We start from the raw sequence: 57,671 nt of genomic DNA, 5'->3' as shown, positions 1-57,671 counted from the left end.
ATGATAATGTCAGCAAAAGCTTTGTTGGATAAAAATCCAAATCCTTCTGAAATGGATATTAGAAAATCCATAGACAATAATCTTTGTAGATGCACAGGATATGTAAAAATTGTTGAGGCTATACTTTTATCAGCAAAAAGGATGGGAGGTGTGGTATGTGAGTAATGAACTAAGTGTTATAGGTGGAAGAGTTCCAATAAGGGATGCCGTGCTTAAAGCCACTGGTCAACTTAGATATACAGCAGATATGAAAATCCCAAATATGCTATATGCAAAAGTATTATTTAGTCCTGTAGCACATGCAAAAATCAAGAGAATAGACACATCAAAAGCAGAAAAGTTAGAAGGAGTAAAAGCTGTAGCTACATATAAAAATTCACCAAGAATAGCTTTTAATAGTGCAATGAGGTTTTATGAGCATGAGTTGCCTGAAGTTGAATATATTTTTGACGATGTTGTTCGTTTTGTGGGGGATAAAGTTGCAGCTGTTGCAGCTGAAGATTTAAAAACAGCTGAAAAGGCATTGAAACTTATTGAAGTTGAGTATGAAGAATTACCTTCAGTATTCAATCCAGAAGAAGCAATAAAAGAAAATGCATATCCAATACATAAAGGCGGTAATAAACTTCCAGAAAATGTGCAAGAATGTGGAAATGTGGAAGAAGCTATGAAAAAAGCTGATTATGTTTTTGAAGATAAATATACACTACCAGCTATACATCATGGAGCTATAGAAACTCATGTTGCTATTGCAGATTATGATTATAGTGGAAAACTTACAGTTTATAGCCCTAATCAAAATACTTTTGCTTTTAGAGTAATATTATCTAAAATATTTGAATTGCCAATGAATAAAGTAAGATTGATAAGTCCAGCTATTGGTGGTGCTTTTGGAGGCAAATTGGAAATTACTATTGAGCCAATAGTAGCTTTGCTAGCAAAACTATCAGGTAGACCTGTCAAATTAGAGCTTAATAGGAGAGAAACTATAGCCTCAACAAGAACTAGACATGGTGCAGTTGTATACCTAAAAACAGGTGCTATGAAAGATGGTCAAATTATAGCACAAGATATGAAAGTTATTACAAATACAGGAGCATATGCATCAAGTGCCTTAAATGTGATAGGAGCTATGAGCCATAAAGTATTTAAAGCATATAAAATTGAAAATATGAGATACACTGGGATTCCAGTGTATACAAATACTCCAATTGCAGGAGCTATGAGAGGATATGGTTCTCCACAAGCTTTCTTTGCTCAACAATCACAACTAAATAAAATTGCAAAGAAACTCAACATGGATATTTTAGATTTACAACTTAAGAATTTAGTTGAGCCTGATGGAATAGATCAGCGATTTAAAAGTCCTCATGGAAATCCAAGACCAATGGACTGTATCAAGAAAGGAATGGAACTATTTGAATGGAAAAAACAGATTAAACAACAAAACGATCCAAGTGGTAGATTCTTAATTGGTATAGGTATGGCAGTTGGTTCACATGGAAATGGATGCTTTGGGGCACATAGAGATATAACAGCTCTGATGCTTAAGATGAATGAAGATGGTTCAGCTGTATTATATACAGGTACTCACGATATGGGAAATGCATCTGTAAGTGTTCAAGTACAAATTATATCTGAAATACTTGGAATAAGACAAGAAAAAATAGAATGTATACAGGCAGATACAGAAGCATCACCATGGAATCTAGGTGACTATGCAAGTAGAGGAGTATTCGTATCTGGAAATGCAGCTTTAAAAGTTGCAAATTCAGTGAAAAAACAACTTTTAAAAGAAGCATCGCAACTTTTGGAAGAGGATGAGGAATGTATAGAATTAAAAAATGACAAAGTATATTCTATTAAAAACAAAGATAAACAAGCTACATTGTGTGATGTCATGATACATGCACAAAGAGTAAATTTAAGAGAAATTATTGGGGTTGAAACATTTGCTTCAAATACTGGTGCAAGTTCATATGGTGCACATTTTGCCAAAGTTGAAGTTGATACAAAATTAGGAAATGTAAAGGTGTTAGAATATGTGGCAGTGCATGATGTAGGAAAAGCACTAAACCCAATGTCTGTAGAAGGTCAGATTGAAGGAGCAATTCAAATGGGAATAGGATATGCGTTGACAGAGGCACTTGAATTTGATGATAGAGGAAGAATAAAGGCTAATTCATTTCGTTCGTACCACATGATAAAAGCAAGTGAAATGCCTAAGATAAAAGTAGGGATGATAGAATGTGGAGAACCTGGAGGTCCATTTGGAGCTAAGAGTATAGGGGAATGTTCAGTAGTACCATCAGCACCAGCAGTGGCAAATGCTGTAGCAAATGCATTGAAGTGTGATTTTTATAGTTTGCCATTAAAGAAAGATATTTTACTAGAGAATATAAATATTTAATCTTCTCTTATAAAAAATAGAAAACTATTTAAGAAATTTTAGATATTGTAGTGTAATAATTTTCTCTAGAGTAAGTATAAATTATGTAAATGTAAGGGGTGTGATGGTTGTGGATTTAAGGTTTAGAGATAAAGTTGTTGTGATAACAGGAGCAGGTCAAGGCTTAGGAGCAGGTTTTGCTTTAGATTTTGGTATAGAAGGGGCAATTGTAATTTTGCTTGGTAGAACTAAAAGTAAGTTGGATAATATTGCAGAGAAAATCATCAAATCTGGCGGTAGAGCATTTGTTTCAGTTTGTGATGTAAGTAACTCTGAAGAAGTAGACAATTGCTTTAAAAATTTAATAGAAAACTTTGGAGTTGTAGATGTTTTGATTAATAATGTTGCTATTCATAAATCATCTCCAGTAATTGACACTACAGCTGAAGAATGGGATGCTCAAATAAAGACGAATTTGAGTGGAACTTTTTATTGTACTAAGGCTGTTCTCAAGACAATGATAGATAAAAGATATGGAAAAATAATAAATATTAGTTCTACAGCAGCAAAGCACTTTTTTCCAGGATTTGGTGCATATGCAGCTTCTAAAGGAGGCGTGGTAAGTTTTACTCAAACTTTATCTGAAGAAGTGAAAGAATATGGAATTAATGTAAACGCAATATATTTAGGAATGACAAATACAGAATATACAAGAAAAAGATTTGACTATGATGATGCAGTTACAATACCACTTGAAGAAATGTTGCAAGTAGAAGAAGTATCAAAGGTTGTGACTTTTTTAGCATCTGATGAAGCTAGTCCAATAATGGGGGCTGCAATTGATGTCTGTGGAAAAAAGGCATAAATAAAATATATTGAGAGGTATAAAAATGATAAGTTTAAATAAAAAGGCAATGGTAGTAGTAAGAGAAATACTGGAAGATGCAGAATCATTAGGATGTGAAGTTATTAAGACAGATTGTGGAGCAACTATAATTGATATGGGTCTAAATTGTAGTGGAAGTTGGAAAGCAGGTGTTTTATTTACCAGAGCTTCTATAGGTGATTTAGGAATAGTAACACTGGGAGATTTTAAATTAAATGAAGAATATTCTTTTTCATCTGTTGAAGTATTCATAGATAAGCCTTTAATTGCATGTATGGGTTCACAGATTGCAGGATGGAAACTGGGTGAAGGAGAGTTTGCAACTATAGGGTCAGGTCCAGCAAGAGCTTTAGCAAGAGTTAAATCAGATTGGTATTTTGAAATGACTCCATATGAAGATGATTATCATGAAGCAGTCTTATGCATTCAAGATGTAAAATACCCTGATGAGAAAACCATTTTAGAAATTGCAAATGCTTGTAGAGTAAAACCAGAAGACACATATATATTGATTTCACCGAGTACATGTATTGTAGCATCAATGCAAGTATCAGCAAGAATCATTGAGCAAGTATGTCATAAAATGTTTGAAAAAAACTTCGATGCAGGTCAAATTGTACTTGCAAGAGGAAAAGCACCAATAGCACCAATAGTAAAAGATGAAATTAAAACTATGGGAAGAATAAATGATGCATTAATTTATGGTAGTGAAACTGAGTTTTGGGTAGACTCAACTGACACTGCTATTGCAAAGACTATACACCAATTGGCAGGAAAAACATCATCTCCAAATTATGGAGAGTTGTTTGAGGATGTATTTGAAAAAGCAGGAAGAGATTTTTTCTATGTAGACCATGATGTACATTCAATTGGCAAAATACAGATACACAATATAAATACTGGAAAATCATTTTCATCAGGAGAGATAAACTATTCAGCTCTTGAAAGAAGTTTCTTAAAATAAATGATTTAAATTCTATTAGTTTAGGGGGATACAAAATGGTATTAGATAAAACAAGATTAGAAAAATTATACCGTGATATGGTTATGATTCGAAGATTTGAAGAAGTAATAGAAGAGTATGCTGCAAATGGAACTATACCAGGATTTGTGCATTTAAGTATAGGGCAGGAGGCTTGTCAAGCAGGTATAGTAGATGCACTTAGAAAAACAGATTATAAATTTCCAGACCATAGAGGACATGGAACTATAGCACTTTGTGGAACCGACCCAAAACTTGTAATGGCTGAAATATTTGCTAAAGCTACAGGTATAAATGGTGGCAGAGGTGGTTCAATGCATATAAATGATATTGAATGTAGAAATATGGGATTCAATGGAATACAAGGTTCTACGATGGTAACTTGCCTAGGTACAGCTTTTGCATCTGTATATAAAGAAACTGACGATGTTACAGCAGTATTTTTAGGTGATGGCACTTTGGGAGAAGGTACTTGTCATGAAAGCCTTAACATGTCAGCCACATGGAAACTACCAATCATATACTGTTTGCTTAATAATCAGTATGCTATATCTACACACTATACAGATTCTCATCCTCAAAAAGAATTAAAAACATGGGGTGAAGGATACGAGATTCCAAGTTATAGAGTAGATGGTAATGATGTAGAAGCAGTAATTGAGATAGTAGAAAAAGCAGCAGATAGAGCAAGAAAAGGAGAAGGTCCAACATTGATAGAGTTTCTTACTTATCGTTGGCAAGGTCATTTTGCAGGGGACCCAGCAGCATATAGACCTGAAGAAGAAGTTAAGTACTGGAAAGACAGAGACCCAATAAAGTTAACGAGAAAAATACTTATTGAAAGAGAAGGTATGTCAGACGATGTACTTAAAGATATTGAAGAAGAGATAGAAGATGATGTTCAAGAAATGCTAAGATTCTCATTGGAGAGTCCATCACCAGATGTTAAAGATGCAGTTACACACACATATGTTGATAGAGAGGTGGAAATAAGATAATGGGAAGAAAACTTTCGTATGGAATGGCAATAAATGAAGCACTTCATCAAGCTATGGAAAATGATGATAGAGTTTTTATATTAGGTGAAGATGTCGCTAAAATGGGTGGAGATTTTGGAATTACCAAAGGAATAATGGCTAAATGGCCAAATAGAATCAAGGATACAGCTTTATCTGAGTCAGCTATATTAGGATTATCAAATGGAGCGGCACTTTGTGGACTAAGACCCGTACCTGAGATAATGTTTGCAGACTTTTTAGGTGTTTGTTTTGACCAACTTGTAAATAATGCAGCAAAGCTTAATTTTATGTTTCAGGGGAAAGCTCATTGTCCAATTACAGTTCGTGCTGTACAGGGTGCTGGTATACGTTGTGCATATCATCATTCAGTTTGTGCAGAATCATGGTTTATGAATACTCCAGGGCTTGTAGTAGTTTCACCAACAACACCTTATGAAGCCAAGGGAATGTTACTTTCGGCTATAAAGAACGATAATCCAGTATTATTTTTGGAACATAAAATGCTATATAACGTTAAAGGTGAAGTACCAGTTGAACCATATGAGATTCCTCTATATGAAGCTGAGATTGAGAGAGTAGGTAGTGATGTTACAATAGTAGCTACTCAAATGATGTTAGGTCTAGCACACAAAGCGGCAAATGAACTTCAAAAAGAAGGAATTAATGTAGAGATAATCGACCTTAGAACTGTTTTTCCTTATGACAAAAAAACTATAGTAGAGTCAGTAGCAAAAACTAGCAGATTGGTCATTGCTCAAGAAGGACCAAGAGTAGGAGGATGGGCGGCTGAAATATCTGCCATGATAAATGAAGATGTATTTGAGTATCTAAGTGCACCAATAAAAAGAGTTACATCAATTGATGCTCCAGTAGCATATGCACCAGTTTTAGAGGATTTTGTTTTGCCAAAATTAGAAAATCTAATTAGAGCTTGTAGAGAAGTTATGCAATATTAATCAAGGGAGGATAAGTCATGATTACAGAGGTTAAAATGCCAAAGTTTGGTCTTTCTATGGAAGATGGGACAATTGGCACATGGTTGATTGAAGAAGGTGCCATTGTAAATAAGGGGGATGAACTTTTAGAAATTGAAACTGATAAGATAACAAATACAGTTGAAGCTACAGAAAGTGGGGTACTAAGAAAGATACTGTTTGAAGAGGGTGAAGTTGTAAATTGTGGAGAAATAATTTGTATAATTGCAGATGAAAATGAAGATATTAGTGGACTTAATCAAACAGTTAAAACAAATATAGAGAAAGAAGAAGATACTTTAAGCTTAGAACAGATAACAGAGGTAAAAAATTTAGTGGTAGAGAAGAAAATAACTCCAAGAGCTAAAAAAATAGCTGAAGAGAAAGGAATTAACTACTCAAACATAGAGGGTACAGGAATACATGGAGCAATAACAATTGATGATTTAAAAAATTTCATGAATAAAAATCTAGAGGAAAAGGTCGTTGAAACTAATCAAATTAAAGTAGCTGAAAAAGGAGTACGGCAAGATGCTACATCTATTCCTCAAATAAAGAGTGCTAAGGCAACTATAGGGGAAAATGATGTAGTAACTAAAATGACTCAAATGCAAAATATAATAGCGAAAAAAATGCATGAGAGTTTATTGACAACAGCTCAAACTACGATTGCTACTGAATTAGAAATTACAAATTTAACCAAAGTATATAAGAGTCTAAAAGAAAAGTATAAAAATGTAGGTGTTAAATTGAGTTATACAGCTCTTATAATAAAAGCTGTAGCCCAAGCACTCGAAAATCATCCTAAACTTAGAACACAAGTATTTGATGAAAATCATTTTAAAATAAATGATGAAATTAATGTAGGTGTAGCTGTAGACATTCCAAATGGATTAGTAGTACCTGTAATAAAGAATGCAAATTTAAAAGATTTAAGAACAATATGTATAGAGTTGAGTGATTTAAGTGAAAGAGCTAAAAATAATCAGTTAAATCAAGATGAAATGAGTAATGGAACTATTACTATAACTAATTTAGGCATGTTCGGAATAACATATTTTACTCCAGTATTAAATACACCAGAAAGTGCCATTTTAGGTATTGGAAGTATAATAGAAAAGGTTCTTGTAAAAGATGGTGCATTTTATGCTGGTTCTATAATGAATATGAGTTTGACTCATGACCATAGAGTGGTAGATGGAGCCCCTGGTGCACGTTTTCTTCAAGAAGTTACTCAAAATCTCTTAGATTTTAGATGGATGTAAAATAATATTATAAGCACCACAGTAATCGACAGATAGTTTGTTATGCGTTTCTCGAAAGATTTTTCTCTCCAAACTATCTGTCAAAATTAAAGTATGGCAGAAAATTATATGGAGGTTACTGCATGAGAAAAGTAGATTTGATAATTAAAAACGCTTATCTAGTTTCAATGAATACTGAGAGGGAAATATTAAATGATGCTTGTATAATAATTGAAAATAGCAAGATAATTGATATAGGAAAAGCCAATTTATTAGAAAAATATATTTCAGAAAAAACTATAGATGCTAAAGGTAAAGTGGTTTTTCCTGGATTCATAAGCACTCATTCTCATCTATTTCAGACTTTGTTAAAGGGATTAGGAAGAGATAAATTATTGCTAGACTGGCTTGATAGTTCTGTTAGAAGAGCTATCCATAAGATAGATGAAGAGTGTTGCTACTATGCGGCATTAACAGGGTGTATAGAAGCAATTAAAACAGGTACAACTACTATACTCGATTATATGTATTGTCATGGAAAAGAAGGGCTCGATGATAGCATAATACGAGCACTTGAAGACTTAGGAATAAGAGGGATACTTGGCAGAGGATTTACAGATACAAGTAAATTTCCTGAGGAATTTGGTTGTACTTATCATGATACAGAGCAAAAATTCTTTGATGATGTCAGAAGATTAGATAAAAAATATAAAAACCATTCAAGAATTAGTATGGCATTGGCACCTGGGATTATATGGGATAATACAGAAGATGGCTATAAAGAGATAAGAAAGATAGCTGATGAACTTAATATACCAATAACAATGCATTTACTTGAAACTGAAGATGATGATAAATATTGTTTAGATGATAGAGGTATGAGAACTGTACCATATCTTGAAAAAATGGGGATTTTAGGTCCTGATTTTATTGCAGTTCATTGTATACACATGTCAGATGAAGACATAGAGTTATTTAAAAAGTATGATGTTAAAATATCTCATAACCCTGTATCTAATATGGTTCTAGCAGCAGGAGTGGCACCAATTCCAAGGTTTATAGAAGAGGGATTAACTATAAGTTTGGCATGCGATGGTTCAGCTAGTAATGATACTCAAAATATGCTAGAAGTAATGAAGATGACTACATTATTACAAAAGGTTACTCATAGAGATGCAAAACTTTTACCTTCATCAAGTGTACTTGAAATGGCAACATTGGGGGGAGCAAAATCTATAAATAAATTAGATTCACTAGGTTCAATAGAGGTAGGAAAAAACGCCGATATTGTAATTTATAACCCATATAAAAGTTCAATTTCTATACCAATTCACGACCCAATTAGTTCACTAATATATTCATCTACTCCAAATAATATAGAAACTTCTATTATAGATGGAAAAGTGGTTATGGAGAATAATCAGATAACAACTATAGATGAAGAAAAGGTACTATATAAAACTCAACAAATAGCAAGTAAATTAATAGCTGATGTTGGTCTAGGTAATGTACAGTGGGGAAAAAGAATTTATAGATTGTAAAACAATTAAGAGAGGATGGTAAGAGTATGAATAATCTTGAATTTTTCAGTATACCAAGAGGTAATTTAAAAATAGATGTATTAAATAGAAATGAAAAGATATTAAGTACAATAAAGTCAAATTCTAAAGAAGATGTATGTGTACCAGATGTTGTAGAGTATTATACAGAATTATTTTTTCCTCAGGCAAGTGAAAAAAGACCATACATATTTTCATCTATGGTGTTATCTTCAGATGGAAAGATGGCCTATGAAGATAATAAGGCAGGACCTTTAATTGGGAAAAATAATTTTATAGACCCAGATGGTGCCCTAGCAGATTTTTGGGTTTTAAATGTATTAAGAGCTTGTTCAGATGCTGTGATTATTGGAGCCAGAACTCTTCAAAATGAACCTGGAATAACATGTCATGTATATGATGAAGGTCTGACACAACAAAGAAAAGATTGTTTAAATAAAAAATATCAACCATGTGGAGTAGTAGTTTCTTTTGATGCTACAGATATTCCATTTAATCACTATACATTTAAGGTTGATAAAAGCCAAGAATACAAAATGGTTATAGCTACATCTCCAAACGGCTGGGAGTATATAAAAGAAAACTCTCCTTTAAAACATGTATGTATAGGAAATTTCAGTTCAATTAAGGATGTTGATGATTATACATTTGAAGAATTATATAAAGATTTTGATGTTTTTCCTGTAATTGTCACTGGAAAAGATAGTACGCCAGATTCTGAGGTATTGCTTTATGTTCTTAAAAATTTAGGGATAGAAAAAGTGTGTGTAGAATCTCCTTCATATTGTACGCACTTAATAGAGAGTAAGTTACTCGATGAATATTTTATAAATTATTCGATGGTATTTGTAGGTGGAAGTATGACTCCAGGTTGTACAATACCTTATAGCCATTTAGAACATCCACATTCAGAATTATTGACAATAGGAATTCATAAAAATAATTTTATATTTACACGTCAAAAACTTCATTATGATATTAAAAATCAAATAGATTTAACAGCGTATAAATATTGATAACAAAATTTTGTGTATAGTGGATTAATATTTATGACTTAAAAGGAGGGATAGTGAAGATGAACACTGATTTAATAGTAATTGGTGGTGGACCAGGAGGATATGTTGCAGCAATTAGAGGAGCTCAACTTGGATTAAATGTTGTAATTATAGAAAAAAATGAACTTGGAGGTACTTGCTTAAATACAGGTTGTATTCCTACAAAGACATTATTTAAGGATGCACAAGTTTTAAATTATTTTAATCATGTTGAAGAATACGGTATAAAAGTTGACAAATATGAACTGGACTTAGAAAAAGTACAATCAAGAAAGAAAAAGGTAGTAAAAACTTTAACTAGTGGTGTAAAAGGACTATTAAAGGCTAATAAAGTAGTAATAGAAAAAGGTGAAGCAAAACTAATAAGTAGAGATTCTGTAGAAGTAAAATTGGATGATGGGTCTAAGAAAATAATTAAAGGTAGAAATATTTTAATTGCATCTGGCTCAAAATCTTCTAAGCCACCAATAAAAGGAGCTAATTTAGAAGGCGTAATAACGAGTAAAGAAGCCTTAGAAATGAATAATTTGCCTAAGAAAATTGTAATTGTTGGAGGAGGAGTTATAGGAATTGAGTTTGCAGGAATCTTAAACGAATTTGGTTCAGATGTGACTATTGTTGAATTTTTAGATACTATAATTCCTATGGTTGATAAAGAGGTATCTTCTAGATTAAGCAAATTACTAAATAAAAGAGGAATTAAAATAATAGTTTCATCGAAAGTAGAAGAAATATATAAGAATGGCGAAGGATTAGTTGCAGAGATAAGTAAGAATGGAGAAAAAACAAAACTAGCCTGTGACAACATACTTATATCCACAGGAAGGGAACTTGATGTAGAGGGATTAAATCTAGATGGTATAGGAGTAAAATATGATAAAAAAGGGATAAAAGTTGATGAAAATTATTGTACGTCTATACCAGGAATATATGCAATTGGTGATGTGATTGGAGGGGTAATGCTTGCACATGTAGCATCTGAAGAAGGCAAAGTTGCTGTTGAACGAATAGTAGGAGAAAAAACGAGTGTAGATTATAATTTAGTGCCAAATTCAATTTTTACTTTTCCAGAAGTATCTACAGTTGGATTATCTGAGGAAGAAGTTAAGGATAAAAACTTAGATTATGTTGTCAGTAAGTTTCAGTTTTCTGGGAATGGAAAGGCACTTACAATGAATGATTCAGAAGGCATGGTTAAGATAATTGCCTCAAAGGATAAAACTACAATATATGGTGTTCATATTATAGGACCTAATGCTAGCGATTTAATACATGAGGCTGTGGTTGCAATGAAAGCTATGTTGACAGTTGAAGAAGTTGCAAGTATTATGCATGGGCATCCAACTTTATCAGAAGCTTTTTTAGAAGCGTCTATGGGAATATTAGATAAGTCAATACACATGCCACCTGTCAGAAAATGATATTGTAAGAAATAAATATAAAAATAAGAAGTGGTTATATATAGGTGGATTAAGTTGAAAATAGTGGTATAGAAAAAGTAGTCAAATATTAAAGAAGGGAGTATATAATATGAAATTAAAAGTATTTGAAAAACCTTTGTTTGTTGAAGAACTAACTTTCAGGATAAATACCAACTTAATAGAAAAGTATTTACAGTTAGATTATGAGATTTGGGTTAAAGGTCTGGAATTATTAGAGGGATTTGCTGGTTCTGAGATATGGATTAGTGAAAGTAATCCAGGAGAAATAACATCAATAATATATTGGACTGATTATAAGTACTATAAAAATATTGATAAAAACTGGCTCTCTGATAGAAAGAGAAAAATGTCTGAATTGATGGGTGAGGGAAATTTAGAATTTATAAAGGCAGAGCATGAGGTCAATAAAAGATATAAACTTAGAGAATACAAGGAATAAAATTGAGTGTCACTAAAAACTATACATAGATAATATTGTGGTCAAAATAAGCATCATTCAAGTTGAAAATTAACTATATTAAGGTGTGTATAGCTCAAAATTGATTGTTAATAAATTCATGGTCGTAAAGAAAATAAAATTTATGGGAGGATTTATTTATGGAAGAGCACGATACATCAAAATTTCATCTAGAGGGAAGACCACCTTTAAAGGAAGCATTACCTTTAGGGTTACAGCATTTTGTTTCAATGATAGCAGGTAACATGGTTCCAGCCATGCTTATATCAAATATAGTAGGACTTGATAAACAGATGTCAACTATGCTTATGCAAGGAGCTATGTTGGTAGCTGGAATAGCAACTTTACTACAATTATATTCAATACCATTATTTAAAGGTTATAGGTTGGGTTCAAAGCTTCCTGTAATAATGGGCACAAATTATGTATTTTTAGGAGCATGTCTTTCAGTAGCTGGTAAATATGGACTTAAAGCTCTTTTTGGAGCGCAAATTGGTGGAGCAATAGTAGTATTCTTTATAGCTTTTGGAATTAAAAAGATAAGACATTTATTTACTCCAATTATAGCAGGTACAATGATTGCCTGTATGGGTATTAGCCTATTTCCAACTGCTGTAAAAAATTTAGCTGGAGGAGAAGGTTCAGCGACATTTGGAGAACCTATAAACTTCATGATTGGGCTTATGGTCGTTATAGCTATAATTTTGCTTATGAAATTTGGTAAGGGATTGGTTCAAGATGCCGCAATTTTAATAGGTATAATATTTGGTTATATAGTATCACTTGTATTTGGATTGGTTGATTTTTCAGCAGTTCAAGGGACTCCTATATTTTCATTTCCAAAAGCATTAGCTTTTGGTCTAGAATTTAGACTTGATTTAATATTGATGTTTGCCATACTGTTTATGGTAGCTATAGCTGATATGATGGGAGCTGCAACAATTGCTACTATGGGAGCTATGAATAGAGAGGTTACAGATAAAGAGTTAGAATCTGCTACAATGGGAAATGCATTAACATCTATAATATCATCTATATTTAGTTCAATACCAACTGGAGTATTTGGTCAAAATGCTGCAATTGTAGCTATAAACAAGGTTACTAGTAGATTTGTATTGGCAATTACAGGTGTTGTATTAATTCTGGTTGGATTTTCGCCATTATTGGGAGCAATAATAACAACTATACCTTCATGTATAATAGGAGGCGTTACTTTAATCGTATTTTCATCAATTGCTATGGCTGGTTATGATATGATAAGTCAATCAGGATTTACATCAGATAACAATCTTATAGCTGGAGTATCAATTACTTTAAGTATAGGTATAACTTCTGTACCTCAGACATTGGAAAAGTTTCCAGAGCTTATTAGAACTTTAGTTGGAAACTCTTGTATAGTATCAGTATTTATCGTAGCAATGATAATTAAGTATATATTATCAATAAAATCGAATAAGTCTAATGATATAAAAATAGAGGCTTAAATTAAAATTTATAGGAGGTATAGTCATGGCTAAAATATTGGGAATATGTGGAAGTCCAAGAAAGGGAGCAACTGAATATGCAATACTACAAGCACTGGAAGAAGCTAAAAAGATACCAGGGATAGAAGTTGATTTTTGGACTGTAAGAGGGAAGAATATAGCCCCATGTATACATTGCGATGCTTGTATGAGAAAAGCAGAAAAATGTACAATACAAGATGATATGGGAGAATTAGAAAAAAAATTACTAGAAGCAGATGGATTTATAATAGGTTCTCCTGTTTATGATATGGGTATAACTGCTCAATTGACTGCTGTATTAAATAGATTGAGACATATGTATTTGGTACATGGGTGTAATTTACAAAACAAGGTAGGTGCTGCCATAACTACTGGAGGGACTAGATATGGTGGTCAAGAAATGGCTAGGTTGCCAATTATAAATTTCTTTTTAATGCATGAGGTGTTGGTAACAGGAGGTCTTATTGGGGGATATACTGGTGCTAGTATTTGGAGTAAGGACGCAAAGGAACAAGGTGCAAAAGAAGATGAGGTAGGTATGAATACTATAAAAAGACTTGGTAGAGGGATAGCTGAAGCTGTTAAGGTATCTAAATATGGACTTGAAAAATGGAATACAGAAAAAGATGAACTAGGAATATTAAGTGAAGATGAAAAGAGTCCAGTAAAAGACCACTAGAATTTATTTGCTGATATATATTTAAATAACCCCTTTTAATGTTTATTAGATAGACTATCATAAATATTAAAAGGGGTTATTTGGTATATAAAAATTATTTGTAATAAAGTAAGATATATTAATAAATATGATAGAATATATATTATAAATTAAATTTTAGAAATATAAGGGGGGAACTTTGAGTTCTTATAGATTTCTTATATTATAAGAACCAATACTTTATGCGGGATTTATTAAATGTAACACTTATAGCAGTACTTGTTTTGATAAATGCTTTTTTTGTAGCTTGTGAATTTGCTATGGTAAAGCTTCGTAGTTCTAGAATAGATACTATGATAGCTGAAGGCAATAATAATGCAATAAGATGTAAAACAATAAAAGATAATTTAAATTCCTATCTTTCTGCATGTCAACTTGGGATAACACTCTGTTCACTTGCATTAGGTTGGATGGGAGAATCTACAGTTAAAGAGTTAATTTTACCAATAATAAGTATCTTTAATCTTAGTGAAAGTATTATATATACTATATCAATTTCTATTTCATTTTTAATTATAACGATGGTAGAAGTTGTAATAGGAGAATTAGTTCCTAAAGCTTTAGCACTTTATAATACAGAAAAAATAATGCTAAGTACATCTTTTTTATTAATAGGGTTTTACAAGTTAACTTATCCAGTAATATATTTTTTCAACCTAAGTACTGATTTATTTCTTAAACCCTTTGGATATTCACAAGGTGATGAGGTTGATGAACCACATACAGGTGATGAAATAAGATTATTGGTGGAAGAAAGTTATAGAAGTGGGCTTATAGATGAATCAGAGCAAAGATTGGTTGATAATATTTTCGAATTTGAGGAAAAGAAAATTAGAGAGATAATGGTGCCTAGAACTGATATGGTATGTATATATGAAAGTGATTCAGAAGAAAAGATATTATCTACTTTAAACGAAGAAGGTGTTACAAGATACCCAGTATGTAGAAAAAATAAAGATGATATATTAGGTTTTGTACATATAAGAGATTTATATAATCAAAAGATAAATGAAAATAAAATTGAACTAGAACAGATGTTGAGGGATATTATATATATATCTGAAAACTTAACTATAGATAAAGCTCTTGAAAGAATAAGAAAAGAGAAGCTTCAACTTGCTATAGTCGTGGATGAATACGGTGGTACATCTGGCGTGGTTACAATAGAAGATATACTAGAAGAAATAGTTGGAGAAATCCAAGATGAATTTGATAAAGAAGAGACTCATATTAAGAAAATAGGAGCAGATTCTTATTTAGTTGATGGAACTGAGTCGATTAACTATATTAATAAGTATTTTGGGCTTGATATAGAACATGATGGGTTTGACAGTATAGGTGGATGGATATCTTATATGCTTGGTTCAAATATTAAAGTAAATCAAAGTGTGACTTTTGAAAATTATAATTTCACCATATTAGAATTAGATAAATTGAGGGTTGTAAAATTAATCATAAAAAGTGTAATATAATTATATCAAAAAATATTGGAGGAATTGTATGCAAAAAGTAGAAGGAATTATTTTTGATATGGATGGAGTCTTGTTTGATTCAGAGAGAATATCTCTTGAATTTTGGATAGAGACATTTGAAAAGCATGGATATACTATGACTAAAGAAATATACACATCAGTTATGGGAAGAAATCGTAAGGGGATAATAGAAGGTCTTACGAATATATACGATAGCTCTGTGCCAATAATAGATTTATATGATGAAAAAACTAAAAACATGATTGAATTTATGGATAGAGAAGGGGCTCCTATCAAATTAGGAGTAAATGAATTAATCTCTTTTTTAAAGGAAAGTGGATATAAAATGGCTGTTGCTACATCTACAAAGAGAGAAAGAGCAGTAAAGAGATTAGCCAAAGCAAATTTAAAAAATTACTTTGATGCTATAGTCTGTGGTGACGACGTTATAAACTCTAAACCAAATCCAGAGATATTCTTAAAAGCAGCTAAAAAGATAAATGTAAATCCCCAAAATTGTATTGTTATAGAGGATTCCCCTATGGGAGTGGAAGCTGCATATAATGGTGGCATAAGGTGTATAAATGTACCAGATTTAAAAGAACCAGATGAACAGATTAAAGCACAATCACATAAGATACTTGAAAATTTACTAGAAGTTAGAGAATATCTAAAAAGTTTAAATTCTAAAACATGTAATAACCTATAATATAAAATGTTAAATTAAACAAATTAAATATAATTTCTTTGATTTAGAATAAATCCATGAATATGAGAAAAAATAATTATAAACAACTAGGAGGAATATTCATGGATAATGTAAGCTCTCTATTATATTTTTTATTTAATTTTTTCTTGTATGGTTTTATAGGTTGGATAATTGAAAACTTATACAGTTATTATACACAAGGTCATTTTCAAGAGGATGGATTTTTAAACGGTCCATTTAAGCCAATGTATGCAATTGCAATGTCGATTATAGTAGAGGTCTCAAGATTTATTGACCCTAATAATATATTTGCATTGCTTTTGTTATGTTTACTGGTACCAACAACCGTAGAATATATTACAGGTATACTTATGAAAATATATTTTAATAAGGTATATTGGGATTACTCTGATTACAAGTACAATAGTAGAGGAATAGTATGTCTAAAGTTTTCTATGTACTGGACTATATTGACTTTTATTGGAGTAAGATATTTTCAAGTATATATAGTTGATAACTTGTATCGACTTATAATGCCTTATTGGCCAATTCTTGTAACTGTACTATTGATAGCACTGTTTATAGATGAAATTTTTACTATAAAACTATTGAGAGGAAATAGAGATATAGTAGAAAGATAACTTTAAAAAGTATAGGTTAAACTTAGATTGTAGTAGAAAGAAAGCTATGTTAAAATGATGAAATCATTTAAAATTAGCTTTCTTTTTTATTTGATGAATTTATTTGAGAATATTATAATAGGTTATAAAGTTTTCTACTTAAATCAAAATAAATCATATAAAATAGGGAGTGATTGATAATGAGTAAAGTAAGATTTGGTATTATTGGTACAAGTAATATAGCAAAAACATTTCTAAGAGCTGCTTCTAGAATTAAAGAATTTGAATTGGTTGCTGTATATTCAAGGGACTTAGAAAAAGCTAAGGAATTTGGAGAGTCACATGGAGCAAGTATTTTTTTTGATGATTTAAAAAAAATGGCTAAATCAAACGATATAGATGCTATATATATAGCTTCTCCAAATGCTATACATTCAAAACAAGCTCTTACTTGTTTAAAATACAAAAAACATGTACTTTGTGAAAAATCATTAGCATCTAATTTAAAAGAAGTAAAACTAATGATAGAAACAGCTAGAGATAATAATGTACTTCTTATGGAAGCTATGAGGATTACATGTGTTCCAAACTTTAAGTCAGTTAAAGAAAACTTGTATAAAATAGGAAAGATAAGACGATACTTTGGAAGTTATTGTCAGTATTCTTCAAGATATGATAAATATAAGAATGGAATTATAGAAAATGCTTTTAAAAAAGAATTATCGAATGGTGCATTAATGGATATAGGGGTGTATTGTATACATCCTATGGTAAATTTATTTGGAGCTCCAAAGTCAGTGAAGGCAACTTCTCATATACTTCAAACTGGAGTTGATGGAGAAGGTTCAGCTGTATTTCAATATGACGATATGGATGCAATAATTCAATATTCAAAAATAGCTGATTCTTATATACCATCTGAGATACAAGGAGAAGAAGGTAGCATAATAATTGAAAAACTGAATCTATTTGAAAAAGCTATTATAAAGTATAGAGATGGAAGAGAAGAAGATATATCTATTTTAAAAGAAAAAGAAGAGGAAAAACCTAGAGAAATAGAAGGAATGTATTATGAACTTGTGGAGTTTATAAGTCTTATAAATAACAATAAAATAGAGTCTAATATAAACTCTCATGAAAACTCAATAATTGTAATGGAACTTATGGATGAGATAAGAAGACAATGTAATATTGTTTATCCAGCTGATAGTATGTAATTTATATTGTAAAGTATTGATAATATATAAAAGTGTGAGGAGATGTATATGTATAATATAAAGTGGGCTGTATTGGGACCTGGGACTATTGCTTCAGAGTTTGCACAAGCTATGAATGAGTTAAATTGTAGCGTGTATTCAGTTGCTTCAAGAAGTATTGAAAGAGCTGAGAACTTTGCAAACAAGTTTGGTATAGAAAAAGTGTATGATGATTATGATAAAATGTTAAAGAATGAGGAAATAGATGTAGTGTATATATCTACTCCACATTGTAACCATTATGAATATATAATGAAAAGCTTAGAAAATGGAAAACATGTTTTTTGTGAAAAGGCTATAACAGTAAATGGAAGTCAACTAAAAGAGATAGTAACTTTAGCTAATGAAAAGAACTTAATAGTAGCAGAGGCAATGACTATTTATTATATGCCTTTATATAAAAAATTAAAAGATATAATAGAATCTGGAACTTTGGGAAAAATTAAAATGATACAAGTATCTTTCGGAAGTTGTAAAGAGTATGATGTTAATAATAGATTTTTTAGCCAAGACTTAGCTGGAGGAGCATTACTCGATATTGGTACATATGCACTTTCATTTACTAGATACTTTATGTCAACTCAACCAAGTGAGATTTTAACAACTGTTAAAAACTTTGAAACAGGTGTAGATGAACAATCTGGAATAATTTTAAAAAATTCTAACGATGAGATGGCCGTAATATCATTAACTATGAGAGCTAAGATGCCTAAAAGAGGTATTGTTGCAGGTGAATTAGGATTTATAGCTGTAGAAAATTTTCCAAGAGCATCAAAAGCTACAATAACTTATACAGATGATGGAAGAATTGAAAATATAGAATGTGGATATACAGAAAAAGCTCTAAAGTATGAAATTGAATATATTAATAATTGTATCTTAAATAAAGTAAAAGCTGATACTATAGAATTGTCTGTAGATGTTATGGATTTAATGGATGAGATAAGAAATCAATGGGGATTAAAGTATACTTTTGAATAAATTTAATTTTAGATTAAGTTAAAATGTATACATAATTAAGTATTAAAATGTCAGATTATAAGTATAAAAAAGTACTAAGAGGAAACTCTCTTTTAGTACTTTTTTTTTATTTTTTTTACAATTTTGTAACAGTATCAAAAAAAGTTTTGACGATTTTATTACAATTTTGTAGTTGAATATATACATCAAAACTAATATGATTAATAATAACATAAATTTGAATATTTTTAGAGGAGAGAAAATATGAGAAAATTGATATACTTTATTACTCCGTTTATAATAGGCGTAGTATTTTTATTTGGGCTAGACAAATTTCTTGATTCTAAAACTGATGAACTTTTGAGGGAGAAAAATCTAATTCCAATTATGGATGATACTTTAAGTGATATAAAGGATAAAGGAGTTACAGCAAATAATCATTTTTTAAGAGAAAAAGATATTATGATTTTGGGGTCATCAGAACTTGGTAATTCAACAAAACAACATCCAAAGTACTATTTTAACACAGATAGAAGTAAAGATAAGGTATTTGCAATTGGGAGAGCCTATACTCAGACATTACAAGATGCTGCAATATTAGGAAGTATGAATCCTAATGTTGACAATAAGAAAGTTGTCTTGTTAATTTCTATGCAATGGTTTATGGAGAAGGATGGGGTAACAAGCCATCATTATCAGTCTAGATTTTCACCAATACAATTTTATAGGTTTTTAGATAATCCAAAAATATCTAAAGAAAATAAGATTGAATATGCAAAAAAATCAAGCAAACTATTATGGGGAAGTGACGAGTATAAAGCAGAGGCACTATATGCAAAATTATATGAACCTAAGACCTTGTCGGAAAAAGCTGAGAAGGTGATTTTAGAGCCTTATTTTCAAGGAAGAAAGTATTGTATAGCTCTTAAAGAAAAAGGGATACTTTATAAAAAATTAATTAGGCTAGATGAAAGAAGAAAAGGAAAAAGAAAAGGGTCAATAAATTGGTCACATGAGAGAAAGAAAGCTATTGAAGATGCTAAAAAAAGAGTTGGTAAAAATCCACTAAATATTGATAAATATTATTATCAAATGCATTTTAAGGATGGTATAGAACAATTTAAAGGAAGAGATAAAGACGTAGATTTATTAACTTCTAAGGAGTTTGAAAGTTATAAACTTATGCTAAATGTATGTACTGACTTAGATATTAAGCCAGTTGTTGTACTAATCCCAAGTATGGGTAAATTCTATGATTTGACTGGGATATCTGAAAAAGAAAGAGACCAATACTATGATAAAGCACAAAAAATAGCAGAAAGTAAGGGTTTTGAAGTTCTAAATCTTAAAGATAAAGGGTCAGATAAATATTATTTAAGAGATGTAATGCATCTTGGTACGAAAGGATGGGTAGATGTCTGTGAGAGATTATTTAAAATATTTAAAGAGCAATAAGGAATTGGTAACTAGTATTTGTTTAACTATGGTTATAATATTGGCGATAGGAGTACTAACATTTACTCCATTTAAAGAATTGCCATTTATTTATAACGGATTTTAAAGGAGAATTTTTATATGAAAATTATTGAAGGAATAAAAAAATATTCAAATACAGATAGAATAGCACTAATGTGTAATGGAAATAAACTTTCTTATAAAGATTTAAATCAGTATTCAGATGCTATATCAGTATTTCTAAAAGATGTATACAAAGAAGAAGATACTCCAATAGTGATTTATGGAAATAAAGAAAATATGATAATGGCATGTATGATAGGAGCTTTAAAATCAGGTAGAGCATATGTACCTCTTGACATTAGTTTTCCAATAGATAGAGTTTTTGAAGTTACTAAAGAGATAAAACCAAAGGTATTATTTAATTTTAGTGATGAAAAAGATTTTGGAGATATCAATGTAATTGATATGGACAAACTAAATAACATAATAAATGAATATCAAGGAAAATCATTACATAAAGAAAACTGGGTAAAAGATGATGAAAATGCATATATACTGTTTACCTCAGGAAGTACAGGAAAACCAAAAGGGGTTCAAATAAGTTCAAACAATTTAGATAGCTTTTCGGATTGGATAAGCCCATATCTAAATATAGATGGAAGTGAAAAAGTAATAATGAATCAAGCAGCATATTCTTTTGACCTTTCAGTTACAACAATATATCCTGGTCTTATTCATGGAGCAACCTTATTTTCAATATCAAAAGATGTATTAGCAGACTATAAAGAACTATTTAGACAGTTTAGTATGTCAGATATAGCTGTATGGGTGTCAACTCCGTCTTTTGCAGGTGTATGTGTAACAGAAAAAGAATTTAATAGTAAGATGCTTCCTAAACTTGAATCAATGATATTCATAGGAGAAGCACTTTCAAAAAATCTCACTAAGGAACTTATGAGTAGATTTCCAAATACAAGAGTCATCAATGGATATGGACCAACTGAAGCTACTGTTGGTGTGAGTGTAAATGATATGACTCAGGAAGCCATAGAGGATGAAAAAAGTCTTCCAGTTGGATATCCTATGCCAAACTGCAAAATAAAAATACTTGATGAGGATGGAAATGAGCTTGAAGAAAATGAAAAAGGTGAGATTATAATAATTGGGCCATCAGTTTCTAAAGGTTATTTTAATAATAAAGAAAAAACTGACGAAGTATTCTTCTATGATGAAATAGATGGTGTAAAATGGAGAGCTTATAAAACTGGAGATATGGGATATCTTCTAGATGGAAACATATACTATTGTGGAAGAAAAGACTTCCAAATAAAATTAAATGGATTTAGAATTGAAATAGAAGATATAGAGAATAACTTAAGAAAAGTACATAATGTAAAAAATGCAGTAGTTTTACCAATATATAAGGATGAAAAAATTGCTTACTTAAAAGGTATTGTTGAGTTAAATGAAAAGAATGATTTAAGTAATATTAAAAATGGGATGGTAATAAAAAAGGAACTTGGAAAATATATACCTTCATATATGATTCCAAGAAATATTTCAATAATCTCTAAGTTTCCAACAAATATCAATGGTAAAATAGACAGAAAGAAACTTATGGAGGAAATTTAATGATTTTTTCACAGTATGGAGATTATTTTTATCTTTATATATTATTATTAACATCAATACCAGCAGTGATTTTAGGTCTAATGGGTAAGAATATAAAGTATTATGGTATGTTGGCAAGTTTATTCATGGTATTCTTAATTGTAGGAATGGATGTCCAACTAAAATACCTAGTGATATTTATTATTTTTGAAGTGATAATAGTTAAAGGATATGAATATGTAAGAAGAAAAACTAAAAATAAATACATATATTGGGGCTTCTTGTTTGCATCAATGCTCCCAATAATAATCAACAAAATATCTCCAGTTACTTCTTTTGGGATAATTGGATTTATTGGAATATCATACTTAAATTTCAGAACTATACAAATGGTTATTGAGATTTATGATGGAGCTATAAAAGAAGTTAAAATTTCAAAAATGCTTTATTTTATGCTATTTTTTCCAACATTAAGTTCTGGTCCTATTGATAGGTCAAGACGTTTTGAGCAAGATTTGGAAAAACAAATATCTAGAAAAGAGTATCTAGAAGAATACTTGCTGCCTGGAATAAAAAATATTGTTATGGGTGTAGGTTATAAGTTTGTTATAGCATTTTTGATAAATACATATTGGGTATCAAGAATACCTAAAGATATGAGTTTTATAAATATTTTAAGCTATATGTATGCATACAGCTTATACTTATTCTTCGACTTTGCAGGTTATAGTCTATTTGCTATAGGGGCAGGATACATATTTGGAATACAAGTACCTATAAACTTTGACAAGCCATTCATCAGTAAAGATATGAAGGAATTCTGGACAAGATGGCATATAAGTCTTTCAAGATGGTTTGGAGATTATATTTTTTCAAGATTCGTTATGTCATCAATGAGAAAGAAAAGGTTTAAGAAAAGGACTACTGCTGCTCATGTAGCTCAGATGATAACCATGATAACTATGGGATTTTGGCATGGGCTAACTTGGTATTACGTTGTATATGGAGTATATCAAGGACTAGCGCTTGTTTTAACTGATATATATCAGAGAAAATCTAAATTTTATAAAAAACATAAAAAAGAAAAATGGTTCGAGAGAGTTCAAATTTTCATTACATTCCATATTGTATGTTTTGGATTACTGATATTCTCAGGTTATTTAGCTTAATTTTAAGGAGGCAAATTTATGCAAGAAACAGTTATAGAAATATTTGAAGATGTATTAGGAACTGATGAGATAAGAGAAGATTTAGACCTTAACTTATTTGAGACAGAGCTTTTAGACTCATTAGCTATAATTGAGGTTTTACTTGAAATTGAAAATAGACTAGGTATAGAACTTCAACCAACTGATTTAGAGAGAAAAGATATGTCTACTGTAAATAATTTAGTAAAATTCTTGGAGACAAGAAAATAAATTAATAGTTAAGTTTTAAATATTATTTTATAAAATAAAGTTTTACCAAGTCCATCTGATATTAATATTTGATGGACTTTTTTTATTATAATATACATTCTTTTAAATTGAACTTTAATTGAGTGAAAATGTTTATCATGGAATAATAATTTTGTAAAGGTAGGTATTATTGTAATATTATAGGAGCAAAATATACATATTTAGGAGGAAAGTCAATGTCTTTAAATTCAATAGATAGAAAGAAAGAAATACTTAAATTATTAGATTCAAAAGGTAAAGTAAATACAAAAGAGTTAGTAAAAAAACTAGAGGTATCATCAGAAACAATAAGAAGGTATTTGGAAGAATTAGAAAATGAAAATAAATTAAATAAGGTTTATGGTGGTGCTGTAAAAATAAATTATGGAGTAATTGAACCAGCGCATATAAAGAGAAATAGTACTAATTTAGATAAAAAACAGAGTATTGCTAAATATGCAGCTAAATTCGTGAATGATAATGAATCAATTGTCATAGATGAAGGTACTACTAATTTACAAATTGTGGATTACATAGTATCCGTAAAAAATCTAAAAGTTATTACAAATTCTTATCCTGTACTATCAAAGTTGATTTCTTATGAAAATCAAGGTTTATTTGATGGGGAAGTTATATTTATTGGGGGAAAAGTAAATTTAAAGCATCAAAGAACAGCATGTCCAATGTCAATAGATACTATGAGAAACTTATATGTGGATAAAGCCTTTATATCTAGTGAAGGTATACTTGATAGCTTTGGGATTAGTAGTATAGACCAAAATAAAGCACTGTTATCAAAAGAATATATAAAAAATTCAAAAGAGAGTTTTGTACTGTGCGATAGTTCTAAAATTGGAATTGTAAGTATGTATAAGATAGCAGATTTAGAAGAATTGGATTTTGTAATTTGTGATATAGAACCTCCAAATGAATGGAGAGATAAATTAAATGAAATAAACATAACATGGATAGAAGCAAAATAAATAAAATAAAATTATAAAATGTAACTGACTCATAGATTTATATGAAAAAGGAAATTTCAACTTATAATTTGGAGTTTTGTGAAGTTTTTATATAGAATAGTAAAAACAAGTATAACCAACTAAAACCAACTAAAAACAGAAATTTAATATACATTTAACCTAAATATGATGTATAATTAACATGTAAAAGTTATACTTTAAAAGTAAAAACAATTAAAAACACAAAAATTCTAAAAAGAATCTATGGGGGCTATAAATATGAAAAAGATATATGGAGAAAAAATAAAGGCAGTAGTATTTGATTGGGCTGGAACAACAGTTGATTATGGATGTTTTGCACCTCTTAATGTATTCATAGAGATATTTAAAAGAAGAGGTATAGATGTAACAATGGAAGAAGCAAGAAAGCCTATGGGAAAATTAAAGATAGACCATATAAGAGAAATGTGTGAAATGGATAGAATAAAAAAACTTTGGTCAGAAAAGTTTGGTAAAGTACCAACTGAAGAAGATGTGAATGAGCTTTATGCTGAATTTGAGCCAATGTTATTTGAAACATTAGAAGAATATACAACTCCAATTCCTCATGTTGTTGAAACTGTTGAGAAATTAAGAAAGAATGGATTAAAAATAGGTTCTACGACAGGTTATACAAGAGAGATGATGAATATAGTTGAACCAAACGCAGCAAAAAAAGGGTACTCACCAGATTTTCTTGTAACACCATCAGAAGTATCTCAAGGAAGACCATATCCTTGGATGTGCTATAAAAATGCTGAAGCTCTAGGAGTATCACCTATGAGTTCTATGGTAAAAGTAGGAGATACAATAAGTGATGTAAAAGAAGGCGTAAATGCAGGAATGTGGAGTGTTGCTGTAATAAAAGGTTCAAGTGAATTAGGACTTACACAAGAAGAAGTAGATAACATGGATAAAGAAGAGTTAAAAGTTAAGATGGATGCAGTTTCAAAGAAATTTAAAGAAGCAGGTGCACATTTTGTAATAGAAACTATGGCTCAATTAGAAGATGTTTTAGTAAAAATAGAAAGTGAAACTATTAAGTCAGACTTTGTACCAGAAAATGATTACATATTGCTTACACCAGGGCCACTATCTACTACTAAATCAGTAAGGGCGTCTATGTTAAAAGACTGGTGTACTTGGGATGTTGAATATAATGACTTAGTACAAGATGTCAGAAGAAGATTAGTATCTCTAGGAACAAAAAATACAGATAAGTACACAAGTGTATTAATGCAAGGAAGTGGGACTTTCTCAGTGGAAGCTACAATAGGAAGTACCATTCCAGAAGATGGTAAACTTCTTGTAATTGCAAATGGAGCATACGGAAAGAGAATGAAAGATATATGTAATTATTTAAATATAGAATTTATTGATTGTACATTTAAAGATGTAGAAGCAGTTGATTTAAATGTAGTAGAAAATTTATTGAAGGAAAATAAAGATATAACACATATATCAATGGTTCACTGTGAAACTACTACAGGTAGATTAAATCCTATACAAGAAGTAGGAAAACTTGCAAAAGAATATAATAAGATTTATATAGTTGATGCTATGAGTAGTTTTGGAGGAATTGAGATTGATGTTGAAGATTTTAATATAGATTTTCTAGTTAGTAGCTCTAATAAGTGTATACAAGGAGTACCTGGATTTGGTTTTATAATAGCTAATAAAGAAGAATTATCTAAATGTAAAGGTATAGCTAAGTCATTGTCTCTTGATGTGTATGCACAATGGGATACTATGGAGAAGAATAATGGTAAATGGAGATTTACTTCACCTACACATGTTGTAAGAGCCTTTTATCAAGCATTATTGGAGTTAGAAGAAGAAGGTTCTGTTGAAAAAAGATACGCTAGATATAAAGAGAATCAGTTTACAATAGCATCAAGATTAAAATCTTTAGGTTTTGACACTTTAGTAAATGATGGTGCTCAATCACCTGTAATAACAACTTTTTTATATCCTAAAAATGCAAAATTTGAATTTATGGAATTTTATACTTATCTAAAAGAGAATGGATTTGTTATTTATCCAGGAAAATTGACTGATATAGATACATTTAGAATAGGTAGTATAGGAGAAGTTTATCCAACAGACATGGAGAGATTGGCTGATATAATCGAAAAATTCATCAATATGTAGAAGGTGACGGATTGTGAATTATTATAGAGTTTAGAGAATAATACTTTATAAGTTTATATAAAAAAATATATAAAGACTGAGTAATAGGGATATATTTTACTTAAACCACAAATCTAAGCGACTTAGATTTATAGTTTGAATATAATATTTCCCTATTATTTTTTTGATTATTTATATAAATTGAAATAGATATTAAATGAGGATTGTTTTATTGAGTATAATTATTATACTTGACAACGTAACAATGTTTTGTTATATTAAATTTAAGGATAAAATATGTTAATGAAAGGATATCATTATGAATGAAGGATTAAATTCACTAGACTTTAATGGAGTTGGAAAGTGTAAAGGTGGAATTTTTGATAATGTTAATGTAACAGGAACAGGAAAGATAGAAGGAAATGTAAAATGTAGTAAATTTGATTCTTCTGGTTCAGCAAAAGTGTTTGGAACAACAGAATGTAATGAATTTTTTACATCAGGTTTAAGTAAAGTGGAAGGAAATATATTGGCTTCAAAAGTGGATATATCTGGACTTCTTAAATGCACAGGAAATATTAATTCTATCGAAATAGATACTGGTGGAATTATTAATGTTGAGGGAAATATAAAGTCGGATATTATTCATGGAAAAGGATATTTAAAGGCCAATGAGAATATAGATTGTGAAAACATCAATTTAAGTGGAATTTTAAATTGTAACGGATTTTTAAACTGTGAAGAAATTAATATTAGTTTGAATGGAATTTCTAATTTTAATGAAGTTGGAGCAAGTAGGATAAATATAAAAAAAGGTCATGGAGACTATTGTAAAAAGTTTCATATATTGGAAAAAAAGTCCATAAATTTTGAAAAAGTATCTTCAAATTTAATAGGTTTAGGTCTATTATCAATTAGAACATATACAGAAAGTAAATTATTTGCAAATATTATAGAAGCAGATGAAATAAGCTTAGAAAATAGTGAAATCAAAGTTGTGAGAGGTAAAAATATTAAAGTAGGTAAGGGCTGTTATATAGAAAGTCTAGAGTACAGTGAAAGTATAGAGATTGATGAAGATTCAATAGTTGCTGAAATAAAGAATATAAATGAGACAGTAAACTTAAAGAAAGATAAGTAATAAATGGTTTTAAAAATAAAATTTAAAATGAGGTAATAGTATGGAAAAAGGGTCTATAAAAATACTTGGAGAAGGCTTTGTAAGCAGTGGGGAATATGAAAGCATAAAAATCATGGGAAGTGCTAAATCAAAAGGCAATGTTACAAGTGATGAAGTAAAAGTGTTTGGAGATGCAAAGTTTGAAGGTAATATAAATATAAAAAACTTTGTAGTAAATGGAAAGGCTGTTATAAGAGGTAATCTTAAAGCAGAACGTGTAAGAGTGAATGGTCAACTTAGTATAGATGGAGATGCAGAGGTAGATGACTTGGTTATAACTGCTCAACAGAAAGTTGATGGGAAACTGAAATGTAATAATGTTACAATAAAAGGACAATTAAGTGTAAATGAAAATATGTATGCACAAGATATAAAAATATATGGTGAAATGAGAAATAAAGCAAATATAGAATGTGAAGATATAAAGGTATATGGAGCTATAAAATGTGATGGCCTTTTAAATGGAGAAAATATATATGTTTACTCAGGAGGAGGTTCTTACTGTAAGGAGATAGGAGCAACCAATATACAAATAGGAAGAAGTAAAAATGCTTTTCAATTAATCAAAATTATTAATATTTTTTCTGGAAAATTTAAATGTGATTTGATAGAGGGAGATACTATTGAATTAGAGGATGCATCAATAAAAGATATACGTGGAAAAAATATATCTTTAGTAGATAATTGTGATGTTGGAAATATTGAATACAGTGATAATTTATCAATTTCAGATAATTCTACTGTAAAAAACAGTATAAAGGTGGGCTAGAGAAGTTATGGAAGAATTAATATCTAAGAAAGATTTACTGAGTAAAACTAATATATCTTATGGGCAATTATATAGATGGAAAAGAAAAAATATTATACCAGAAGAATGGTTTATAAAAAAATCAGCTTTTACAGGTCAAGAAACGTTCTTTCCAAGAGATAAAATACTAGAGAGAATAGAACTAATATTATCTATGAAAGAAGAGACTTCTCTTGATGATATTGCAAATATGTTTATGAAAAAAGATACTAATAAAGAGTTCGATATTGATTTTATTCTCAGTAAAGAAGTTATATGTAATTATACAAAGGAAATATTTCAAAACTTATATAAAAAAGAGCAGAGTATAGGTAAAAAAGAACTACTTATATTGAATATAATAGAGAAATTCTTAGTTAAATCTACAATAACTTTTGAAGAATTAAAACTGATAGTGAACATAATAGAAGAAAACTTTACAGCAATATATAATGAAAATGGTAAGATTTATTTATTTAGAAAGTTTGGAGTTCCATTTGTAGTAGGATGTTTAGATTACAAAAAGATAAGATTTGAAAAAGATGTAGTTAAAATTATTGAAGTCGATTTGATGAAAGAAATAAATGATATTAGTATAAGATTGTCATAGTAGATTATCCTATCTAAATTAGCTAAGATAAATTTAGACGAAGTTATAGTTTTAAAGGAATAATAAAATGAACCATAATGTATTACTATAAATTATATTCAAAGGATATTTTATATCTATAGTAATCTTTATGGTTCATTTTACTGTTATGAAGGTAATATAGTACTTATAAACATATTTAAGTAAAATCAAACCTATACTTTTTGATTATTTCTTTAGAAGTTCTTATATGCCAGTATAGTTTGTATTTATGTGCCTTACGGTATTTTTATGCTAATTTAGAAACTGAGGATTTAAAGGTGGTTTAAAGTTTACTTATAATATTTGCTGTAAAGCCATTATCTGCTCTAGTCGTTTATTACCCTCTGGATATGCTTTTTTAATCGCGTTTATAAGCCATTCCAGACTTTCTTTTGATAGTAAAGGAGAAGTAAATTCAAAATCAAGACTGTTTTTTTCTCTATGATAATCGGATTCAAGATATGCTGGATTTGCAATAAGAAACAGTATTACTTCTGGAGCTAAAAATGGTATATTATTACGATATAATATTGCCTTATCAAGTTCTCTCGATATGTTTTTTTCTTTATCACAAATAAATTCTCCGTTTTTTCTTGTATTAAAGATAATATCAATAAAATCAAAATTTGTTTGTTCTTTATCTAAAATTTCAAAACTGAAAATATCATCTTCATAGGGTGTGGGTTCTATTTTGAAAAATGAACAGTTCGGCTTTATTGCCCACACATAAAAACAATTTAAAGCTCTTTCATCGTTAGAGTTAGTAATTTTTCTTAGACAATTCTCTGAATGTAGATGTTCATAAATATCCCAGCCTTTACCAAGTATGTAGTCAATGATATGTTTTCTATCTTCAGAAAATAACGTTATATCTACATCTGAATGAGTACGCGTTTTTATATTTGTAAATAATTCTATTGCATACCCACCACAAAAAGCATAAGTCAAGTTGCAGTCCTTCATAAATTCATAACATTCAGTTATAAGACGTTCCATAATTCTACCTCCAAATTCTAATAAATTGTTTTGTATATTTCTTATCAATATCTGTGTACAGATTATGAATAAAATTATATCATTTAATGCTATCCATCACAAGGAACTATCTTGTAGTTTTTGATTAAAAAATAGCTACGCACACTCGTGACTTTAGTCATGATTTAGTAGCTAAAATAGTCAGCATATAGGGAAACTTATATGTAGAGATAGGATAGAACCTATCCAATACTACTTGAATTGCTGGAAACCCCTAAAGCTAACCAAACTAAAACATAAGGATGAAATAAACCTAAGTGTGAAAGTTACGAAAGTAGAAAAAATTGGTTAGATGGTATAAGGTTAAACCCTAAGTACTTTAAAATGGGCAATCAGCAGGTAAACTCCGAATAGGAGAAACTTCAACGACTATTCCTCTTGAGGGAAGTACACTACAAGTTATTGGTAGTGGAAGTGGGTAGACCTTAACGGATAATGCCGAAGGATAAGATATAGTCTGTGCTTGCATGAAAGTGTAAGAAGTTCATAAGAGAACTGCATAGGTAGTAGCGAACTTATGTGAACGACAACCTCAAAAATGATAAAAGTTAAGATTTGCGTTTCTTACGTATGTTATTTAAAAATAAATATAAAAACCTTTAGAATACTTGTTTTAAGTAATTACATATGTTAATATTATGTTGGGTGATGAAAAATGGAAGTGACTCATGGTAGAGGGTATGTGTATTTAGTACAATACCATATAGTATGGTGTGTAAAATATAGACATCCAGTATTAACAAATGAAATTGAAGAAGATTTAATTAATATATTAAATAAAATAGCTAAAGATAATAAATTTCAAATATTAGAATGTAATAGTGATAAAGACCACATACATTTACTAATAAATTGTTCACCACAACACTATATACCAGATATGATAAAAGCATTAAAAGGTGTATCGGCAAGGTTGTTAATGAAAAAACATGGAGAACAGTTGAAAAAGAAATTATGGGGAGGACATCTTTGGAATCCTAGTTATTTCGTTGCTACTGTATCAGAAAATACAGAAGAACAGATAAGAAGATATATTAATAATCAGAAAAAGCAAGTAAAGTGAGGTGGTAGTAGTGGAAAAAGCTTATAAGTTTAGAATGTATCCAAATAAAAAGCAACAAGAGTTAATTAACAAAACATTTGGATGTTGTAGATTTGTATATAATAAATATCTTGCTAAAAGAATAGAAGTTTATGAAAACAATAAAGAAACTTTTACTTATAAACAGTGCAGTTCTGATTTGACCAATTTAAAAAGAGAATTAGAGTGGCTTAAAGAACCTGATAAATTTTCACTACAAAACACCTTAAAAGATTTAGAAAACGCATATAAAAAATTCTTTAAAGAAAATACAGGATTTCCTAAATTTAAATCAAAGAAAACTAATAGATTTTCATATAGAACTAACTTTACAAATGGAAACATTATGTACTTTAGTCAATATATAAAATTACCTAAACTTGGTATGGTTAAAGTAAGGGATAAACAAGTACCTCAAGGGAGAATACTTAATGCTACAGTATCCAAAGAACCAAGTGGTAAATATTATGTAGCATTATGTTGTACTGATATAGATATTAAAGCATTTGAAAATACTAATAGTCAGATAGGTTTAGATTTAGGAATTAAAGAATTTTGTATCTCAAGTTGTGGACAATTTATAGAAAATCCTAAGTATCTTCAAAAGTCATTAAACAAACTTGCTAAATTACAAAGAGAATTATCGAGAAAAACAATTGGTAGTTTAAATAGAAATAAAGCAAGATTAAAAGTTGCAAGACTTCAAGAACATATAGCTAATCAAAGGAAGGATTTTCTACAAAAACTATCTACTAAATTAATACGAGAGAATGATATTATTTGCATAGAGGATTTACAAGTAAAGAATATGACTAGAAATAGTAAACTATCTCGCTTAATTTCTGATGTGTCATGGTCAGAATTTATTCGTCAATTAGAATATAAGGCTAATTGGTATGGTAGACAAATTGTAAAGGTAGGTAAATTCTTTGCAAGTTCACAAATATGCAATAAATGTGGGTACAAAAACAAGGAAATTAAGGATTTAAGTATAAGAGAATGGATTTGTCCTTGTTGTAATGAAACTCACGATAGAGATATAAATGCGAGTATAAATATACTAAAAGAAGGATTAAGATTAATAACAGTTTAAAATAGATAACGTATGTAAGGAACCGTAGGAACTACGGGGATAGCCTGTGGAGAATTGGTAAGACATATTTTAGTATGCGAAATTCTATGAAACAGGAACCCTGTGACTTTAGTCATGGGAGGTTCAGATTACTTAATTTGTAGTAATTCCCTTTCACTTTTATATAAAGACAAATAGAAAAAAAGAATCAAGTTTGCTAGCCAATAACTAGCCACCGTTGTGACAGCAAAGCTACGTGATAAGGCTCTGTATGCTCCTACTGTGTGACATGAGGGCATAAAAAAGCGGCGTTTCTATCTTCCCTTGTGGGAATTACTAAACGCCACCTGTATAAATATAATAGAATATTTAAATAAAATAATTACATTGTTTTATTCAAATAATGAGTTTTTAAAATCTAAGAAATATCCTTGTGGATGAAGACATACAGGACAAGCTTTTGGTGCTTCTTTACCTACATGGATATGCCCACAATGTGTACATATCCATTGTATATCTTCATTTCTTCTAAATAAAGTACCTTCTTCTAAATCAGTAGCATATTTACCAAATCTATCACCGTGAACCTTTTCTATTTCAGCTATATTTTCAAATAATTTAGCTATAGCTTCAAATCCTTCTTCACGAGCTGTTTTTCCAAAGTTTTTATATACATCATCCCATTCTTGAAGCTCATTATGTTGTGCTGCTTTAAGATGTTGAGCTGTTTTATCATATAAATCTACAGGATATGCTCCTGATATATTTATATTTTCACCAGCAAATTCTTTTAGTTTAGTAAAGAACTGTTTTGCATGTGCTTTTTCTTGGTCAGCAGTATAATTAAATAAAGATTCTATTATATATAATCCTTCTTTTTTTGCTACAGATGCAGAAATATTATATCTATTTCTAGCTTGACTCTCACCTGCAAAAGCTCTTAATAAATTTTCTTTAGTTTTACTATCTTTTAAATTCATATTCTACCTCTCTATCACAATAAATTTTTACAATATTTGATTCTTTTTATTTATTATTCCAATAGGAGATATAATTATGCTCAATTTAGTCAGCATTTTTAAAATTATCATTGATTTTTTTTAAAATTCTAAGAAATTCTTGTTTTTCATTTTCTGTAATATTATGGTATGCTGTCTCTTTAACTTGTGTTGAGATACTATTAAAAGTATCTTCTATAAGTAATGCTTTTTCTGTAAGTTTTATATATGTAATACGCTTATCACTAGTACATTTTTGTCTTTCTATATATCCTAGATTTATGAGTTTATTAACCAATACTGTAACAGTAGACTTATCCTTTCCTATTTTAGTTGCAATTTCTTTCATTGTAAGTATTCCATTGTTTTCATAAAGTGCAGTTAAAATATTTCCATGAGTAGGTATCAATTCATATAAACCATTTTGACTAAGTCTACTTTCAATAAACTTAACCATATTAGCTTTTGTTTTACTTATGAAATGTATAATATATTTATCTTCCATAAATTAATCTCCAATCCTTAATCTATTTAAATTAGTTTGACATAAAACTATTTATAAACTATAATTAGTTTAACATAAAACTAATTATATTGGGAGGAAATTTATGAATAAAAAATTTAAATCATTATATATTACAGAAGAAGAAGGCAGTTTTAAGAGAAATATAGTTGAAAGAGAAATAGACTCATTGCCAGAAGGAGAAGTTTTAATAAAAGTAAAATATTCTTCTCTAAATTATAAAGATGCACTTTCTGCAAATGGAAATAAGGGTGTTACTAGAAAATATCCTCATACACCAGGAATTGACGCATCTGGTATAGTAGAATCTAGTAGTTGTGATGATTTTAAAGTTGGAGATGAAGTTTTAGTAACAGGTTATGATTTGGGGATGAATACTTCTGGTGGATTTTCAGAATATATAAGAGTTCCTTCTAGATGGGTAGTGAGACTTCCAAAAAATCTTTCATTGAAAGAAGCAATGGATTATGGTACAGCAGGATTTACAGCAGCTTTATCTGTATACAAATTTATAAACTCTGTAGATAAGGATATGGGAGATGTATTAGTTACTGGTGGTACAGGAGGAGTTGCAGTAATTGCAGCCAAAATATTGATTAAATTAGGTTATTCAGTTGTAGTATCAACAGGAAAATTAGAAGAACAGAAAGAAGTACTGTTAGATTTAGGAGTTAAAGATGTTATACATAGGTCAGAAGTAGACGATAATTCAGGTAGACCTCTACTTAGACCAAGATGGGCTGGAGTGATAGATACAGTAGGAGGAAATACTTTATCAACAGCAATAAAGACAACTAATTATTGTGGAGCAGTGACAACTTGTGGTAATGCAGGTGGAATTGAGTTTACAAGTTCAGTGTATCCATTTATCTTAAAGGGAGTTACTTTATATGGTATAGACTCTGTAGAATGCCCAATGAATGTAAGATTAAAGATATGGGATTTATTATCTAATGAATGGAAATTACATGATTTAGATGATATGGTAAATGTAGTATCGCTAGAGGAATTAAATAATAGTATAGATTCAATAATTGCAGGAAAGCATGTAGGAAGAACAGTAGTTGATTTAGAAAAAAAGTAGGTAGTTAAATTAAATTTATAAATATAATTTTAGATATTAAGCAAATATAATTTTAGAATATTAAGAAAAGATGAGATACCTTAAATTTATTTAAGAGTATCTCATTTTGATTTTTATGTAAAGGATTATTCATGAACAATTAATTCAAAGACATCAGGTCTTGAATAATGACCTTCTGAGTCAAAATCTAGTCTACTAAGAACTATCTGTTCTAAGTCTAAATCAGCTATTAACATTTCTTCTTTATTGAAAATAGGTCCAGCTACATATTTTCCAAAAGGGTCAACTATACAGCTTCCTCCTGGACACATAATTTCTGGTTCGACATCTAATTCTTTATAGTAATTAAGGTCAGTTGGATACATATTTTTTTCAACGTATTGATTACATCCGATAACGAAACATCTTCCTTCTAAAGCAATATGCTTCATAGTTGATTGCCATTCTTCTCTTGAATCTGCAGTAGGAGCTATATAAAGTTTTACTCCTTTAGCATAAAGAGCTGTTCTAGCTAATGGCATATAGTTTTCCCAACAAATCAAGCCCCCCATTTTTCCATATGGAGTATCAACTACTGTAAGAGTACTTCCATCTCCTTCGCCCCAAATACATCTTTCTGTTCCTGTAGGTTTAAGTTTTCTGTGTTTACCAATAAGTTTACCTTCTGGAGAGAAAAATAAGTTTGTGCAATAAAGAGTACAGTTTATATCATTACCATCTCTTTCTGTTATACCCATTGATAAGTATACACCTGCTTCTTGAGCTGCTTTTCCTAATAAATCTGTTGTAGCACTAGGAACTGGCACAGAATTATCATAGTATCTTTTCCAATCTTCTCTACCTTCCATTGTTCTACTTCCAACAACAAATCCAAATGAAAGACCTCTTGGATATGCAGGTATGAATGCTTCTGGGAAAACTACAATATTTGCTCCTTTTTTACCAGCTTCTTTAATTAATTCTAATGCTTTTTCAACTGTTTTTTCTAAGTCCATTATGACTGGTGATGCCTGAACAACAGCAATTCTTACATTTTTATTTTCTTTGCTCATAAAAAACCTCCTAAAAATATTTAAATTTGTTGCTTTGAACAGACTACATCAAATGATATTTGATAAGTAAAGTGTTTATATTGTGAATAATGATGTAACTGTATACTTAAAATGATACATCATGATTTAAAAAATTACAATTATGCAAAAACAAGTAAGTTCAAATATTTAATCTCACTATTTTATAAGAGCTTTTTAGCAATATGAAGACTATTAAATTGTCTTATTTATAATGAATAGTATTTATTTCTTGGCGAACAATAATTAAAAACAAAACTTTTACATGAATAAAGTCTAAAGAAACAAATTTAATGTAATGTAATATAATTAAAAAGAAAACAGTGAAGAAAATTTATAAAAATAGACAGCTTAAGGAGAATTTTATGAAAGAAAAAATTTATTACAATGGAAATATCATTACAATGGAAGATTCAATATGTGGAGATGCTATTCTTATAAAAGATAAGATAATAAAAAAGATAGGAACAAAAGAAGAAGTCTTTGCTTTAAAAAATAAACATACAGAAGTTATAGATTTAAAAGGGAAGACATTGATGCCTTCTTTTATTGATTCACATAGCCACTTGATAGCTTTTGCTACTACACTAAAGTTAATTCCTTTAGAAGATGCAACTAGTTTTAAAGATATAGTAAAAAAAATACAGGATTTCAAAGATAAAAATAATATAAAAAAAGGCGAATGGATAATTGGATTTTCATATGATAATAATTTCTTAGAAGAAAATAGACATCCAGATAAAGATGTACTTGATAGTGCATCTTTAGAGAATCCAATACTAATTTCACATGCTTCTGGTCACATGGGTGTTGCAAACACACTAGGATTAAAGCAACTTGGTGTTACTCATGAAACACAGGACCCAGAAGGTGGGCATATTGGTAGAGTAGAAGGAAGTCAAGAACCAAATGGATACTTAGAGGAGAATGCATTTTTTAATGTATCGTCTAAAATAAAGCAACCATCAGCAGATGAGATTTTTAAATCAATTGATAAAGCACAGGACATATATCTAAGCTATGGTATTACAACAGCTCAAGAAGGTCTAATGGCAGAGAATCAGTTTAACCTTCTAAAAACAATGGCAAGTCAAAAGAAATTAAAGATGGATATTGTAGGATATGTGGATTTGAAAAAAAGTAAATCTGTAGCAGATGGAAATAGAGATTTTATAAAGAAATATACAAATAGATTTAAAATAGGAGGATATAAAATATTTTTGGATGGCTCTCCACAAGGTAAGACAGCATGGTTAACTAGACCATACGAAAATTCAGATGATGATTATTGTGGATATCCTATATATAAAAATGAAGAAGTAGAGAAATTTATAAATACTTCATTAAAAGAAAAAATGCAACTTCTAACTCATTGTAATGGAGATGCGGCAGCAGACCAGTTGATAGATTCATTTGAAAAAGTTTTAAACTTAAAAGAAGAAAATAGTAAAAATGATGCAAGACCAGTTATGATACATGCTCAAACAGTGAGAGAAGACCAAATTGATGATATGAAGAAAATAAATATGATACCTTCATACTTTGTAGCTCACACATACTATTGGGGAGATATTCATATCAAAAACCTTGGAGAAGATAGAGCATTTAAAATTAGTCCACTTAAAACAACTATAGAAAAAGGTCTAACTTACACTTTACATCAGGATACACCAGTAATAGCTCCTAATATGCTTGAAACAGTATGGTGTGCTGTTAATAGAATTACGAAAAAAGATGTGCAAATAGGAGAAAATGAAAAGATAAGCCCATTAGATGCTTTAAAGGGTGTTACTATAAATGCAGCATATCAATATTTTGAAGAAGACAAAAAAGGCTCGATTAAAGAAGGTAAATTAGCTAATTTAATAATACTAGATGAAAATCCACTTACAATTGACCCTATGAAAATAAAAGATATTAAAGTACTAAAGACTATAAGAGAAGGAGAAGTATTATATTCTTTAAAATAGATGTAAGTTACATGAGTTTGTTACTATATAAAAATAGACTTAAATAACAAATTAGGTAGAATTAAATGATATTATAGCTAAATCAACAATTTATTATATTGAAGATTTACCAGTATAATTTTGTTAATTCTACCTTCTTAAATAAATATCAATTTATTGAGTTATCTATGTAGTATGTCAGATAATTAAGTAGATAATAGTTTATGAAACAATTATGTATATTACTTTACTTTCAATTTCATTAGGATTTCCCCATTTATGTCTCATGCCAAATGGAATTTTTACACTATCACCTTCATTTAGTTGAAATATATCGTCTTCTAAGCTAAGTTGGACACTTCCTTTGAGAACATATGCAACTTCATCTCCGTCATGCCCATTTTTTTCTTTACAATAAGACTTAGGAGCTAAGTTCATAATGGCAAACTCAAATTCATTAAATGGATTACTTGATAACATTTCATATAAAATATCTTTTGAGTCTGGCAGAATTAATATCCTTCTTTGATTATTTCTCACAATTAGTTCTAAATTATCTATAGAAGGAATAAAAAAATTGACTAATGGTACATTTAAAGCATTTGAAATTGATTTTAAAAAACTTATGGATGGATTTACACTTCCTTTTTCTATTTGGCTTATTAATGAAGGTGTAACTTTAATTAGTTTAGATAAGTCTTTTATACTGAGATTCTGTTTTTTTCTACATAAAGTCAATTTCTTACCTATATTTGAATCGCTCATCTAAATCCTCCTATTCAAATAAATTATTTATAAAGAATTATATCATAAGGTAAAAAAATTTATATGAAAGTTAATAATTATATAAGATTGGTAAATAAAAAGTCAAAATAGATAATTGATTAGCAAAATCGATATAATTATAATGAAGTTAATTATAAAAACAACAATTAAAAATTAAATTGTATTAATTTAATTAAATATAATTTGACAACATATAAAAAAGTTAGTAAAATATAAATAAATTAAATAAAAATAAATAGGTTCGGATAAAACAAAAAAGATTTCTTAACCTCAGACAGAAAACATATTATCAAAATTATTTGAGATTAAGAGATAACATCCAATCTTAAGTACTGAGGAGGAAAAAATGCTTGATATAAAAAGAATAAGAGAAAATCTAGATGGTATAAAAAAAGCTATGGAAAGAAGGGGTGAAAAAGCCTTTAGTCTTGATGAAGTAGTTAAGTTAGATGATGAAAGAAGAAAAATTCTTCAAGAAGTTGAAGTCATGAAAAATGAATTAAATATAGCATCTAAAAATATACCAAATCTTATAAAAGAAGGTAAAGATGTAGAAAATGAAAAGGTCAAATTAAAAGAGTTATCTGACAAGATTAAAATTATAGACCAAAACCTTAAACAAGTAGAAGATAAGATGGAATATCTGTTAATGAGAATACCAAATGTACCACATCCAGAAGTTCCACAAGGTGAAACTGATGAAGATAATGTTGAGGTAAGGACTTGGGGAGAGACTACTAATTTTGATTTTGAATCTAAGGCTCATTGGGAAATTGGAGCAGGACTAGGTATACTTGACTTTGAAACAGCTAGCAAAATAACTGGTTCAAGATTTACTCTTTATAGAGGATTAGGAGCTAGGTTAGAAAGGGCATTATTAAATTTTTACTTAGACACAAATACAACAGTAAACGGATATACAGAGGTTATTCCACCATTTATGGCAAATAGAAATAGTTTTTTAGGTACAGGGCAACTTCCTAAGTTTGAAGAAGATATGTTTAAAATAGAAGGACTGGACTATTTTCTAATTCCAACATCAGAAGTTCCTTTGACCAATATACATGCTAATGAAATACTTAAATTTGAACAATTACCAATAAATTATACAGCATATACTCCATGCTTTAGGTCAGAAGCTGGTTCTGCTGGAAGAGATACAAGAGGATTGGTAAGACAACATCAATTTAACAAAGTAGAAATGGTTAAAATAGTAGCACCAGAAGAATCTTACAATGAGTTAGAAAAGCTTACTAACAATGCTGAGACTATGCTACAATTATTAAAATTACCATATAGAGTAGTGAAGATATGTACAGGTGATTTAGGATTCACAGCTTCTTTTAAATATGATGTAGAAGTTTGGATGCCAAGTTATAATAGATATGTTGAGATTTCATCTTGTTCAAACTGTGAAGATTTCCAAGCTAGAAGAGCAGGAATAAGATTTAAAAGAGATAAAGATTCTAAAGCTGAATATGCACATACATTAAATGGCTCTGGATTAGCTATTGGAAGAAGTGTTGCAGCTATATTGGAAAATTATCAACAGGAAGATGGTTCTGTAGTTGTTCCAGAAGTTTTGAGACCATATATGGGAGTTTCTGTTATTAAATAAGAGTTAAATTATGTATTTTTAAATAATACAATAAGCTAGAAGCAATTAAAAAATAATAATGAATATAAAAAAGTGTACAAACTAATGAATATTGATATAGTAAGCTATCATATGAAAGAGTATGTATACTTTTTTATTTACTAAATTTATTAAAAAATAAACATAAATAATTTACAAGTAGAAAGGAATTTTTTATGAAAATTCAAAAGACAGAGTGGGGATATATTGAATGGAAACACACTTATGATGAAAACAATCCAAAACAAGCTATGAATATATATATTGCAGTAACTATGCAAGGTAAAAAACATTTTAATCATGTTCATTATGGTCAAGAGCAAATGATATATATTTTAGAAGGAGAAGGTCTGTATATCATAAATGGAGTATGGAAGCCATTTTACCAAGGTATGATTTTTTATATAGAATCTGGCAGTACACATGAAACTATAAATACAGGTGATAGACCAATAAAAGAACTTATTGTTTCAAATAATGTAAATGATGTAGGAGAGAGTGAGGTTATAGATGTTAATCCTAATAATTATTTGAAGAAAACTTTAATAAATTATAGCGAAAGTACTTTAAATTTGTATGCAGCAATAGAATCAATTCGTGGTCAATTTATAGACCCATTCAAAATTCCATTGATTATATATGATGATTCATGGAATATAGTTTTAAAAAATCCTTATTTTCCTCTATTTTGTTTTGAAAAATGTAACCCTATGAAATTTCCTCAAAACTGTGATTGTATGAATCAAAAAAGTAGCAACCAGTTTGTATGTAAGTATGGGATAACAATATATAATATTCCAATATTATACAAAAACAATAGTATAGGAGTGATAAGAGGAGGATATGTATTATTATCTGATTTAAATTTAGATACAACACATAGTAATTTATATGATATACCAGAAGGTGCTGCTAGAAGTATAAAACGTCTCTTAAAACAAATATCTAAAAATATAATAAATTTTTGTTCATTCAATGACATAAGAAAAGATTTACAAGAAAAAGAGAATACTATTGCAAGAACATATCATTATGGCGAGCAACTTGAAATGAATTTAAAGGTAGCTCAAGATATGGTTACCAACTTAAGAATAAACCATCACTTTTTATTTAATACTCTAAATTCAATGGCAAGTATAGCACTTGATGATGGTAGTTATGATTTGTATAGTGCAATAATAGATTTATCTAAAATGTTTAGATATACAATGAGGTCTGATTTACGCTTTGTAGAATTAGAATCGGAAATACTATATATTAAAAATTATTTAAACTTACAGAAATTGCGTTATGGAGATGCGCTTAAAGTAAAGTATCTTATTCCTGAGAAGCTCTATAGTCTTTCTGTACCGTTTAACTTTATTCAACCTATTGTAGAAAATGCTTTTACACATGGATTTAGAGATATTGATACAGAAAAACGAGTTGAGATAATTGCAAGAGTTGATTCTGAGTATGCTATTATAGAAATTCATAATAATGGAACTATTTTAGAGGAGAACAGTATAGACAAAATAAGGGCAGGTATTCGTAGTAATAATGGTCATGGATTGTCTTTAATATATACAAAATTTACATCTGCTTATGGAAATGATTTTGATATGAATATAAAGTCAAGTGATAAAGAGGGTACTTACATAATGATTAAAATTCCTATTGAAAATTGTAAGGAACATGTATAGAGCTTATGAAAAATTAATAAGTTTTATAAATGTTAAGAAATATATTAGATGTTTTTATGTTGTTTTATATATCTTACTTTTTTATATTATTAAGCTAAAAGGGAGGAATTCTCATGAGAAGAGCACTAATAATAGATGATGAAGAAGCTGTTCTAAAAATAATAACACACTTTATAGAAATGAAAGATATGCCAATAAGGATTGTTGGTAAAGCAACATCTGGTGATGAAGCAGTAGCTAAAATAATTGATTTAGAGCCAGACATAGTGTTTATAGATATTCAGATGCCAATATATAATGGGTTAGAGGTAATAGAAAAAACATCTCACCTAGCCAAAAAAATAAACTTTGTCGTAATAACTGCTTTTGACTATTTTGAATATGCACAAAAAGCCTTGAGATTAAATGTGAAAGATATACTCCTTAAACCATTAGACATGAACGAGTTTAATAAGTCTGTAGAAAATATTATCGGTTATCAATATACTAATAATAATTTATTAAATGAGATACTAGAGTATGTAAACTTAAATTATAATAAGGACTTAAAGCTAAATGATTGTGCTAAATTATTTTTAACTAATCCATCTAATATATCTAGGATTTTTAAAAGTAATTTGAATACAACTTTTATATCATATCTAAATCATATAAGAATAGAAAAATCTATTGAGTTACTTGAAAATACTACGAAAAGTATAAATGAGATTGCAGAAATGGTTGGTTATAATAGTCTAAATAATTTCTACAAAAATTTCAAGATAGAAAAAGGAATGACTCCTAAAGTCTATAAATTAAATACTAAAAATTGAAATTGATAAATAAAAAGTCAATATAGATAATTGTTTGAGTGTGCCTGAATAAGTATACTTTAATTATAGTAAAAATTAAAGCGCTTTAAACATATTTAATAACATTAAACCTTATAAAAGCTGTACCTATTTATATAAAAAAATATATATAAATAAAAATAAAAAGATATACAAAATAAAAAAAGCAAATCAAATACTATTCTAAAAAGACAGAATTTTCATTTAATTTGCTGAGGATTTATATTTGTTGAAGAAGGTAACTTTATAATGGAGGTAATTTAATATGTCAGACAAAGTAAATGTGAAAAATATTATCTGTATTGCAGGGGCTTATTTAGCAACAGCAATTGGTTCTGGATTTGCTACAGGTCAAGAAATACTCCAATTTTTCGCCTCTCAAGGGTATATGGGGCTAGTTGGAGCATTAATATCAATGGTGTTATTTTCATTTCTTGGAGCTGAAGTTATAACTAGAGGTAGAGAATTAAAACTTAAAGAACCAACGAGAATTTATACTTTTTATTGTGGAAAGATTTTAGGTAAATTCTATGAATGGTTTAGCCCAATATTTTTATTTGGAATTCTTATAGTAATGATTTCGGGTGCAGGCTCAACTTTAACTGAATACTATGGTATAAATCCTTATTTGGGAAGAGTTTTGATGGCTGTTGCTACGTTAATCACAGTGTCTATGGGTTTAGAAAAATTAGTAAGTATACTTGGTCGTATTGGACCAGTAATAGCAGTATTTACGATTGCTGTTGGGCTAATAAGTTTATTTAAACATTTAGATGGATTATCTATGGTTGGAGAAGCTATGAAGAATATTGAAGTTACAAAAGCATCAGGAAGTCCAATAGTTTCAGGAGTAATTTATAATACATTAAATATTATTGTAATGATTGTTTTTTTAACAGGAATGGGAGCTTCTATTGAAAGTAAAAAGGATGCTTTCTGGGGAGGTCTATTAGGTGGAGTAGTATTTATGACTGCTGGAATAGTTATGTATTTGGCTATGATTTCAGATATAGGAAACTTATATATGAAAGAAATACCATCACTTTATTTAGCAGATAATATAGCTCCTATTGTAGGTGTACTTTTCTCAGTTGCACTTATATTAGGTATTTATACGACTGCTGTTCCACTTTTATGGTCTGTAACTAATAGGATTGTTGAAGATGAACACCCTAAATTTAAACTTGTAACAACAGTAATAGCTGTTTTGGCTTGTATAGGTGGATTTTTACCATTTGGTAAACTAGTAAACATTCTATATCCATATACAGGTTATATGGGACTTTTAATTTTAGTCTGTATGGTATATAAAGCTATTACATGTAGAGAAAAATCAACACAAAGTCAGGAATAGGGTTACTTATCAATAGATTATAGTTAAGGGAAGTTTTTTATATAATATAGATTTTAAAAAGTCAAAATAGTTAAATAAATTGCAAGATATGATAATATATTTAATTAAAACGATGTAGTAAAATATAAATATAAACGAAATTAAATTGAATTTATAAAAAATATCTTTATTAATATTAATGACTTATATATAATTTGTAGTTAACATAGTAGAAAAATCAAAAATAAAAATTTTGGAGAGGTGTTAGTATGCATGAACTTATTTTGATATCAGAAAAGTACAAAGAAGATATTTTAGAGTTTTTTACAGATATTCATATGCACCCAGAACTAAGTTTTAAAGAATTTAGGACTACAAAAGCTATAAAAGATTTATTAGTAAGTTTAGGTATAGAGATATTAGATATGGGAATGGAAACAGGAGTTGTAGGGTTATTGAAAGGAAAGTACGATGGTCCTACAGTAGCATTAAGAGGAGATATTGATGCTTTACCAATCCATGAAGAGGTTGATATTGAGTACAAATCACAATATGATGGTATAATGCATGCATGTGGACATGATATACATACATCTTGTCTTGTAGGATGTGCATATGTACTATCCCATATAAGAGATAACCTTCATGGAAATGTAAAGTTTATATTTCAACCAGCAGAAGAAGTTAATAAAGGAGCAAAGATGCTAGTTGAACGAGGAGTAATGGAAAATCCAAAAGTTGATGCTATATTTGGTCTTCACAATCATCCAGATATACCTTGTGGAAAAGTAGGTGTTAAGTTGGGTGGATTAATGGCAGCAGTAGATACTATTAAGATAGAAGTAAATGGTTTTGGAGGGCATGGAGGTATACCAAATAGAACAATAGACCCTATAGTAGCATCAAGTGCAATTATAATGGGTATTCAAACAATAGTAAGTAGAAATATAAGTCCATTAGAATCAGCTGTTATATCAATAGGCACTATAAATGGAGGAACTGCAAATAATGTAATTTCAGAAAAAGTAGATATGACAGGTACATGTAGAAGCTTTAGTAATGAGGTACGAAAGAAAATATCTGAAAATTTGGAAAATATAGTTTGTGAAATAGCACGTGGATATCAAGCAACTGCAAAACTAGATTATTTATTTGATTTACCAGCTGTTATAAACAGTAAAGAAATGTACACAATAGCTTGTAAATCTGTATGTGACTTGTATTCAGAAGATGCTGTAGTTGATCCAATACCTTCCACAGGAGGAGAAGATTTTTCTATATTTATGGAAAAAGCACCAGGATTTTTTTACTGGTTAGGTGTAGGCAACAAAGAACAAGGTTGTACGTATCAGTGGCATAATCCTAAATTTAAAGCTGATAAAAATTCTATTTTAGTAGGTACAAACGTACTATGTCAATCTGTTATAAATTATATGGATAAATTTAAAAAGTAAAATTTAACATAGAGTGTTTCTGGAGATAAAGTTTATGGGGGGGATTAGTTTGAGAAAAATTAATTCACAGGAAAAAAACAAAGATAGTGGATTGTTAATGAGAGCATTAAATGTTGTAGAGAGAGCAGGTAATAAACTTCCAGACCCAGTAACCATATTTTTACTACTATGTATAATTGTCTTAATATTGTCAGCAGTTATATCCAGTTTAGGAGTAGAAGAAATACACCCTTCTACAAAAGAGGTTGTAAAAGTAGTAAATCTACTAGAGAAAGAGCAGATTCAATCCTATTTAGGTAGTATAGTTACAAACTTCCAGTCATTTGCTCCATTAGGATTAGTATTAGTTACGATGCTTGGAGCAGGTGTTGCTGAGAAATCTGGATTTATGGAAGTATTAATGAAAAAAGGGATAAGTAAAGTTCCACAAAAACTTGTAACTGTAGCAATTGTATTTGCAGGTATGTTATCACATACAGCAGCAGATGTAGGATTTATAATATTACCACCACTTGCAGCACTTGTTTTTTTAGGCATTGGAAGACATCCTCTTGTAGGTATGTTTGCAGCCTTTGCAGGTGTTGCAGGAGGATTTGCAGCAAATGTCATGCTTAGTACGACAGATGTATTATTAGCTGGATTTACAATACCAGCAGCTCAAATGATGGACCCATCTTATCAAGGTAATCCAGCAATGAACCTTTATTTTGCTTTTATATCAGCAATAGTTTTAACTTTTGCAGGAGCATTTGTAACTGAAAAATTTATAGCTCCTCGTTTTTCAAAATACAGTGATTCAGAGAATGATAAGGATATGCAGGAATTGAGTGAACTTGAAAATAAAGGTATAAAATACGCTTTATTATCATTGTTAGTTGTTGTGGTAGTAATAGTTGCTTTATGTATAGGTGACAATGCATTTATGAAAGATTCAGAAACTGGTTCCATACTATCTAGTAATGCACCTTTAATGAAAGGTATAGTTCCTATAATCACTATTATATTTTTAACTCCAGGATTAGTGTATGGAAAAGTAAGTAAGAAGATAAAGAATGACAAAGACTTAGTATCTATGATGGGTAGTAGTATGAGTGATATGGGTGGATATATAGTTTTAGCATTTATAGCATCTCAATTTATTAATTTATTTAATCTTAGTAACTTGGGAACAATTTTATCAATAACAGGAGCAAAAGTCTTGGCAGAATCCGGGATACCTAGTTATGGATTGATAATAGGATTTATATTTCTATCTGGATTTATCAATTTATTTGTAGGAAGTGCTTCTGCGAAATGGGCTATTTTAGCACCTATATTTGTTCCAATGTTTATGTTACTAGATTTTAATCCAGCATTAACTCAGATAGCTTATCGTATTGGGGATGCTTCAACAAATCCAATAAGTCCACTTTTTCCGTATTTCCCAGTTATATTAGCTTTTGCTAGAAAATATGATAAGAATCTAGGTATAGGTACTGTCATATCGAATATGATTCCATACTCGGTGGTATTTACAATAATAGAAATAATATTGTTATTACTGTTCATGGGTATTGGCATACCATTAGGACCTGGTGGAGGAATATCTTACATTTTATAGGTTTTTATAATAAATTTATTAATAAAAGATTAAATCAATAAAATATATTCTTTAATTAAGAGGAGGATTATGATGTTAAAAACAACAAAAATTTCAGACCCAGAATTATATAATATTGTAGCTGGAGAGTTGGTTAGACAAGAGCATAATATTGAGATGATAGCTTCTGAAAGTACAGCACCAACAGAAGTACTTGAATTAAGTGGATGTGTATTTACAAATAAAACAGAAGAAGGTTATCCAGGGGCTCGTTTTCAAGCAGGTTCTGAAGAAGCAGATAAACTTGAAACTCTAGCAATCAAACGTGCAAAAGAAGTATTTGGAGCAGAACATGTAAATGTACAGCCATACTCAGGTTCTACAGCCAACTATTGTGTATATTCATCAATATTAAAACCAAATGATACTGTCTTAAGTATGCGTCTTGACCAAGGTGGACATTTAACGCATGGTAGCACAGTTAATTTTTTACATGACATTTATAAGTATGAATTTTATGGAGTAGACCCAAGTACTGGACGTATAGATTATGACGCTCTTGAAGCAAAAGCAAAAGAATGTAAACCAAAACTTATAATTGCAGGAGCAAGTTCATATCCAAGACTAATAGATTATGAAAGAATATCAAAGGTTGCAAAAGAAGTAGGGGCTTACTTTATGGTAGATATGGCACATGTTGCAGGATTGGTAGCCGCAAAAGTAATTCCTAGCCCTGTACCTTATGCAGATTTTGTTTCTTCATCTACAACAAAAACTTTCTGTGGTCCAAGAAGTGGTATTGTACTTTGTAAAGCTGAACATGCAAAGAAACTAGACAAAGGTGTTTTCCCAGGAACATTAGGTTCTATACATCTTAATACAGTTGCAGCAAAAGCCTTTTCACTATTGTATTTAGGCACAGATAAATTTAAAAAAATAATGGAACAAGTGGTAGTAAATGCTCAAACTTTAGCATCTGAACTTATTTCACATGGTTTTAGTATTGTAAGCGGAGGAACTGATAACCATATAGTTATGGTTGATTTAAGAAGCAAAAATCTTACAGGAAAACAATTTGAAAAAGCTCTTGAATATGTAGGAATAACAGTTAATAAAAATGTTATTCCTGATGACCCACAGTCACCATTTGTAACTAGTGGTGTCCGTATAGGTCTTACATCAATATCTCAAAGAGGTCTTAAAGAAAAAGAAGTTATACAAATAGCAGGAATAATGAATAAGGTAGCAGAAAATATTGATAATAAAGAAGTACTAGATGATTGTAAAGTGGAAGCTCAAGAGCTTATATCTAAGTTCCCATTATATCCAGAAGGGTATTTTGAAGATTAAATATATTGATTTATATAGCCCATAACCTATAAAGCCTATAACATAAAACCTAATAATATATAATTACTATAAGGGGATGCCTCAAAATAACAATTTGAATCATCTCCTTTTTTATATAAAAAATAAAAAAGGTGTTTCCGAAGAACTCTTAATCTATGTGATAAATGTAGCAAGTACAGGTGTTGTAAACATCTCATTGTGAAAAGCTACACTTGCGTGTTATAATGTTATAAAAAATAAATTTGGAGTAATGTCATGATTGAAAACTACACTTTGTGTCAAATTGAGGAATTAAAGAGAAAAATACATAAAAACATTAATGTGAACGATGATGTTGTTTGTGGAATTTGTGATAAACTGATTTTGCTTGCAAAAGAAAATAAAGATTGGCAAAGTGTGGCTTTTGGATATGTATGGCGTGCCGATTATTATTTCTATGTAGAATCAAATATGAAATGCGTATCAAAAGAGTTAGAGTATGCACAGGAGTATATCGATGAAAAGAAACCAAGTGAGTTATTAGAAAAATTTTATGCAATGTATAGTTTGCTTTTTTCAAATTCATATGATAAACAATCTGCATTTAAATACACTTTAAAAGCCTTGGACATTTCTGAAAGATTAGACATCAAATATCGCATTGGTATAAATTATGGAAATATTAGTTCTTATTATTTGGACTACGAATTATATGATGAAGCAATGCTTTATTTAGATAAAGCAATGAAAGTATTGCGTTCTTTGCCAGATACAAAACCACGTTTTCTTCGAATGTTGTTAATTAATTTCATTAGTATATATTTAAAACTAGGTAAGCTTGAATTGATGAAATCAACTATTGAAGAATTGAGTTCACTTCCATTTGAAGAGAAAGATTTAAAAATCTATGTTGATTATGGATATTTACTTTATTATGCAGAGATACAAAATCAAGAAAAGAGTTTATACTATCTACAGGAAATGAAGAATGATGGACTTATGACTTTTCCAAATCGTGTTTACCTAATAGAATTTTTGATAAATGCATTAGAAGCAATGATACATATTAAAAGCAAAATAAAATCCAGTGAATTATTACAATCTTTACAAGAATTAATAAAAGAAGATGAACCAGAACCTTTATTGAAGTTGTGTAAGTTGAAAATTCAATATTCACAGCAATTTGAAACAAAAAAGGAACTGTATCTCCATTATCGTGAGTACCATAGATTATATTTAAAAGCACAAGCTCAATCAAATTTGTTAAAGATAGAGGGTTTGTGTGCTAAGATTGAATTAAATGATACATATACTAAGTATAATCAATCAAAAAAAGTATTAAAAGAATTATATGACCTTGTCAATTATGATGAATTGACCAATATATACAATCGTTATTATTTTAATATTAAGCAAGATGAAATTCTCAATAGCAATAAGTATACTAATATTGGTCTTGCAATATTTGATATTGATTACTTTAAAGAATACAATGATTATTATGGACATTTGGCAGGTGATGAAATATTAAAACAAGTAGCTAGTATCCTAAAAGATAATGCAAATGAACAAATGGCAGTCTTTCGTTATGGTGGCGATGAATTTATTTGTCTTAGTTGGGACTTGAATCTTGAACAAATGGCTGATTATGTGAATCAAATAAAAGAAGCAATAAAATTAAAAAGTATCGAACATATACATTCACGATGTTCAAAAATAATAACATTGTCAATTGGCTATGGGAATAAGACCGTTTCAACTAAAGTTGATGTACTTAATTTGTTTGACGAAGTAGATAAAGCACTATATGCTGTTAAGAATAATGGTAGAAATAATGCTAAATCAATACTTGATATGGAAGGGGTGCATAATGACTAACTATAATGTAGCACTTGAACAAATTCAATTGCTGATTGATCGAATTCAGCATCGTTTTGAACATAATTCTAGATTTAATAAACACGATTGTGATAGGTTGCTAACTATATCAGAACAGTTAAACTACTTCTATGGACAAGCACTGGCTCATGTGTATTTAGCACAATATTTTCAGATGAAGTGGGATGGAGATGCCTATAATTTTCATTCAGAAAAAGCAAGAGAACTTGCTGAACATAAAAACTATTTTGATGTGTTAATTGAATATTTTAAACTTGAGGGCTTGCGAAATGTTACTATTTGTGACGAAATAGCAGCTCTTACTATATATTTAGAAGGTATCAAAATTGCATATAAAATTAAAGATAAAAAATCATGTGCTATTTTCTATAACAATATTGCTGATATATTTTATACAAGTGGAGTATATACAATTGCAGAGCAATTCTATACAAAAGCATTAGATGTTATAAAAGATGTTCCTATAAAAAGTGTACTCTTTTACTACAAGTCTATACTTGTGAATCTATTACACCTTTCTTGTGTTCAAGGAGAATTAGATAAAGCTCTGAAGTATCATGAAAAATGTTTAAGTGTAAAATGTGAAGTTGGCATTTTACCTTTATTATTTATGGAAGGAGAAATACGTCTTTTATTATTAGAAAATAAGGAAACAGAAGCATTACATAAAATAGATAGTTTGATAAAAAAGTTGATTGAAAATAAGGAAGATGCGTTTTTACTGAAATCTACTTATTTGTATTTAATAGAGTTTTTGCTTTTGTTGAAAAGAGAAGAAGATGCAGCCTGGTGCTTAAACCAATTAGACACATTGTATAACAACACGGATCAAAATATAACTATACAAATTCAAAAATTACATGTTCAATATGCAATTCTATTTGGACATGAGACTGATGAACTTTATGAAACTTTTTATGAAACCATATTAAAAGGAGAAGTGATAGGTAAGATATCAATGGGGGAAAGCTTCAAAAGTCTTATTTCTCTCTATGAAACAGAAAAAGAACAAAACCTTATGTTGGAAAAGCAAGTTAGACTACAAACAGTAGCAGATATAGATGAACTTACAAAAATTTATAATCGAAGATACAGCAGTAAACTTATAAGTAAATTAATCCAAGATGATGAGGTTTTATCCATTGGATATGTTATGGTTGATATCGATTTTTTCAAAGAATATAATGATTACTACGGTCATTCAAAAGGTGATGAGGCAATAAAAGAAGTTACTACTTTATTAAAGAATAACTTGCCAGACAACGCTTTTGCTGCACGATATGGAGGAGATGAATTCACTTGTATATTTGTTGATAGAAGTGATGATGAAATAATTACATTTGTTAAGTCAGTTCAAAAAGAGCTGAGAGAAAAAAATATTGTACATTTAAAAAGTAAAAACTCTAAACAGCTCACTTTATCTTTTGGGATATATAACGAGATACATGTCGATGGTTGTGATGAATTAACCCTTATTAAAAATGCTGATTTAGCCTTATACCAATCCAAAAATAAGGGAAGAAATGTATATACAATTTATAAACAAAGGAGCCAATCGTGATGGAAACGGAAAAGAATATCACCTTAAAGCGCCATATATATGATACTTCATATATTTTGGAAAAATATTGTAAAGTAAAAGGTAGTGATGAAAGATACGCTTTAATACATTTCAACATTAAAAATTTTCGCTATTTTAATACAAAGTATGGGAGTAAAGCAGGAGATGAAATCTTGACATTGATTTTTCAAAAGATAATGACATTTTTAGAAGAAAAGGAGTATGCTGCATATTTATATGCGGATAACTTTGCATTTTTAGTTAGGTGTGATGACTCCAATTACCTTATATATGAACGATTGATACCACTAATTGAAATGTTATATCGTATAGATGATGAGCGGATTTATCGAAATCTTTTTATGTCTATGGGGATTTATGTGATTATTAACCCAGAAGTCTCATTTTATGATGCACTAAATTATGCAAATCTGTGTAGAAAAGAAAGTGAAACTTTATTTAATAGAAGTTCTTGTATAGAACTTTATGATGAATCTTTTTATAAAAGCTATATGGACCGTATGAAACTAGAAATAGATACAGCAGATGCATATAAAGAGTATGAATTTGTTACATATCTACAGCCAAAAGTTAGCCTAATAAGTGGAGAAGTTATAGGTGCAGAGGCACTACTTCGTTGGTTTGATAAAGATGGAAATAGCGTACCATTATATAAATTTCTGCCTATCTTAAACCAAAATGGCTACATTAAATTAATTGATATTGATACTTTTGAACAAATGTGTCAGTATTTGGACACAAGAATAAAAAATAACCAGAAGGTTGTACCAATCAGTTTTAATATTTCAAAGTCATATTTTTATGATCCAGATATTGTTCAAAATTACATTGATGTATTTGAAAAATATAATATTCCTAAGCACTATATTGAAATTGAATTTATGGAATCAATTTCTTTAAATGATACTGAGCGTTTGAAAAAAATAGTATCTGATTTTAAGGGATATGGGTTTACATGTTCTCTAGATGATTTTGGCGATGGATACTCTTCTTTTAATGTATTACTTAATGCGCGTTTTGATATTATCAAGATGGACCGTCAGTTTTTTTTAAATAACTTAAATGGTAATAGTAATTTAGTAATAAAGACTATTATAGATTTAATTCATTCCTTAAATATGAAGGTGACTGCTGAAGGTGTAGAATCCAAAGAACATATAGAAAATTTAAAAGAATATGGATGCGATATGGTTCAAGGTTATTATTACTATAAACCTATGTCAATTGATTCATTTAACATGATATTGGACGAACAGGATGATTGTCAGGAATTATAAAAATTATTTTTTTAGAGGGAGAAAAATATGAGATACAAAAAAATTATAACATTATTATTAGTAGCTATGCTTGCATTAAATTTGGTGGCATGTTCTACACCTAAACAAGGAGATACAACAAAAGGCTCAGTTTTTAAGGGTACTCAAGGAAAAGAAATGGTAACGTTAAATGTCACATCAGAGCCAACAGAATTGAATCCCATGAGAATGAGTGATACTATTGCCCAAAGTATTCTCTATCATTGTATGTCTGGATTCACAAAGTTGAATGAAAAGGATGAGCCAGTAGCTGATTTAGCAGAACGTTGGGATATAAATGATGCTAACACAATTTATACAATGCATCTAAGAAAGGATGCAAAATGGTCAAATGGAGACCCAGTAACTGTGAATGATTTTTACTATTCTTGGGTGACACAGATGAAGCCTTCTACTGGAAGTATATTTGCTGCATATATATATAAGAATATAAAAAATGGAGAAGCATTTTATAAGGGGGAGATTGACGAAACACAGCTTGGGTTAAAGGTATTAGATGATTATACATTAGAAATTCAATGGTCTCATCCAATGACTAATGGCTTATTTTATTTGTCACAACCATATTTTTTACCAATAAATAAGAAGGCTTATGAGACGATTGGCGATAAACAGTACGCTAAAGAGGCAGATAAAATGGTAACAAATGGCGCATATAAAATAACAGAATGGGTTCATGATGACCATCTTACAATGGAGAAATCTGAAGAATATTATAATGCATCAGAAATTAATATTCCTAAAGTTAAGTTGGTCATGATAGGAGATGCAAATACAAGTTTGAATGCATTTACTGCTGGAGAAATTGACCTTTGTAACTTATATAACGAACAAATTAAACTCGTGGGAGACAAAAGTAAAGATACTATTCAATCTTACATAGATGGAGGTTCTTGGTATTTAAGCTTTAATACACAAAATGAGTATCTTTCTAACATAAATCTAAGGAAAGCACTTGCCTATTCTATTGATGTACAAAGTTTGCTTGATAATGTAATTAATGATGGTTCTATAGCAGCTAACGGTCTTGTGCCAGGTGTTATAAAAGGTGTTGATGGTAAAAGTTATGCAGAAAAACGTGGTAGCCTATTTAAGTATGACAAAGATAAGGCAAAGGAATATCTTGATAAGGCACTTCAAGAACTTGGGATAGAAAAGAAGGATATTAAACTTGTATTTTGGACATCAGATACAACATACAATCAGAATCAGGCTGCCTATTTGCAACAACAATGGAAGGAAAATCTTGGATTGGATGTAGAACTAAAATCTACAGCAGTGAAAGCTTTGTCTGAAGCAACAATGAATGGTGATTACAGCTTTGCAGTGAATGCTTGGGGGCCTTCTGAGAATGATGCAATTACATTTTTAGAGAATTATACAACAGAAAATATGAATAACCATGGAAAGTATTCTAATCTAAAGTATGATAAGTTGATTGAGGATTCAACTCATGAGAGCGACCCTAAAAAGCGTCAAGAGATACTGATACAGTCAGAAAAAATTCTAATGGATGATATGGTTATAGGACCGATGTATTTTACATGTACTACTTATGCAGTTTCTGATAAACTAGTTGGTCTAGTACGTACACCATTTCAATTCTTTAACGTTTTAAATGCTCATATTAAGTAAATAAAAACAGGACAGGAGCAGACAATATGTCTTTACAAATGAGGTATATCGCTAAGCGACTTATTTATGCGGTACTTACTGTATGGGTTTTGATTTCCATTACATTTTTATTGATGCAGATGCTTCCAGGTGACCCTTTTTCTGGGATTAAGGTACTTAATCCTGAGATAAAAGCTTCTTTAGCCACAAAGTATGGTCTAGATAAGTCTGTATTAGAACAGTATGGAATATATGTGAATAATTTGATACATGGAGATTTTGGTTCTTCCATTGTATCTGGTCGTCAAGTCATAGATATCATAGCCCAAGCATTCCCAGTTTCTTTAGAACTGGGAATACGGGCTTTGGTTTTTGCAATTATTTTGGGATTTTTGTCAGGGATTACAGCTGCTTTGAAGCATGGGACGAAGTGGGATACATTGACAATGATTTTGGTGCTTCTTGGGGTGTCTGTTCCATCATTTATTATTGGTGCTTTGTTGCAGTATTTTTTTGGAATTGTGGTTTTTCAATTTACTGGTATCCATTTTTTTGCCATTATAGGATGGGGGAGTGAGAATAGCAAGATTTTACCTGCATTTGCGCTCGCCTTTGGTTCTATGGCAAGTATTGGGAGGTTAATGCGTTCTAGTATGCTTGATGTACTTGGGCAGGACTATATCCGTACAGCAAAGGTTAAAGGAATCAAGAAAAAAGATATTATCCTTCATCATTGTCTACGTAATGCATTAATGCCAGTGATAACAGTTCTTGGTCCTATGACAGCAGTTCTATTGACTGGTACATTTGCTGTAGAATATGTATTTTCTATTCCAGGCCTTGGAAAATACTTTGTAGACTCAGTACAGGCCAATGACTATCCAGTGATTATAGGAACAACATTGTTTTTTGGTATGTTTCTCGTATTGTGTAATTTAATCGTGGATATTTTGAACAGTTGTATAGACCCTCGCATAAAATTAGGAGGTGAGGAAAATAGACAGTAGTAAAAGAGTACTTGTCCATGAAGATTTTTCTTCTACTGATGGCTGTAATTTAGATATGACTAATAATAAACAGGTGTATCCCTCTATGAGTTTTGTAAGGGAAACTATATCCATACTATGCCACAATAAAATTGCAGTAGTGTCATTTATAATGATACTTCTGCTGATTATAGGCTCAATATGTTTTCCAATATTTTGTAATTTTGATTTTGCATCTCAGAATGTGGCATATGCAAATACCCCCTTTTTTAGCAAAGACCCAAGTAATGGTTTTACTCATATCTTTGGTACAGATAATCTTGGGCGTGATATTTTTGTACGTATTTGGTATGGGACATGAGTATCACTTCTAGTAGCAGGGGTGGTAGCTATCATAGACTGCATAGTAGGAGTAGTATATGGTAGTATTTCTGGATATATAGGTGGCATGGTTGACAATGTAATGATGCGTATATTGGAAATCATTAGTGGAATTCCATACCTTGTTGTTGTCCTTTTACTCATGGCAGTGCTACCACAGGGAGTTGGAACTTTGATTATTGCCTATACTCTTGTAGGATGGACTAGTATGGCACGATTGGTAAGAGGACAGGTGATTTCTCTTATGGAGAGAGAATTTATAATTGCTGCAAGAATTATGGGAGCAAGTATGGGACGGATTATTTTCTGCCACCTAATTCCTAATATGCTAGGTATTATTATTGTACATATGACATTGAGTATTCCAGGGATTATATTTACAGAAGCATTCTTATCAATGTTGGGAATGGGAGTCCCGCCACCATATCCATCATTGGGAATTATGGCAAATGAAGGTGTTGCTGTTTTTCAGACTTATCCAGTAAGGCTTTTAGTGCCAGGACTATTTATTTGTCTTATAATGCTTTCTTTCAATCTCTTGGGAGACCAACTTCAAGATGCTCTAAATCCTAGGTTGAGGAGGTCTGCTGATTATGGACGATATTCTAAGAATTAAGGAATTGAATGTGTCTTTCGATATGCACAAAAGAACTGTAAATGCAGTTCGAGGTGTTTCGCTTTCCATGAACAGGGGTGAGATTCTTGCACTAGTGGGTGAAAGTGGTTGTGGTAAAAGTGTAATGGCACAGTCAATTTTACAACTGAATCCTTCACCACCAGCTAAAATTATGGCTGAAGAATTGAAACTTCTAAACTTTGATATTTTGAATGCATCAGAAAAAGAGATGGAACAAATAAGAGGTACTTTAGCAAGTATGATTTTTCAAGACCCTCTGACTTGTTTGAATCCTACAATGAAAATAGGTAAGCAGATTACAGAGTCGCTATACAGAAAAGAAAAAATGTCATCA

51 protein-coding genes (2 of these 51 cut by a window edge) are annotated in these 57,671 nt (G+C 29.9%); 46 read left to right on the top strand and 5 right to left on the bottom strand.

Annotated features, from left to right (window positions below; genetic code table 11):
- The 27 genes from ACTG45_RS15970 to ACTG45_RS15840 form a co-directional block, all read left to right on the top strand.
- Nucleotides 1-165, top strand: the end of a protein-coding gene (locus tag ACTG45_RS15970; protein ID WP_021385912.1) for a (2Fe-2S)-binding protein. 315 nt of this gene lie to the left of the window's left edge; 165 of the gene's 480 nt are visible here — the last part of the coding sequence; its start codon lies off the left edge, out of view; it ends in the stop codon at nucleotides 163-165.
- A complete protein-coding gene (locus tag ACTG45_RS15965; protein WP_479919371.1) occupies nucleotides 158-2,410 on the top strand; it encodes a xanthine dehydrogenase family protein molybdopterin-binding subunit in 2,253 nt (750 codons plus the stop codon). Before ACTG45_RS15970 ends, ACTG45_RS15965 begins: the two co-directional genes overlap by 8 nt.
- 109 nt (nucleotides 2,411-2,519) lie before the next feature.
- Nucleotides 2,520-3,254, top strand: a complete 735-nt coding sequence (locus ACTG45_RS15960; RefSeq protein WP_234781140.1) for an SDR family oxidoreductase — start codon at nucleotides 2,520-2,522, stop codon at nucleotides 3,252-3,254.
- Between the two features lie 25 nt (nucleotides 3,255-3,279).
- Complete coding sequence (gene mch / locus ACTG45_RS15955) at nucleotides 3,280-4,239, top strand: methenyltetrahydromethanopterin cyclohydrolase (protein WP_021385945.1); 960 nt, start codon at nucleotides 3,280-3,282, stop codon at nucleotides 4,237-4,239.
- 35 nt (nucleotides 4,240-4,274) lie between these two features.
- The gene (locus ACTG45_RS15950) at nucleotides 4,275-5,255 is read left to right on the top strand and encodes a thiamine pyrophosphate-dependent dehydrogenase E1 component subunit alpha (RefSeq protein WP_479917415.1); all 981 of its coding nucleotides are present in this window, start codon (nucleotides 4,275-4,277) and stop codon (nucleotides 5,253-5,255) included.
- On the top strand, nucleotides 5,255-6,232 hold the full coding sequence (locus tag ACTG45_RS15945) for an alpha-ketoacid dehydrogenase subunit beta (protein ID WP_479917414.1): 978 nt from the start codon (nucleotides 5,255-5,257) through the stop codon (nucleotides 6,230-6,232). The genes ACTG45_RS15950 and ACTG45_RS15945 overlap by 1 nt, the downstream gene beginning before the upstream one ends.
- Before the next feature lie 17 nt (nucleotides 6,233-6,249).
- On the top strand, nucleotides 6,250-7,515 hold the full coding sequence (locus ACTG45_RS15940) for a dihydrolipoamide acetyltransferase family protein (RefSeq protein ID WP_479919370.1): 1,266 nt from the start codon (nucleotides 6,250-6,252) through the stop codon (nucleotides 7,513-7,515).
- Between the two features lie 122 nt (nucleotides 7,516-7,637).
- A complete protein-coding gene (locus ACTG45_RS15935) occupies nucleotides 7,638-9,035 on the top strand; it encodes an amidohydrolase family protein (protein WP_479919369.1) in 1,398 nt (465 codons plus the stop codon).
- A 26-nt stretch (nucleotides 9,036-9,061) separates the two neighbouring features.
- Entirely contained in the window at nucleotides 9,062-10,069 is a 1,008-nt protein-coding gene (locus ACTG45_RS15930) for a dihydrofolate reductase family protein (protein WP_021385895.1), read from the top strand.
- A 59-nt stretch (nucleotides 10,070-10,128) separates the two neighbouring features.
- Complete coding sequence (gene lpdA, locus ACTG45_RS15925) at nucleotides 10,129-11,529, top strand: dihydrolipoyl dehydrogenase (protein ID WP_479919368.1); 1,401 nt, start codon at nucleotides 10,129-10,131, stop codon at nucleotides 11,527-11,529.
- A 109-nt stretch (nucleotides 11,530-11,638) separates the two neighbouring features.
- Nucleotides 11,639-11,989 carry a TIGR03792 family protein gene (locus ACTG45_RS15920; RefSeq protein WP_479919367.1) on the top strand — a complete coding sequence of 117 codons (351 nt, stop codon included), beginning with the start codon at nucleotides 11,639-11,641 and terminating at the stop codon, nucleotides 11,987-11,989.
- A gap of 158 nt (nucleotides 11,990-12,147) precedes the next feature.
- On the top strand, nucleotides 12,148-13,491 hold the full coding sequence (locus tag ACTG45_RS15915; protein WP_479919366.1) for a uracil-xanthine permease family protein: 1,344 nt from the start codon (nucleotides 12,148-12,150) through the stop codon (nucleotides 13,489-13,491).
- A gap of 25 nt (nucleotides 13,492-13,516) precedes the next feature.
- Nucleotides 13,517-14,191 carry a flavodoxin family protein gene (locus tag ACTG45_RS15910; protein ID WP_021385824.1) on the top strand — a complete coding sequence of 225 codons (675 nt, stop codon included), beginning with the start codon at nucleotides 13,517-13,519 and terminating at the stop codon, nucleotides 14,189-14,191.
- Nucleotides 14,192-14,412: 221 nt separating this feature from the next.
- Nucleotides 14,413-15,702: a hemolysin family protein gene (locus tag ACTG45_RS15905; RefSeq protein WP_479919365.1), complete on the top strand. Its 1,290-nt coding sequence runs from the start codon at nucleotides 14,413-14,415 to the stop codon at nucleotides 15,700-15,702.
- A gap of 28 nt (nucleotides 15,703-15,730) precedes the next feature.
- Nucleotides 15,731-16,411, top strand: coding sequence for an HAD family hydrolase (locus ACTG45_RS15900; RefSeq protein ID WP_479919364.1), 681 nt, complete (start codon nucleotides 15,731-15,733; stop codon nucleotides 16,409-16,411).
- A 101-nt stretch (nucleotides 16,412-16,512) separates the two neighbouring features.
- Nucleotides 16,513-17,052, top strand: a complete 540-nt coding sequence (locus tag ACTG45_RS15895) for a putative ABC transporter permease (protein WP_021385871.1) — start codon at nucleotides 16,513-16,515, stop codon at nucleotides 17,050-17,052.
- 179 nt (nucleotides 17,053-17,231) lie between these two features.
- Nucleotides 17,232-18,248 (top strand): Gfo/Idh/MocA family protein, encoded by a 1,017-nt coding sequence (locus ACTG45_RS15890; RefSeq protein WP_021385901.1) that lies wholly within the window; start codon nucleotides 17,232-17,234, stop codon nucleotides 18,246-18,248.
- A gap of 48 nt (nucleotides 18,249-18,296) precedes the next feature.
- Nucleotides 18,297-19,268 (top strand): Gfo/Idh/MocA family protein, encoded by a 972-nt coding sequence (locus ACTG45_RS15885; protein WP_479917408.1) that lies wholly within the window; start codon nucleotides 18,297-18,299, stop codon nucleotides 19,266-19,268.
- A gap of 243 nt (nucleotides 19,269-19,511) precedes the next feature.
- The gene (gene dltD / locus ACTG45_RS15880) at nucleotides 19,512-20,702 is read left to right on the top strand and encodes a D-alanyl-lipoteichoic acid biosynthesis protein DltD (protein ID WP_021385877.1); all 1,191 of its coding nucleotides are present in this window, start codon (nucleotides 19,512-19,514) and stop codon (nucleotides 20,700-20,702) included.
- Between the two features lie 120 nt (nucleotides 20,703-20,822).
- Nucleotides 20,823-22,337 (top strand): D-alanine--poly(phosphoribitol) ligase, encoded by a 1,515-nt coding sequence (locus tag ACTG45_RS15875; protein WP_021385927.1) that lies wholly within the window; start codon nucleotides 20,823-20,825, stop codon nucleotides 22,335-22,337.
- Nucleotides 22,337-23,485: a D-alanyl-lipoteichoic acid biosynthesis protein DltB gene (gene dltB, locus ACTG45_RS15870; protein ID WP_479919363.1), complete on the top strand. Its 1,149-nt coding sequence runs from the start codon at nucleotides 22,337-22,339 to the stop codon at nucleotides 23,483-23,485. The genes ACTG45_RS15875 and dltB overlap by 1 nt, the downstream gene beginning before the upstream one ends.
- Nucleotides 23,486-23,503: 18 nt before the next feature.
- Nucleotides 23,504-23,734 (top strand): D-alanine--poly(phosphoribitol) ligase subunit DltC, encoded by a 231-nt coding sequence (gene dltC / locus ACTG45_RS15865; RefSeq protein WP_003422749.1) that lies wholly within the window; start codon nucleotides 23,504-23,506, stop codon nucleotides 23,732-23,734.
- A gap of 215 nt (nucleotides 23,735-23,949) precedes the next feature.
- Nucleotides 23,950-24,735: a DeoR/GlpR family DNA-binding transcription regulator gene (locus ACTG45_RS15860; RefSeq protein WP_479919362.1), complete on the top strand. Its 786-nt coding sequence runs from the start codon at nucleotides 23,950-23,952 to the stop codon at nucleotides 24,733-24,735.
- A gap of 258 nt (nucleotides 24,736-24,993) precedes the next feature.
- Nucleotides 24,994-26,904 (top strand): 2-aminoethylphosphonate--pyruvate transaminase, encoded by a 1,911-nt coding sequence (gene phnW, locus ACTG45_RS15855; RefSeq protein WP_479917404.1) that lies wholly within the window; start codon nucleotides 24,994-24,996, stop codon nucleotides 26,902-26,904.
- 298 nt (nucleotides 26,905-27,202) lie between these two features.
- Nucleotides 27,203-28,024: a hypothetical protein gene (locus ACTG45_RS15850; RefSeq protein ID WP_479917403.1), complete on the top strand. Its 822-nt coding sequence runs from the start codon at nucleotides 27,203-27,205 to the stop codon at nucleotides 28,022-28,024.
- A gap of 40 nt (nucleotides 28,025-28,064) precedes the next feature.
- Nucleotides 28,065-28,832 carry a polymer-forming cytoskeletal protein gene (locus tag ACTG45_RS15845; protein ID WP_021385866.1) on the top strand — a complete coding sequence of 256 codons (768 nt, stop codon included), beginning with the start codon at nucleotides 28,065-28,067 and terminating at the stop codon, nucleotides 28,830-28,832.
- A 7-nt stretch (nucleotides 28,833-28,839) separates the two neighbouring features.
- Nucleotides 28,840-29,460, top strand: a complete 621-nt coding sequence (locus ACTG45_RS15840) for a YhbD family protein (protein ID WP_479917402.1) — start codon at nucleotides 28,840-28,842, stop codon at nucleotides 29,458-29,460.
- A 315-nt stretch (nucleotides 29,461-29,775) separates the two neighbouring features.
- On the opposite strand, the gene ACTG45_RS15835 is transcribed toward ACTG45_RS15840, so the two are convergent.
- The gene (locus tag ACTG45_RS15835; protein WP_021385821.1) at nucleotides 29,776-30,477 is read right to left on the bottom strand and encodes a hypothetical protein; all 702 of its coding nucleotides are present in this window, start codon (nucleotides 30,475-30,477) and stop codon (nucleotides 29,776-29,778) included.
- 694 nt (nucleotides 30,478-31,171) lie between these two features.
- Between ACTG45_RS15835 and tnpA the strand changes: the two genes are divergently transcribed.
- On the top strand, nucleotides 31,172-31,579 hold the full coding sequence (tnpA, locus tag ACTG45_RS15830) for an IS200/IS605 family transposase (RefSeq protein ID WP_479917401.1): 408 nt from the start codon (nucleotides 31,172-31,174) through the stop codon (nucleotides 31,577-31,579).
- Between the two features lies 1 nt (nucleotide 31,580).
- Entirely contained in the window at nucleotides 31,581-32,690 is a 1,110-nt protein-coding gene (gene tnpB / locus ACTG45_RS15825) for an IS200/IS605 family element RNA-guided endonuclease TnpB (RefSeq protein ID WP_479917400.1), read from the top strand.
- Nucleotides 32,691-33,061: 371 nt separating this feature from the next.
- Here tnpB and rbr read toward each other — a convergent pair whose 3' ends face one another.
- Nucleotides 33,062-33,649 (bottom strand): rubrerythrin, encoded by a 588-nt coding sequence (gene rbr / locus ACTG45_RS15820; protein ID WP_021385797.1) that lies wholly within the window; start codon nucleotides 33,647-33,649, stop codon nucleotides 33,062-33,064.
- An 85-nt stretch (nucleotides 33,650-33,734) separates the two neighbouring features.
- Nucleotides 33,735-34,172 carry a MarR family winged helix-turn-helix transcriptional regulator gene (locus tag ACTG45_RS15815; RefSeq protein ID WP_021385780.1) on the bottom strand — a complete coding sequence of 146 codons (438 nt, stop codon included), beginning with the start codon at nucleotides 34,170-34,172 and terminating at the stop codon, nucleotides 33,735-33,737.
- A gap of 103 nt (nucleotides 34,173-34,275) precedes the next feature.
- On the opposite strand from ACTG45_RS15815, the gene ACTG45_RS15810 reads away from it, so the two are divergent.
- Nucleotides 34,276-35,274: a YhdH/YhfP family quinone oxidoreductase gene (locus tag ACTG45_RS15810; protein ID WP_479919361.1), complete on the top strand. Its 999-nt coding sequence runs from the start codon at nucleotides 34,276-34,278 to the stop codon at nucleotides 35,272-35,274.
- A gap of 125 nt (nucleotides 35,275-35,399) precedes the next feature.
- Here the strand turns inward: ACTG45_RS15810 and ACTG45_RS15805 are convergent, their stop codons facing one another.
- Complete coding sequence (locus ACTG45_RS15805; RefSeq protein ID WP_479919360.1) at nucleotides 35,400-36,326, bottom strand: carbon-nitrogen hydrolase family protein; 927 nt, start codon at nucleotides 36,324-36,326, stop codon at nucleotides 35,400-35,402.
- Nucleotides 36,327-36,709: 383 nt separating this feature from the next.
- On the opposite strand from ACTG45_RS15805, the gene ACTG45_RS15800 reads away from it, so the two are divergent.
- A complete protein-coding gene (locus ACTG45_RS15800) occupies nucleotides 36,710-38,314 on the top strand; it encodes an amidohydrolase (protein ID WP_479919359.1) in 1,605 nt (534 codons plus the stop codon).
- 201 nt (nucleotides 38,315-38,515) lie between these two features.
- Here ACTG45_RS15800 and ACTG45_RS15795 read toward each other — a convergent pair whose 3' ends face one another.
- On the bottom strand, nucleotides 38,516-39,058 hold the full coding sequence (locus ACTG45_RS15795; protein ID WP_479917396.1) for a helix-turn-helix domain-containing protein: 543 nt from the start codon (nucleotides 39,056-39,058) through the stop codon (nucleotides 38,516-38,518).
- Nucleotides 39,059-39,425: 367 nt separating this feature from the next.
- Between ACTG45_RS15795 and serS the strand changes: the two genes are divergently transcribed.
- The 15 genes from serS to ACTG45_RS15720 form a co-directional block, all read left to right on the top strand.
- Nucleotides 39,426-40,697, top strand: a complete 1,272-nt coding sequence (gene serS, locus ACTG45_RS15790; protein WP_479919358.1) for a serine--tRNA ligase — start codon at nucleotides 39,426-39,428, stop codon at nucleotides 40,695-40,697.
- Nucleotides 40,698-40,891: 194 nt separating this feature from the next.
- Nucleotides 40,892-42,397, top strand: coding sequence for a histidine kinase (locus ACTG45_RS15785; RefSeq protein WP_479917394.1), 1,506 nt, complete (start codon nucleotides 40,892-40,894; stop codon nucleotides 42,395-42,397).
- A gap of 113 nt (nucleotides 42,398-42,510) precedes the next feature.
- The gene (locus ACTG45_RS15780) at nucleotides 42,511-43,209 is read left to right on the top strand and encodes a response regulator transcription factor (protein WP_479919357.1); all 699 of its coding nucleotides are present in this window, start codon (nucleotides 42,511-42,513) and stop codon (nucleotides 43,207-43,209) included.
- A 283-nt stretch (nucleotides 43,210-43,492) separates the two neighbouring features.
- Nucleotides 43,493-44,581 carry a YkvI family membrane protein gene (locus ACTG45_RS15775; protein ID WP_021385774.1) on the top strand — a complete coding sequence of 363 codons (1,089 nt, stop codon included), beginning with the start codon at nucleotides 43,493-43,495 and terminating at the stop codon, nucleotides 44,579-44,581.
- A 248-nt stretch (nucleotides 44,582-44,829) separates the two neighbouring features.
- Entirely contained in the window at nucleotides 44,830-46,014 is a 1,185-nt protein-coding gene (locus ACTG45_RS15770) for a M20 family metallopeptidase (RefSeq protein ID WP_479919356.1), read from the top strand.
- 49 nt (nucleotides 46,015-46,063) lie between these two features.
- Nucleotides 46,064-47,614, top strand: coding sequence for an AbgT family transporter (locus ACTG45_RS15765; protein WP_479919355.1), 1,551 nt, complete (start codon nucleotides 46,064-46,066; stop codon nucleotides 47,612-47,614).
- 72 nt (nucleotides 47,615-47,686) lie between these two features.
- Nucleotides 47,687-48,943, top strand: coding sequence for a serine hydroxymethyltransferase (locus tag ACTG45_RS15760; protein WP_479919354.1), 1,257 nt, complete (start codon nucleotides 47,687-47,689; stop codon nucleotides 48,941-48,943).
- Between the two features lie 255 nt (nucleotides 48,944-49,198).
- Nucleotides 49,199-50,800 carry a GGDEF domain-containing protein gene (locus ACTG45_RS15755; protein ID WP_479919353.1) on the top strand — a complete coding sequence of 534 codons (1,602 nt, stop codon included), beginning with the start codon at nucleotides 49,199-49,201 and terminating at the stop codon, nucleotides 50,798-50,800.
- Nucleotides 50,793-52,382, top strand: coding sequence for a GGDEF domain-containing protein (locus tag ACTG45_RS15750; protein ID WP_479919352.1), 1,590 nt, complete (start codon nucleotides 50,793-50,795; stop codon nucleotides 52,380-52,382). The genes ACTG45_RS15755 and ACTG45_RS15750 overlap by 8 nt, the downstream gene beginning before the upstream one ends.
- Entirely contained in the window at nucleotides 52,382-53,680 is a 1,299-nt protein-coding gene (locus ACTG45_RS15745; protein ID WP_479919351.1) for an EAL domain-containing protein, read from the top strand. The genes ACTG45_RS15750 and ACTG45_RS15745 overlap by 1 nt, the downstream gene beginning before the upstream one ends.
- A 27-nt stretch (nucleotides 53,681-53,707) precedes the next feature.
- The gene (locus tag ACTG45_RS15740; RefSeq protein ID WP_479919350.1) at nucleotides 53,708-55,354 is read left to right on the top strand and encodes a peptide ABC transporter substrate-binding protein; all 1,647 of its coding nucleotides are present in this window, start codon (nucleotides 53,708-53,710) and stop codon (nucleotides 55,352-55,354) included.
- A gap of 26 nt (nucleotides 55,355-55,380) precedes the next feature.
- On the top strand, nucleotides 55,381-56,340 hold the full coding sequence (locus tag ACTG45_RS15735) for an ABC transporter permease (RefSeq protein WP_479919349.1): 960 nt from the start codon (nucleotides 55,381-55,383) through the stop codon (nucleotides 56,338-56,340).
- 85 nt (nucleotides 56,341-56,425) lie between these two features.
- Nucleotides 56,426-56,680 (top strand): hypothetical protein, encoded by a 255-nt coding sequence (locus tag ACTG45_RS15730; protein ID WP_479919348.1) that lies wholly within the window; start codon nucleotides 56,426-56,428, stop codon nucleotides 56,678-56,680.
- Nucleotides 56,681-56,701: 21 nt separating this feature from the next.
- Nucleotides 56,702-57,316: an ABC transporter permease gene (locus tag ACTG45_RS15725; RefSeq protein WP_479919347.1), complete on the top strand. Its 615-nt coding sequence runs from the start codon at nucleotides 56,702-56,704 to the stop codon at nucleotides 57,314-57,316.
- Nucleotides 57,294-57,671, top strand: partial view of an ABC transporter ATP-binding protein gene (locus tag ACTG45_RS15720; RefSeq protein ID WP_479919346.1) — the beginning only. 627 nt of this gene lie beyond the right edge of the window; 378 of the gene's 1,005 nt are visible here — the first part of the coding sequence; its start codon is at nucleotides 57,294-57,296; its stop codon lies beyond the right edge, outside the window. Before ACTG45_RS15725 ends, ACTG45_RS15720 begins: the two co-directional genes overlap by 23 nt.

The sequence above is a fragment of the Clostridioides sp. LIBA-7602 genome (assembly GCF_056688945.1).
This window is presented reverse-complemented; position numbering and strand designations above follow the sequence as displayed.

Coding starts and splice junctions, on each gene's coding strand:
- ACTG45_RS15755 (WP_479919353.1), top strand. CDS start 49,199: ATGATTGAAAACTACACTTTGTGTCAAATTGAGGAATTAAAGAGAAAA.
- ACTG45_RS15940 (WP_479919370.1), top strand. CDS start 6,250: ATGATTACAGAGGTTAAAATGCCAAAGTTTGGTCTTTCTATGGAAGAT.
- ACTG45_RS15845 (WP_021385866.1), top strand. CDS start 28,065: ATGGAAAAAGGGTCTATAAAAATACTTGGAGAAGGCTTTGTAAGCAGT.
- ACTG45_RS15800 (WP_479919359.1), top strand. CDS start 36,710: ATGAAAGAAAAAATTTATTACAATGGAAATATCATTACAATGGAAGAT.
- ACTG45_RS15915 (WP_479919366.1), top strand. CDS start 12,148: ATGGAAGAGCACGATACATCAAAATTTCATCTAGAGGGAAGACCACCT.
- ACTG45_RS15945 (WP_479917414.1), top strand. CDS start 5,255: ATGGGAAGAAAACTTTCGTATGGAATGGCAATAAATGAAGCACTTCAT.
- ACTG45_RS15835 (WP_021385821.1), bottom strand. CDS start 30,477: ATGGAACGTCTTATAACTGAATGTTATGAATTTATGAAGGACTGCAAC.
- ACTG45_RS15935 (WP_479919369.1), top strand. CDS start 7,638: ATGAGAAAAGTAGATTTGATAATTAAAAACGCTTATCTAGTTTCAATG.
- ACTG45_RS15810 (WP_479919361.1), top strand. CDS start 34,276: ATGAATAAAAAATTTAAATCATTATATATTACAGAAGAAGAAGGCAGT.
- ACTG45_RS15760 (WP_479919354.1), top strand. CDS start 47,687: ATGTTAAAAACAACAAAAATTTCAGACCCAGAATTATATAATATTGTA.
- ACTG45_RS15860 (WP_479919362.1), top strand. CDS start 23,950: ATGTCTTTAAATTCAATAGATAGAAAGAAAGAAATACTTAAATTATTA.
- ACTG45_RS15780 (WP_479919357.1), top strand. CDS start 42,511: ATGAGAAGAGCACTAATAATAGATGATGAAGAAGCTGTTCTAAAAATA.
- ACTG45_RS15795 (WP_479917396.1), bottom strand. CDS start 39,058: ATGAGCGATTCAAATATAGGTAAGAAATTGACTTTATGTAGAAAAAAA.
- ACTG45_RS15815 (WP_021385780.1), bottom strand. CDS start 34,172: ATGGAAGATAAATATATTATACATTTCATAAGTAAAACAAAAGCTAAT.
- ACTG45_RS15950 (WP_479917415.1), top strand. CDS start 4,275: ATGGTATTAGATAAAACAAGATTAGAAAAATTATACCGTGATATGGTT.
- ACTG45_RS15840 (WP_479917402.1), top strand. CDS start 28,840: ATGGAAGAATTAATATCTAAGAAAGATTTACTGAGTAAAACTAATATA.
- tnpA (WP_479917401.1), top strand. CDS start 31,172: ATGGAAGTGACTCATGGTAGAGGGTATGTGTATTTAGTACAATACCAT.
- ACTG45_RS15745 (WP_479919351.1), top strand. CDS start 52,382: ATGGAAACGGAAAAGAATATCACCTTAAAGCGCCATATATATGATACT.
- ACTG45_RS15910 (WP_021385824.1), top strand. CDS start 13,517: ATGGCTAAAATATTGGGAATATGTGGAAGTCCAAGAAAGGGAGCAACT.
- ACTG45_RS15730 (WP_479919348.1), top strand. CDS start 56,426: ATGAGTTTTGTAAGGGAAACTATATCCATACTATGCCACAATAAAATT.
- ACTG45_RS15930 (WP_021385895.1), top strand. CDS start 9,062: ATGAATAATCTTGAATTTTTCAGTATACCAAGAGGTAATTTAAAAATA.
- ACTG45_RS15775 (WP_021385774.1), top strand. CDS start 43,493: ATGTCAGACAAAGTAAATGTGAAAAATATTATCTGTATTGCAGGGGCT.
- ACTG45_RS15805 (WP_479919360.1), bottom strand. CDS start 36,326: ATGAGCAAAGAAAATAAAAATGTAAGAATTGCTGTTGTTCAGGCATCA.
- rbr (WP_021385797.1), bottom strand. CDS start 33,649: ATGAATTTAAAAGATAGTAAAACTAAAGAAAATTTATTAAGAGCTTTT.
- ACTG45_RS15770 (WP_479919356.1), top strand. CDS start 44,830: ATGCATGAACTTATTTTGATATCAGAAAAGTACAAAGAAGATATTTTA.
- ACTG45_RS15740 (WP_479919350.1), top strand. CDS start 53,708: ATGAGATACAAAAAAATTATAACATTATTATTAGTAGCTATGCTTGCA.
- dltD (WP_021385877.1), top strand. CDS start 19,512: ATGAGAAAATTGATATACTTTATTACTCCGTTTATAATAGGCGTAGTA.
- ACTG45_RS15895 (WP_021385871.1), top strand. CDS start 16,513: ATGGATAATGTAAGCTCTCTATTATATTTTTTATTTAATTTTTTCTTG.
- ACTG45_RS15735 (WP_479919349.1), top strand. CDS start 55,381: ATGTCTTTACAAATGAGGTATATCGCTAAGCGACTTATTTATGCGGTA.
- mch (WP_021385945.1), top strand. CDS start 3,280: ATGATAAGTTTAAATAAAAAGGCAATGGTAGTAGTAAGAGAAATACTG.
- ACTG45_RS15905 (WP_479919365.1), top strand. CDS start 14,413: ATGCGGGATTTATTAAATGTAACACTTATAGCAGTACTTGTTTTGATA.
- ACTG45_RS15785 (WP_479917394.1), top strand. CDS start 40,892: ATGAAAATTCAAAAGACAGAGTGGGGATATATTGAATGGAAACACACT.
- serS (WP_479919358.1), top strand. CDS start 39,426: ATGCTTGATATAAAAAGAATAAGAGAAAATCTAGATGGTATAAAAAAA.
- dltB (WP_479919363.1), top strand. CDS start 22,337: ATGATTTTTTCACAGTATGGAGATTATTTTTATCTTTATATATTATTA.
- dltC (WP_003422749.1), top strand. CDS start 23,504: ATGCAAGAAACAGTTATAGAAATATTTGAAGATGTATTAGGAACTGAT.
- ACTG45_RS15885 (WP_479917408.1), top strand. CDS start 18,297: ATGTATAATATAAAGTGGGCTGTATTGGGACCTGGGACTATTGCTTCA.
- ACTG45_RS15890 (WP_021385901.1), top strand. CDS start 17,232: ATGAGTAAAGTAAGATTTGGTATTATTGGTACAAGTAATATAGCAAAA.
- ACTG45_RS15750 (WP_479919352.1), top strand. CDS start 50,793: ATGACTAACTATAATGTAGCACTTGAACAAATTCAATTGCTGATTGAT.
- phnW (WP_479917404.1), top strand. CDS start 24,994: ATGAAAAAGATATATGGAGAAAAAATAAAGGCAGTAGTATTTGATTGG.
- ACTG45_RS15850 (WP_479917403.1), top strand. CDS start 27,203: ATGAATGAAGGATTAAATTCACTAGACTTTAATGGAGTTGGAAAGTGT.
- ACTG45_RS15875 (WP_021385927.1), top strand. CDS start 20,823: ATGAAAATTATTGAAGGAATAAAAAAATATTCAAATACAGATAGAATA.
- ACTG45_RS15920 (WP_479919367.1), top strand. CDS start 11,639: ATGAAATTAAAAGTATTTGAAAAACCTTTGTTTGTTGAAGAACTAACT.
- lpdA (WP_479919368.1), top strand. CDS start 10,129: ATGAACACTGATTTAATAGTAATTGGTGGTGGACCAGGAGGATATGTT.
- ACTG45_RS15900 (WP_479919364.1), top strand. CDS start 15,731: ATGCAAAAAGTAGAAGGAATTATTTTTGATATGGATGGAGTCTTGTTT.